At 68.2% G+C, this 54,178-nt stretch carries 60 protein-coding genes and 4 tRNA genes (2 of these 64 running past the window's edge); 21 read left to right on the forward strand and 43 right to left on the reverse strand.

Going from position 1 to position 54,178, the window contains the following annotated elements:
- A protein-coding gene (gene guaA, locus IWH25_RS13445; protein WP_203386298.1) for a glutamine-hydrolyzing GMP synthase crosses the window boundary here: on the forward strand, positions 1-977 show its 3' portion. Its footprint begins 589 nt before the window's first position; the window shows 977 of its 1,566 coding nt (coding positions 590-1,566); the start codon falls outside the window, past its left edge; the stop codon is at positions 975-977.
- 107 nt (positions 978-1,084) lie between these two features.
- Here the strand turns inward: guaA and IWH25_RS13450 are convergent, their stop codons facing one another.
- Positions 1,085-1,297, reverse strand: coding sequence for a DUF3079 domain-containing protein (locus tag IWH25_RS13450; RefSeq protein WP_203386299.1), 213 nt, complete (start codon positions 1,295-1,297; stop codon positions 1,085-1,087).
- A gap of 291 nt (positions 1,298-1,588) precedes the next feature.
- Between IWH25_RS13450 and IWH25_RS13455 the strand changes: the two genes are divergently transcribed.
- Together IWH25_RS13455 and IWH25_RS13460 are read left to right on the forward strand one after the other, a co-directional pair.
- Positions 1,589-3,280: a SulP family inorganic anion transporter gene (locus tag IWH25_RS13455; protein WP_203386300.1), complete on the forward strand. Its 1,692-nt coding sequence runs from the start codon at positions 1,589-1,591 to the stop codon at positions 3,278-3,280.
- A 286-nt stretch (positions 3,281-3,566) separates the two neighbouring features.
- The gene (locus tag IWH25_RS13460) at positions 3,567-5,252 is read left to right on the forward strand and encodes a DEAD/DEAH box helicase (protein ID WP_203386301.1); all 1,686 of its coding nucleotides are present in this window, start codon (positions 3,567-3,569) and stop codon (positions 5,250-5,252) included.
- Between the two features lie 79 nt (positions 5,253-5,331).
- Here the strand turns inward: IWH25_RS13460 and IWH25_RS13465 are convergent, their stop codons facing one another.
- The gene (locus tag IWH25_RS13465) at positions 5,332-6,039 is read right to left on the reverse strand and encodes an SDR family oxidoreductase (protein WP_203386302.1); all 708 of its coding nucleotides are present in this window, start codon (positions 6,037-6,039) and stop codon (positions 5,332-5,334) included.
- Between the two features lie 149 nt (positions 6,040-6,188).
- On the opposite strand from IWH25_RS13465, the gene IWH25_RS13470 reads away from it, so the two are divergent.
- Together IWH25_RS13470 and IWH25_RS13475 are read left to right on the forward strand one after the other, a co-directional pair.
- Positions 6,189-7,232: an asparaginase gene (locus IWH25_RS13470; RefSeq protein ID WP_238998901.1), complete on the forward strand. Its 1,044-nt coding sequence runs from the start codon at positions 6,189-6,191 to the stop codon at positions 7,230-7,232.
- A gap of 25 nt (positions 7,233-7,257) precedes the next feature.
- Positions 7,258-8,109: a methylated-DNA--[protein]-cysteine S-methyltransferase gene (locus tag IWH25_RS13475; RefSeq protein WP_203386304.1), complete on the forward strand. Its 852-nt coding sequence runs from the start codon at positions 7,258-7,260 to the stop codon at positions 8,107-8,109.
- Positions 8,110-8,116: 7 nt separating this feature from the next.
- On the opposite strand, the gene IWH25_RS13480 is transcribed toward IWH25_RS13475, so the two are convergent.
- A complete protein-coding gene (locus IWH25_RS13480) occupies positions 8,117-9,460 on the reverse strand; it encodes a diguanylate cyclase domain-containing protein (protein WP_203386305.1) in 1,344 nt (447 codons plus the stop codon).
- 210 nt (positions 9,461-9,670) lie between these two features.
- On the opposite strand from IWH25_RS13480, the gene IWH25_RS13485 reads away from it, so the two are divergent.
- Genes IWH25_RS13485 through IWH25_RS13495 form a run of 3 tightly spaced genes read left to right on the forward strand, consistent with a single transcriptional unit; the run spans position 9,671 to position 10,921 of the window.
- Positions 9,671-9,970 carry a hypothetical protein gene (locus IWH25_RS13485; RefSeq protein ID WP_203386306.1) on the forward strand — a complete coding sequence of 100 codons (300 nt, stop codon included), beginning with the start codon at positions 9,671-9,673 and terminating at the stop codon, positions 9,968-9,970.
- Positions 9,971-9,983: 13 nt separating this feature from the next.
- Positions 9,984-10,445: a tRNA adenosine(34) deaminase TadA gene (tadA, locus tag IWH25_RS13490; RefSeq protein ID WP_203386307.1), complete on the forward strand. Its 462-nt coding sequence runs from the start codon at positions 9,984-9,986 to the stop codon at positions 10,443-10,445.
- Complete coding sequence (locus tag IWH25_RS13495; protein WP_203386308.1) at positions 10,442-10,921, forward strand: L,D-transpeptidase; 480 nt, start codon at positions 10,442-10,444, stop codon at positions 10,919-10,921. Before tadA ends, IWH25_RS13495 begins: the two co-directional genes overlap by 4 nt.
- 94 nt (positions 10,922-11,015) lie before the next feature.
- Here IWH25_RS13495 and IWH25_RS13500 read toward each other — a convergent pair whose 3' ends face one another.
- Both IWH25_RS13500 and ygfZ read right to left on the reverse strand, forming a co-directional pair.
- Positions 11,016-11,762: an NRDE family protein gene (locus IWH25_RS13500; protein WP_203386309.1), complete on the reverse strand. Its 747-nt coding sequence runs from the start codon at positions 11,760-11,762 to the stop codon at positions 11,016-11,018.
- 88 nt (positions 11,763-11,850) lie between these two features.
- Complete coding sequence (gene ygfZ / locus IWH25_RS13505; RefSeq protein ID WP_203386310.1) at positions 11,851-12,864, reverse strand: CAF17-like 4Fe-4S cluster assembly/insertion protein YgfZ; 1,014 nt, start codon at positions 12,862-12,864, stop codon at positions 11,851-11,853.
- An 88-nt stretch (positions 12,865-12,952) separates the two neighbouring features.
- Here ygfZ and mltG point away from each other — a divergent pair, with 88 nt between their 5' ends.
- Genes mltG through IWH25_RS13535 form a run of 6 tightly spaced genes read left to right on the forward strand, consistent with a single transcriptional unit; the run spans position 12,953 to position 17,472 of the window.
- Positions 12,953-13,957, forward strand: coding sequence for an endolytic transglycosylase MltG (gene mltG, locus IWH25_RS13510; protein ID WP_203386311.1), 1,005 nt, complete (start codon positions 12,953-12,955; stop codon positions 13,955-13,957).
- On the forward strand, positions 13,957-14,571 hold the full coding sequence (gene tmk, locus IWH25_RS13515; RefSeq protein WP_203386312.1) for a dTMP kinase: 615 nt from the start codon (positions 13,957-13,959) through the stop codon (positions 14,569-14,571). The genes mltG and tmk overlap by 1 nt, the downstream gene beginning before the upstream one ends.
- Positions 14,568-15,599, forward strand: coding sequence for a DNA polymerase III subunit delta' (gene holB / locus IWH25_RS13520; protein ID WP_203386313.1), 1,032 nt, complete (start codon positions 14,568-14,570; stop codon positions 15,597-15,599). The genes tmk and holB overlap by 4 nt, the downstream gene beginning before the upstream one ends.
- 7 nt (positions 15,600-15,606) lie before the next feature.
- A complete protein-coding gene (locus IWH25_RS13525) occupies positions 15,607-15,978 on the forward strand; it encodes a PilZ domain-containing protein (RefSeq protein ID WP_203386314.1) in 372 nt (123 codons plus the stop codon).
- Positions 15,979-16,024: 46 nt separating this feature from the next.
- Positions 16,025-16,807: a TatD family hydrolase gene (locus IWH25_RS13530; RefSeq protein WP_203386315.1), complete on the forward strand. Its 783-nt coding sequence runs from the start codon at positions 16,025-16,027 to the stop codon at positions 16,805-16,807.
- Positions 16,807-17,472, forward strand: a complete 666-nt coding sequence (locus IWH25_RS13535; RefSeq protein ID WP_203386316.1) for an ankyrin repeat domain-containing protein — start codon at positions 16,807-16,809, stop codon at positions 17,470-17,472. Before IWH25_RS13530 ends, IWH25_RS13535 begins: the two co-directional genes overlap by 1 nt.
- Here the strand turns inward: IWH25_RS13535 and IWH25_RS13540 are convergent.
- From IWH25_RS13540 to uvrC, 10 genes are all read right to left on the reverse strand, one after another.
- On the reverse strand, positions 17,432-18,835 hold the full coding sequence (locus tag IWH25_RS13540; protein WP_203386317.1) for a 3'-5' exonuclease family protein: 1,404 nt from the start codon (positions 18,833-18,835) through the stop codon (positions 17,432-17,434). The two genes, IWH25_RS13535 and IWH25_RS13540, sit on opposite strands and share 41 nt — an antisense overlap.
- Positions 18,836-18,928: 93 nt before the next feature.
- Positions 18,929-19,366 carry a DUF2721 domain-containing protein gene (locus IWH25_RS13545; RefSeq protein ID WP_203386318.1) on the reverse strand — a complete coding sequence of 146 codons (438 nt, stop codon included), beginning with the start codon at positions 19,364-19,366 and terminating at the stop codon, positions 18,929-18,931.
- 1 nt (position 19,367) lies between these two features.
- Positions 19,368-20,243, reverse strand: a complete 876-nt coding sequence (locus IWH25_RS13550) for an acyltransferase (protein ID WP_203386319.1) — start codon at positions 20,241-20,243, stop codon at positions 19,368-19,370.
- Positions 20,244-20,284: 41 nt separating this feature from the next.
- Positions 20,285-20,716 carry a DUF1178 family protein gene (locus IWH25_RS13555; protein ID WP_203386320.1) on the reverse strand — a complete coding sequence of 144 codons (432 nt, stop codon included), beginning with the start codon at positions 20,714-20,716 and terminating at the stop codon, positions 20,285-20,287.
- 13 nt (positions 20,717-20,729) lie between these two features.
- Positions 20,730-20,814, reverse strand: a tRNA-Leu gene (locus IWH25_RS13560).
- 74 nt (positions 20,815-20,888) lie between these two features.
- Positions 20,889-20,964 (reverse strand) — tRNA-Gly (locus tag IWH25_RS13565).
- A gap of 10 nt (positions 20,965-20,974) precedes the next feature.
- Positions 20,975-21,048 (reverse strand) — tRNA-Cys (locus IWH25_RS13570).
- A gap of 62 nt (positions 21,049-21,110) precedes the next feature.
- Positions 21,111-21,186 (reverse strand) — tRNA-Gly (locus IWH25_RS13575).
- A gap of 69 nt (positions 21,187-21,255) precedes the next feature.
- Positions 21,256-21,834 carry a CDP-diacylglycerol--glycerol-3-phosphate 3-phosphatidyltransferase gene (pgsA, locus tag IWH25_RS13580; protein ID WP_203386321.1) on the reverse strand — a complete coding sequence of 193 codons (579 nt, stop codon included), beginning with the start codon at positions 21,832-21,834 and terminating at the stop codon, positions 21,256-21,258.
- On the reverse strand, positions 21,834-23,675 hold the full coding sequence (gene uvrC, locus IWH25_RS13585) for an excinuclease ABC subunit UvrC (protein WP_203386322.1): 1,842 nt from the start codon (positions 23,673-23,675) through the stop codon (positions 21,834-21,836). The genes pgsA and uvrC overlap by 1 nt, the downstream gene beginning before the upstream one ends.
- A gap of 53 nt (positions 23,676-23,728) precedes the next feature.
- On the opposite strand from uvrC, the gene earP reads away from it, so the two are divergent.
- The 3 genes from earP (at position 23,729) to IWH25_RS13600 (ending at position 26,070) form a co-directional block, all read left to right on the forward strand.
- Complete coding sequence (gene earP / locus IWH25_RS13590; protein WP_203386323.1) at positions 23,729-24,874, forward strand: elongation factor P maturation arginine rhamnosyltransferase EarP; 1,146 nt, start codon at positions 23,729-23,731, stop codon at positions 24,872-24,874.
- 41 nt (positions 24,875-24,915) lie between these two features.
- Complete coding sequence (gene efp, locus IWH25_RS13595; RefSeq protein ID WP_203386324.1) at positions 24,916-25,473, forward strand: elongation factor P; 558 nt, start codon at positions 24,916-24,918, stop codon at positions 25,471-25,473.
- 63 nt (positions 25,474-25,536) lie between these two features.
- The gene (locus IWH25_RS13600; RefSeq protein ID WP_203386325.1) at positions 25,537-26,070 is read left to right on the forward strand and encodes a DUF2946 family protein; all 534 of its coding nucleotides are present in this window, start codon (positions 25,537-25,539) and stop codon (positions 26,068-26,070) included.
- Here IWH25_RS13600 and nagZ read toward each other — a convergent pair.
- From nagZ to rpoE, 13 genes are all read right to left on the reverse strand, one after another.
- A complete protein-coding gene (gene nagZ / locus IWH25_RS13605) occupies positions 26,054-27,079 on the reverse strand; it encodes a beta-N-acetylhexosaminidase (RefSeq protein ID WP_238998902.1) in 1,026 nt (341 codons plus the stop codon). The two genes, IWH25_RS13600 and nagZ, sit on opposite strands and share 17 nt — an antisense overlap.
- Entirely contained in the window at positions 27,076-27,453 is a 378-nt protein-coding gene (gene acpS, locus IWH25_RS13610) for a holo-ACP synthase (RefSeq protein WP_203386326.1), read from the reverse strand. Before acpS ends, nagZ begins: the two co-directional genes overlap by 4 nt.
- 7 nt (positions 27,454-27,460) lie before the next feature.
- Positions 27,461-28,216: a pyridoxine 5'-phosphate synthase gene (locus IWH25_RS13615; protein ID WP_203389252.1), complete on the reverse strand. Its 756-nt coding sequence runs from the start codon at positions 28,214-28,216 to the stop codon at positions 27,461-27,463.
- A gap of 8 nt (positions 28,217-28,224) precedes the next feature.
- Positions 28,225-28,947: a DNA repair protein RecO gene (gene recO / locus IWH25_RS13620; protein WP_203386327.1), complete on the reverse strand. Its 723-nt coding sequence runs from the start codon at positions 28,945-28,947 to the stop codon at positions 28,225-28,227.
- Between the two features lie 14 nt (positions 28,948-28,961).
- The gene (era, locus tag IWH25_RS13625) at positions 28,962-29,846 is read right to left on the reverse strand and encodes a GTPase Era (protein ID WP_203386328.1); all 885 of its coding nucleotides are present in this window, start codon (positions 29,844-29,846) and stop codon (positions 28,962-28,964) included.
- Positions 29,843-30,508, reverse strand: coding sequence for a ribonuclease III (gene rnc / locus IWH25_RS13630; RefSeq protein ID WP_203386329.1), 666 nt, complete (start codon positions 30,506-30,508; stop codon positions 29,843-29,845). Before rnc ends, era begins: the two co-directional genes overlap by 4 nt.
- A complete protein-coding gene (locus IWH25_RS13635; RefSeq protein WP_203386330.1) occupies positions 30,505-30,861 on the reverse strand; it encodes a DUF4845 domain-containing protein in 357 nt (118 codons plus the stop codon). Before IWH25_RS13635 ends, rnc begins: the two co-directional genes overlap by 4 nt.
- A gap of 10 nt (positions 30,862-30,871) precedes the next feature.
- Positions 30,872-31,660, reverse strand: a complete 789-nt coding sequence (gene lepB / locus IWH25_RS13640) for a signal peptidase I (RefSeq protein WP_203386331.1) — start codon at positions 31,658-31,660, stop codon at positions 30,872-30,874.
- Between the two features lie 12 nt (positions 31,661-31,672).
- Entirely contained in the window at positions 31,673-33,466 is a 1,794-nt protein-coding gene (gene lepA, locus IWH25_RS13645; protein WP_203386332.1) for a translation elongation factor 4, read from the reverse strand.
- Positions 33,467-33,523: 57 nt separating this feature from the next.
- Positions 33,524-33,763: a glutaredoxin family protein gene (locus IWH25_RS13650; protein WP_203386333.1), complete on the reverse strand. Its 240-nt coding sequence runs from the start codon at positions 33,761-33,763 to the stop codon at positions 33,524-33,526.
- Positions 33,764-33,767: 4 nt separating this feature from the next.
- A complete protein-coding gene (locus IWH25_RS13655) occupies positions 33,768-35,201 on the reverse strand; it encodes a DegQ family serine endoprotease (RefSeq protein WP_203386334.1) in 1,434 nt (477 codons plus the stop codon).
- Between the two features lie 61 nt (positions 35,202-35,262).
- Positions 35,263-35,676 carry a SoxR reducing system RseC family protein gene (locus tag IWH25_RS13660; RefSeq protein WP_203386335.1) on the reverse strand — a complete coding sequence of 138 codons (414 nt, stop codon included), beginning with the start codon at positions 35,674-35,676 and terminating at the stop codon, positions 35,263-35,265.
- A gap of 30 nt (positions 35,677-35,706) precedes the next feature.
- Positions 35,707-36,306, reverse strand: a complete 600-nt coding sequence (gene rpoE / locus IWH25_RS13665) for an RNA polymerase sigma factor RpoE (protein ID WP_203386336.1) — start codon at positions 36,304-36,306, stop codon at positions 35,707-35,709.
- A gap of 200 nt (positions 36,307-36,506) precedes the next feature.
- On the opposite strand from rpoE, the gene nadB reads away from it, so the two are divergent.
- A complete protein-coding gene (nadB, locus tag IWH25_RS13670; RefSeq protein WP_203386337.1) occupies positions 36,507-38,084 on the forward strand; it encodes an L-aspartate oxidase in 1,578 nt (525 codons plus the stop codon).
- Here nadB and IWH25_RS13675 read toward each other — a convergent pair.
- From IWH25_RS13675 to IWH25_RS13715, 9 genes are all read right to left on the reverse strand, one after another.
- Positions 38,062-38,490: a protein YgfX gene (locus IWH25_RS13675; RefSeq protein ID WP_203386338.1), complete on the reverse strand. Its 429-nt coding sequence runs from the start codon at positions 38,488-38,490 to the stop codon at positions 38,062-38,064. The two genes, nadB and IWH25_RS13675, sit on opposite strands and share 23 nt — an antisense overlap.
- A 13-nt stretch (positions 38,491-38,503) precedes the next feature.
- A complete protein-coding gene (gene fabF, locus IWH25_RS13680) occupies positions 38,504-39,742 on the reverse strand; it encodes a beta-ketoacyl-ACP synthase II (RefSeq protein ID WP_203386339.1) in 1,239 nt (412 codons plus the stop codon).
- A 118-nt stretch (positions 39,743-39,860) separates the two neighbouring features.
- A complete protein-coding gene (gene acpP, locus IWH25_RS13685; protein ID WP_203386340.1) occupies positions 39,861-40,097 on the reverse strand; it encodes an acyl carrier protein in 237 nt (78 codons plus the stop codon).
- A gap of 100 nt (positions 40,098-40,197) precedes the next feature.
- Positions 40,198-40,941 (reverse strand): 3-oxoacyl-ACP reductase FabG, encoded by a 744-nt coding sequence (gene fabG / locus IWH25_RS13690; RefSeq protein ID WP_238998903.1) that lies wholly within the window; start codon positions 40,939-40,941, stop codon positions 40,198-40,200.
- 5 nt (positions 40,942-40,946) lie between these two features.
- On the reverse strand, positions 40,947-41,876 hold the full coding sequence (fabD, locus tag IWH25_RS13695; protein ID WP_275403815.1) for an ACP S-malonyltransferase: 930 nt from the start codon (positions 41,874-41,876) through the stop codon (positions 40,947-40,949).
- A gap of 14 nt (positions 41,877-41,890) precedes the next feature.
- A complete protein-coding gene (locus IWH25_RS13700; protein ID WP_203386342.1) occupies positions 41,891-42,853 on the reverse strand; it encodes a beta-ketoacyl-ACP synthase III in 963 nt (320 codons plus the stop codon).
- Positions 42,853-43,866, reverse strand: coding sequence for a phosphate acyltransferase PlsX (plsX, locus tag IWH25_RS13705; protein ID WP_203386343.1), 1,014 nt, complete (start codon positions 43,864-43,866; stop codon positions 42,853-42,855). The genes IWH25_RS13700 and plsX overlap by 1 nt, the downstream gene beginning before the upstream one ends.
- A gap of 63 nt (positions 43,867-43,929) precedes the next feature.
- Entirely contained in the window at positions 43,930-44,109 is a 180-nt protein-coding gene (rpmF, locus tag IWH25_RS13710; protein ID WP_203386344.1) for a 50S ribosomal protein L32, read from the reverse strand.
- Between the two features lie 20 nt (positions 44,110-44,129).
- Complete coding sequence (locus tag IWH25_RS13715) at positions 44,130-44,624, reverse strand: YceD family protein (RefSeq protein WP_203386345.1); 495 nt, start codon at positions 44,622-44,624, stop codon at positions 44,130-44,132.
- A gap of 163 nt (positions 44,625-44,787) precedes the next feature.
- On the opposite strand from IWH25_RS13715, the gene IWH25_RS13720 reads away from it, so the two are divergent.
- Together IWH25_RS13720 and IWH25_RS13725 are read left to right on the forward strand one after the other, a co-directional pair.
- Positions 44,788-45,372, forward strand: a complete 585-nt coding sequence (locus tag IWH25_RS13720) for a Maf family protein (protein WP_203386346.1) — start codon at positions 44,788-44,790, stop codon at positions 45,370-45,372.
- Positions 45,369-46,079 carry an SAM-dependent methyltransferase gene (locus IWH25_RS13725; RefSeq protein WP_203386347.1) on the forward strand — a complete coding sequence of 237 codons (711 nt, stop codon included), beginning with the start codon at positions 45,369-45,371 and terminating at the stop codon, positions 46,077-46,079. Before IWH25_RS13720 ends, IWH25_RS13725 begins: the two co-directional genes overlap by 4 nt.
- A 3-nt stretch (positions 46,080-46,082) precedes the next feature.
- On the opposite strand, the gene IWH25_RS13730 is transcribed toward IWH25_RS13725, so the two are convergent.
- From IWH25_RS13730 to IWH25_RS13745, 4 genes are read right to left on the reverse strand one after another with little or no spacing between them, the layout of a single operon-like run.
- Positions 46,083-47,045 (reverse strand): S49 family peptidase, encoded by a 963-nt coding sequence (locus IWH25_RS13730; RefSeq protein ID WP_203386348.1) that lies wholly within the window; start codon positions 47,043-47,045, stop codon positions 46,083-46,085.
- A gap of 3 nt (positions 47,046-47,048) precedes the next feature.
- Positions 47,049-47,399 carry a Rieske (2Fe-2S) protein gene (locus IWH25_RS13735; RefSeq protein ID WP_203386349.1) on the reverse strand — a complete coding sequence of 117 codons (351 nt, stop codon included), beginning with the start codon at positions 47,397-47,399 and terminating at the stop codon, positions 47,049-47,051.
- Positions 47,378-48,034, reverse strand: coding sequence for an HAD-IA family hydrolase (locus IWH25_RS13740; RefSeq protein ID WP_203386350.1), 657 nt, complete (start codon positions 48,032-48,034; stop codon positions 47,378-47,380). Before IWH25_RS13740 ends, IWH25_RS13735 begins: the two co-directional genes overlap by 22 nt.
- On the reverse strand, positions 48,018-48,995 hold the full coding sequence (locus IWH25_RS13745; RefSeq protein ID WP_203386351.1) for an RluA family pseudouridine synthase: 978 nt from the start codon (positions 48,993-48,995) through the stop codon (positions 48,018-48,020). The genes IWH25_RS13740 and IWH25_RS13745 overlap by 17 nt, the downstream gene beginning before the upstream one ends.
- Before the next feature lie 393 nt (positions 48,996-49,388).
- Between IWH25_RS13745 and IWH25_RS13750 the strand changes: the two genes are divergently transcribed.
- Positions 49,389-52,160, forward strand: coding sequence for an Rne/Rng family ribonuclease (locus IWH25_RS13750; protein WP_203386352.1), 2,772 nt, complete (start codon positions 49,389-49,391; stop codon positions 52,158-52,160).
- Between the two features lie 75 nt (positions 52,161-52,235).
- Here IWH25_RS13750 and IWH25_RS13755 read toward each other — a convergent pair whose 3' ends face one another.
- Entirely contained in the window at positions 52,236-52,751 is a 516-nt protein-coding gene (locus tag IWH25_RS13755; RefSeq protein ID WP_203386353.1) for a low molecular weight protein-tyrosine-phosphatase, read from the reverse strand.
- Positions 52,748-54,178 carry the 3' portion of an excinuclease ABC subunit UvrB gene (uvrB, locus tag IWH25_RS13760; protein ID WP_203386354.1) on the reverse strand. Its footprint extends 672 nt past the window's final position, so 1,431 of the gene's 2,103 nt are visible here — the last part of the coding sequence; its start codon lies beyond the right edge, outside the window; it ends in the stop codon at positions 52,748-52,750. The genes IWH25_RS13755 and uvrB overlap by 4 nt, the downstream gene beginning before the upstream one ends.

The following is a 54,178-nucleotide window of genomic DNA, read 5'->3' on the forward strand; positions in this document are numbered from 1 at the left end:
TCTGCGGCTGCGGCCACGACTGGAACATGCCGGACTACGTGAACGAGGCGATCGAGAAGGTGCGCGCCCAGGTCGGCAAGGAGGAAGTGATCCTCGGCCTGTCCGGCGGCGTCGATTCGTCGGTCGTCGCCGCGCTGCTGCACCGCGCGATCGGCGACCAGCTGACCTGCGTCTTCGTCGACAACGGCCTGCTGCGCCTGAACGAGGCCGAGCAGGTGATGCAAACGTTTGCCCGCAACCTCGGGGTCAAGGTCATCCACGTCGATGCCACCGCGCAGTTCATGGGCCATCTAGCCGGCGTTTCGGATCCCGAGCAAAAGCGCAAGATCATCGGCCGCGAGTTCGTCGAGGTCTTCCAGGCCGAAGCCAAGAAGCTACCGAACGCCAAGTGGCTGGCGCAGGGCACGATCTACCCGGACGTGATCGAGTCGGCCGGCGCCAAGACCGGCAAGGCGCACGCGATCAAGAGCCACCACAACGTCGGCGGCCTGCCGGAGACGCTGAACCTGAAGCTCCTCGAGCCGCTGCGCGAACTGTTCAAGGACGAGGTACGCGAACTCGGCATCGCGCTCGGCCTGCCGCACGAGATGGTCTACCGCCACCCGTTCCCCGGCCCGGGTTTGGGCGTGCGCATCCTCGGCGAAGTGAAGAAGGAGTTCGCCGACCTGCTGCGCCGGGCGGATGCCATCTTCATCGACGAGCTGCGCGCCGCCGACTGGTACGACAAGACCAGCCAGGCCTTCGCCGTCTTCCTGCCGGTGAAGTCGGTCGGCGTCATGGGCGACGGCCGCACCTACGAATACGTCGTCGCGCTGCGCGCCGTGCAGACGCAGGACTTCATGACCGCGCACTGGGCCGAGCTGCCGCATTCGCTGCTGGGGAAGGTGTCCAATAGAATTATTAATGAAGTCAGGGGTATCAACCGCGTCGTCTACGACATCTCGGGCAAGCCGCCGGCGACGATCGAGTGGGAGTAATCGGCGCCGCCTGACTCCGGCGACGGCACCAGCCCGCCGTCAAGCATCGCGCAGCCCCTCGCCTCGGCGGGGGGCTGTTCTTTTGTGGCGGGAAAAGGGGGAGCCGCTCAAGAGGGGTCGGGCGTCGGGTTGGTCTTCTCTGCCTCGACGTCGATCCCCCAGTCGCCCCACTTGTACCAGTCCTCGCCGAGCAGCTCGGCGGGGTGCTGGGTACGGCCGGAACCATTGCCGCAGGCGAGCGCATCGGCAGCGCAATATTTGTCGCAACCCCAGCAGATGCGCTCGGGATGCCTGGGGTGCAGGGGAAATTTCTTCGCCATTCCTGTCCTTCGTCAGGACCGATACCGGACAGCCCGGCGGCCGGTTTTGCCGGCGCCGCTCTGGTCCGTCCGGGAGCATTTGCGCCGCGGCCACCGCTCCGGGCGGTCGCGTGGTTGAGTAGATTACTCAACCATCACGCGAAGGGTTTGATCGCCATCAAGAATCGCCCGTGCTCGTCTGCCGCGTCGGGCCGGCGTTCGCCAGGCTCCCGGCCCGATCTGACGTTACAATCTTATTAACATTGACAGCACACAGGAAGAGAATAAAATTCGTGGCTTACTCGCGCCGCCATGAAATTCATCTTCCGCCCCAAGCTCCTCGACTGCCTGCCGGGCTACGGCCGCGCGCAATTCGGCAAGGACCTCGCTTCGGGCATCACCGTCGGCGTGCTGGCGCTGCCGTTGGCCATGGCCTTCGCGATCGCCAGCGGCTGTTCGCCGACCGCCGGTATCTGGACGGCGATCATCGCCGGCTTCCTGACCGCCGCGCTCGGCGGTTCGCGGGTGCAGATCGGCGGCCCGACCGGCGCCTTCATCCCGATCGTCTACGGCATCGTCGCCGCACACGGCTTCGTGAACCTGCTCGGCGCGACCATGCTCGCCGGCGCCTTCCTGCTGGCGATGGGCATCGCGCGCATGGGGCAGCTGATCCGCTTCATCCCGGTGACGGTGGTGATCGGTTTCACCAACGGCATCGCGGTGGTGATCTTCATGGCGCAGATCAAGGATTTCTTCGGCCTGAAGATCGACGCGCTGCCGGCCGAGTTCTTCGCGCGCATCAAGACGCTGGCGGCGCACGCCCACACCGTCGACCTGCCGACGCTCGGGCTGGCCGTCGCCTCGCTGCTCTTCCTGCTCTTCTACAACCGTCTCGCGCAGTGGTTCGCGCCGCTGCGCCGGGCACCCGGACCGCTGGCGGTGCTCGTCGTCGGCACGCTCGCCGCGTGGCTGTTCGAGCTGCCGGTGGAAACCATCGGCAGCCGCTTCAACGGCATCCCGCAGGAACTGCCGGCCGTCGGCCTCCCGCCGCTGTCGATCCACGACTTCGGCAAGCTGATCTCGCCGGCGATCACCATCGCGCTGCTCGGCGCGATCGAGTCGCTGCTCTCGGCGCGTGTCGCCGACGGCCAGATCGACGATCGCCACGACCCCAACCAGGAGCTGATCGCGCAGGGGCTCTCGAACATCGCGGCGCCGCTGTTCGGCGGCTTCGCCGCCACCGGCGCCATCGCCCGCACGACGACCAACGTCCGCACCGGCGGCCGCACGCCGATCGCCGGCATGATCCACGCCGGCGTGCTGCTGGCGATCGTGCTGGTCGCCGCGCCGCTCGCCTATTACGTGCCGCTGGCGACGCTGTCGGCGATCGTCATGGTCGTCGCCATCAACATGGGGGAGTGGCACGAGTTCCTCGAGCTGCGCCGTTACACCAACAACTACCGCATCATCCTGCTCGCCACCTTCTTCGTGACGGTGATCTTCGACCTCACCATTGCCGTCGAGCTGGGCATGGTGCTGGCGTGCCTGGCCTTCATCTACCGCATGTCGGAGCTGACCCGGATCGAGCGCCTGCCGCTCGACGAAGAGGCGATGGAGCCGTGCTTCCTGTACCCGGATGGCACGATGCGCGTCGCCGCGTGGCAGCTCTACGGCTCGCTGTTCTTCGGCGCGGTGAACAAGCTCGAGGAGCTGCTCGACCCGGCGGCGGGCCACCCGGAGATCGTCGTCCTCGACATGACGCGCCTGGTGCAGCTCGACACGACCGGCCTGGAGGGGCTGGAGAACCTGCTGCAGAAACTGAAGACGCGCAACTGCACGCTGCTCGTCTGCGGCCTCAACGCGCAGCCGGGCTCGCTGCTGCGCCGCTCCGGCTTCCTCGGTCACCTCGACGCAGGCAACGTCTGCGCCGACCTCGACGCTGCGCTCGCCCGCGCGCGCAGCCTGCTGCCGGACTTGATGGGCGGCGGCGAAGATGACTACTGAAAATTCCGCTGGACAGCGGGGGCGCGCATCCGTAGAATGCGCCACCTTGTGCATTGCAGCAACGGATGCACAGACGCGCATCGCGAACCTGAAGCAGTAACAACGACAAAGCCTTCCTGCCCCTTGGCGCCGCAACACATGGCGCCGTCCCGGCACAAAGCTTTCGTGCCGAAATCTCGATTCTCTCTGAGTTTTCAAGCAATTTCGTGGGTTAGCGCTGCATTTACAGCGCCCGTGACCTGTCCTCCGGACCGGCCGCGCGCGCCCATTTTTGTGAAAGAAAACGATGACTTTTGAAGAGATCGGCCTCCATCCGGCCATCCTGAAGGCGCTCGCCGACGCGGGCTATACCGAACCCACCCCGGTCCAGGCGCAGGCGATTCCCGCCGCGATCGAAGGCCGCGACCTGCTCGTCTCGTCGCAGACCGGCTCCGGCAAGACCGCGGCGTTCATGCTGCCGTCGATGCACAAGCTGGCGGTTGCCGCGCAGGACAACCCGCTGCCGGCCGTCAAGACGCCTAACCAGGAACGCCAGTCGGCGCGTGCCCGCGGCGAACGTCCGCGCTATGCGCCGGCGCAGCCGAAGATGCTGGTGCTGACGCCGACGCGCGAACTGGCGCTGCAGGTCACCACCGCCACCGAGAAGTACGGCGCCAACCTGCGCCGCATGAAGGCCGTCTCGATCCTCGGCGGCATGCCGTATCCGAAGCAGATGCAGCTGCTGGCGCGCAATCCGGAAATCCTGGTGGCGACGCCGGGCCGGCTGATCGACCACATGAACTCGGGCAAGATCGACTTCTCGCAGCTGCAGATCCTGGTGCTCGACGAAGCCGACCGCATGCTCGACATGGGCTTCATCGACGACATCGAGACGATCATCGCGGCGACGCCGGCCGCGCGCCAGACCATGCTCTTCTCGGCGACGCTGGAGGGCGACGTCGGCCGCATGGCCGAGCGCATCACGCGCGAGCCGCAGGTGATCCGCATCGCCGGCTCGCAGACCAAGCACGAGAACATCGAACAGAAGGTGCACTTCGTCGACGACCTGGCACACAAGAACCGCCTGCTCGACCACCTGCTGCGCGACGCCGCATTGCAGCAGGCGGTGATCTTCACCGCCACCAAGCGCGACGCCGACGCCATTGCCGACCAGCTGAACGCCGACGGCTTCGCCGCCGCGCCGCTGCACGGCGACATGCACCAGGGCGCGCGCAACCGCACGCTGAACGCGCTGCGCCGCGGCCAGCTGCGCATCCTCGTCGCCACCGACGTCGCCGCGCGCGGCATCGACGTGCCGGGGATCACCCATGTCTTCAACTATGACCTGCCGAAGTTCCCCGAGGACTACGTGCACCGCATCGGCCGCACCGGCCGCGCCGGCCGCAGCGGCGTCGCCGTGTCGCTGGTGCACCACGCCGAAGGCATCCACGTAAAGCGCATCGAGCGCTTCACCAAGCAGGTGATCCCGGTCGACGTCGTGCCCGGCCATGAGCCGCAGCGCACTCCGGCGCCGAGGAAGGCGAAGCCCGCCGGCTGGAAGCCGGGGCAGGGGAGAGGCGGCAACAAGCCGAGCGGCGACCGCTACGGCAAGGGCGGCGGTTATTCGCGCGATGGCGGCGCCTATGCAGGCGGCGAGAAGCACTACGGCAAGGGGCCGCGCCCGGGAGGCTTCGGCCCGCGCAACGCCGAAGGCTTCAACGAGCAGCGCCCGGACAATTTCGGCAACCGTCCCGAGCGCGACCGCAGCCAGGGGCGCCCCGACAACTTCGGCAACCGCACCGACCGCCCGGACACCCGCCCCGACAACTTCGGCAACCGCGCCGACTACCAGCCGCGCGGCGGCAAGCCGCAGGGCGACCGTCCGGCATACGCCGGCAAGGGCGCCCCGCGCGGCGATGGTTTCGGCAAGACCTTCGGCAAGGGCGCGCCGCGCCCCGGCGGCCAGCCGCGCCGCAGCTGGACCGAGCGCTGAACGGTTCGCTCCGGCGCTAGCGAAGCAGACGAATGCCGCAGGCGGTCCGCCGTCTGCGGCATTTTTTCGTCCGGCGCGGCTACCAGGGAATCGGCTGGCGGTCGCGGAAAAAGCCGCCGCTCGGCCCGTCCGCGGGCAGCGTCGCGAGCCAGACGACGGTGTCGATCCCTTCCTCCGGCGAGCGCGGCGCATCGGGTCCGCCGAGGTCGGTGCGACACCAGCCCGGGCACACCGAGTTCACCTTGATCCCGGTTTCCGCCAGTTCGGCGGCGAGGATGCGCGTCAGCGCGTTCACCGCCGCCTTTGAGATCCGGTAGGCCGGCGCGCCGGCCGCCATCGTCGCCAGCTGCCCCATCCCCGACGCGAGGTTGACCACGCGGCCGGCGCGGCTCGCCTGCAGCAGCGGCAACAGCGCCTGGCTGACCCGCAGCATGCCGACGAGGTTGGTGTCTAGGGTCGCCTGCAGCGTTTCCGGCGACAGCTCGGCGATGCTGGCGGCGAAGCGCTCGCGGCAGATGCCGGCATTGTTGATTAGCACGTCCACCCGCCCGAAGCGCTCGCGCAGCCAGTCGGCCAGCGCCGCCACCGACTGCGCGTCGGTGACGTCGAGCGGGCGGCATTCGCCCACCTGGCCGGTTTGCGCCAGGGCTTGGCGGAGGGCGGCGAGGTCGTCCGGGCGCCGCGCGGTGGCGACGACGCAATGCCCCTCGCCGGCGAGCCGCCGCGCCGCCGCCTGCCCCAGGCCGCGGCTGGCTCCGGTGATGACCGTGATCGTTCGTTCCTCCATGTGCGCACCTCCATCCGTTCGGCGTTTCCCGTTGGACCGGAAAACCGCGGGGCTTGCAGACGCTCGCAACTTGCGCCCCGCGGCCGTACTCTACGCCAATGAAGCAGGGAGTTCCGTCGATGAAGCAAGCGATGCCGTTGCCTGGTCATGTGCCTCTGATCGTTGCGACGCGCGGCGATGCCGTCGAGTCGGTCTATTACGGCTCGCTGGCGGTCGCCGCCGCCGATGGCCGCCTGCTCGCCGCCGCCGGCGACTGCACGTTTCCGATGTTCACGCGCTCGACGCTGAAGCCGTTCCAGGCGCTGCCCTTCGTCGCCGACGGCGGGCCGGCGCATTTCGGCTTCTCGCCGGCGCAGGTGGCGCTGATGTGCGCCAGCCATTCGGGCGAGCCGCGCCACCTCGCCGGCGTCGCCGACATGCTGGCGCGCATCGCTTGCGACGAGGCGGCGCTGCAGTGCGGCAGCCATGCGCCGCTGTTCTACGCCGCGACCGGCCGCGCACCGCCCGCCGACCTGGCGGCCAGCCCGCTGCACCACAACTGCTCCGGCAAGCACGCCGGCTTCCTCGCGTGGTGCCGGCTGCACGGGCAGCCGACCGCCACCTACCTCGATCCGGCGCATCCGCTACAGCGGGCGATCCGGCGCCGGCTGGCGCGGCTGCTCGGCCTGCGCACGAACGCGCTGCCGCTCGGCATCGACGGTTGCGGCGCGCCCAACTACGCGCTGCCGCTCGCCTGTCTGGCGCAGGCCTACGCCCGCCTCGCATCGCCCGGTGCACCGCCGCCGCTGGCGACGCTGTTCGCGGCGATGACCGGGCACCCGGAGATGGTCGCCGGCGAGGCGCGCAACGACCTGCTGCTGATGCAGGCGGCAGCCGGCGACTGGGTGGCGAAGGGCGGCGCCGATGGCGTGCAGGCGCTCGGCGTGCGCAGCCGCGGCCTCGGCATCGCGCTGAAGATCGCCGACGGCAGCCCGCGCGCGCTGCAGACGGCGCTCGCCGCGATTCTCGACCGGCTGGGGCTGCTGCCGGCGGACGGCGCCTCGCCGCTCGCGCCATGGCGGGCCGGAGAAATCCGCAACGCGGCGGGCCGGCTCACCGGCCGCCTGCTGCCGGTGTTCGAGCTGGTCCGGCCGGGCGCAGCGCAAGAATCGGGTGGCGCGGGCGGGGGCGATCGGCAAGAATCCGCGGCGTGAACGATTCCGGCGAAAGGGCGCAACGATGGAACGACAGCCATCCCTCGGCAAGGCCTACGATACGGTGGCCGCCGCAATCCGCTTCGTGCGCGCGCAGGCGCGCCGGCAACCGTCGCTCGACGAGGTCGCCGCCCACGTCGGCCTGAGCGGCCCGCATCTGCAGCGCGTCTTCAGCGAATGGGCCGGCATCTCGCCGAAGCGCTTCCTGCAGTTCCTGACCAAGGAGCACGCCCGCGCATTGCTGCGCCAGTCGCGCGACGTACTCGCCACCAGCCTGGAAAGCGGCCTCTCCGGCCCCGGCCGGCTGCACGACCTGATGGTCGCCTGCGAGGCGATGACGCCGGGCGAGGTCGGTGCGCTCGGCGAGGGGCTGACGCTCGCCTTCGGCTTCGCCCCGACGCCGCTCGGCGACGTCATTTGCGGCCTGACGCCGCGCGGCGTCTGCCTCCTGCAGTTCGTCGCGACCGGCGAGACGGCGGCGGCCGAGGCCGCGCTGCGGGCGGAATGGCCGAAGGCCGCCTGTGTGCGCGACGATGCGGCGGTGGCCGGGGTCGTCCGCGCGATGTTCGATCCGCTTGCCGGCGACCGGCCGATCGCACTGCTGCTGCGCGGCACCAACTTCCAGCTCAAGGTCTGGGAAGCCTTGCTGCGCATCCCCGCCGGCTGCGCCGTCTCCTACGGCGACCTCGCCGGCCGGGTCGGCGCGCCGCGGGCGCCGCGGGCGGTCGGCACCGCCCTCGCGCACAACCGCATCGCCGTGCTCGTACCGTGTCACCGGGTGATCCGCGAGAGCGGCGAGATCGGCCAGTACCGCTGGGGCAGCGAGCGCAAGGCGGCGCTGCTCGCCTGCGAAGCGGCGGCGCGACAGGGAACCTAGCCGCGCCTCATGCCGACCGCGGCTGGTGCATGCAGTATCCGTCGCGGCCGTCGGACTTGGCGCGGTACATCGCGTTGTCGGCCAGCCCGAGCAGCACCTCGGGCTGCTCGCCGTGCTCAGGGAAGAGGCTGATGCCGATGCTGGGAGTGACGCGGATCTCCCGTCCTTCGATGCGGATCGGCTCGTGCAGCGTGGCGATGATCGCCGAAGCCACCCGCTGCGCATCGGCGCAGTCCTCGACGTCGGTCAGCACGACGACGAATTCGTCGCCGCCGAAGCGCGCCAGGAAATCGGAATCGCGCGCCACCCGGCGCAGCCGGCACGCGACCTCGACCAGCACCTGGTCGCCGGCGGCGTGCCCTAGCGTATCGTTGATTTCCTTGAAATAGTCGAGGTCGGTAAACAGCAGCGCCACCCGCCGCCCCTTGCGCCGCGCCATGGCGATCGTCTGCGGCAGCACCGCATCGAGCGCGAAGCGGTTGCCGAGGCCGGTCAGCTGGTCGTGGTGGGCGAGGTAATGGATGCGCTCCTCGTCCGACTTGCGCTCGCTGATGTCGGAAAAGACGCCGACGTAGTGCGCCGGCTCCTGCCCCTGCGGGTCGGCGACGGCGTCGATGTGCATCCAGCACGGAATCTCGCTGCCGTCCCGCCGCCGGTTCCAGATCTCGCCGGCCCAGTGGCCGTCTCGGCTGAGCCCTTCCCACATCGCCGCAAAGAAGGCGGCGTCGTGCCGCGACGAGCGAATCAGCGAGGCCTTGCGTCCGATCGCCTCGTCGCGGGGGTAGCCGGTGATGCGCTCGAAGGCCGGATTGACGTCGACAATCCGGGTCGCCGCGTCGGTGACGAGGATCGCCTCGGACATGCTGCGATAGACCTGCTGCGCGAGGCGCAGCACGCGACGCGCCTCCTGCCGCTGCGTGATGTCGTTGACCTGCAGCCAGTAGTCGCCGTTGGCGGCGCCGGCCATCGGCCAGTGGCGCAGCATCAGCCAGCGCCGCGAACCGTCGCCGGTGGCGACGCTGGTCTCGACCGACGCGCCCGGCAGCCCGCTGCGCGCCAGCCGGGCCAGCTCGCGGGTTTCCTCGCGCCAGGCCGGCTGCCGCTCGCGACCGGCACCGAGCACCTCGGCCAGCATCGCGTTCCACTCCTTCAACTCGCCGTCGGCGCCGACCAGTGCGATGCCGGCCAGCGACGAATCGAACAGGCTACGGTAGCGACGGCCGCGCTCTTCGGCGAGCCCGTGCGCCGATTCGCTGCGGCGGCGCTCGCGCACGACCAGAACGAGCAGGACCACCGCCAGCAGCGTCGTGACTGCGGCAAGGATCAGAAGCGGCGCGAGGTCATTCGCCATCGACATCAGCCGGAGAACGCAATGGCGATCGGCGAGTCGGCGAAAGCGAGCGTCATGACGGCCCCATCTGCATGAAATGCAAGGAGAAACCGCGGCTAGCGGGCCAACTTTCACTATAGGACGCGACAAGGAGTGGCGAAAGGGCGCCGTTCGGCGCCGTCGTACCGCGGAGCAATGACTATTAAGATAACGTTATCTAAAATAGCCGGCATGAACCCGAAAGAACCCGACGACGACACACCCCGGCGCGGCCGTCCGCGCACCCGCTTCGCCGACCGCGACGAACAGGTGCGGCAGAACATGCGCCTCTACCGCGCGCGCCGCGCCGCCGAACTGGAGGCGCTGGCAAAGGCCCTCGACCGCCTCGCCGCCAGCGTCGCCGGCGGCGACCTGCAGGCCACCTTCCGCGCCGCGGCCGCGGCCGCCGGACTGTGGTCGGCGAGCGCGCTCAAGGATAACGTTATCAAAAACCGCCAGCGGCGGCGGACGGCGGCGGGCAAGCGCGCTTGATACAATGGCGCCGATGGACGACGAATTCTTCATGCGCGAGGCGATGTCGCTGGCGCGCTCCGCCGAATGCCTGGGCGAGGTCCCGGTCGGCGCGGTGATCGTACGCGACGGCGAGATCGTCGGCCGCGGCTTCAATTCCCCGATCGGCGAGAGCGACCCGACGGCGCATGCCGAGATCGCCGCCCTGCGCGACGCGTCGCGCCGGCTCGGCAACTACCGCCTGCCGGGGTGCACGCTGTACGTGACGCTGGAACCCTGCGCGATGTGCGCCGGCGCCATCATGCACGCGCGCATCGCCCGCGTCGTCTATGGCGCGCGCGACCCGAAGACCGGCGTGCACGGCAGCGTCGTCGACCTGTTCGCGGTCGAGCGCCTGAACCACCACGCCGAGGTGGTCGGCGGCGTCCTCGGCGAGGAGTGCGGCAGCATGCTCTCGGCCTTCTTCGCCGCCCGCCGCAAGGTCCGCGCGCAATGAAGATCCACATTTCGATCGCCCGCCAGGAGCTCGCGCTGGTCGACGACGCGGGGCGACCGCTGCGCCGCTGGCCGGTATCCACTGCCGCCAACGGCGCCGGCGAGGTGTCCGGCAGCTACTGCACGCCGCGCGGCCGGCACGTGGTGCGCGCCAGGATCGGCGGCGGCCGGCCGGAAAACACCGTCTTCGTCCGCCGCCGGCCGACCGGCGAAATCTACACGCCGGAACTCGGCGCCGCGCACCCCGGCCGCGACTGGATCCTCACCCGCATTCTCTGGCTGTCCGGCTGCGAACCCGGCGTGAACCGGCTCGGCCGGGTCGACACGATGCGCCGCTACATCTACATCCACGGCAGCCCGGACGGCACGGCGATGGGCGTCCCCGGCTCGCACGGCTGCATCCGCATGCGCAACGCCGACGTCGTCGAGCTGTTCGACCTGATCCCGGTCGGTACCGCGGTGGAGATCGAAGCCTAGGAGGTGCGGTGGCGCTGTCTGGCCTGGCGCCGCGCGCCTAGCATCCACCGCCTTTGCGCGGCAACGCGCTCCACGAATCTGCTGTGAGCACGCCCTAGCCGAGGTCGAGGCAGATTTCGCCGGCAGGCTCGCCGCCGGAGCCATAGCTTCGTTCGTGCAGGCGGGCACCGCCATCGTCGCGCTGCACGAGGAGGGTGGAGGCCCGCGTGCCGTAGTCCGACGAGCGGACGAAGATCGCCGACAGCCGCCGTTCCCATTCCAGGCTGACGCCGGTCGCCGGCAGGTGCCGGTCGGGGACGATCTCGTCGTCAGCGAGCAGCGCGAAGAAATCCTCCTCCGCCGGCAGGCGCGGCAGCGCCGCGGCGAAGCGCGCCTTGGCGGTGGCCAGTTTCGGCCACGGCGTATCCAGCAGGTGGTTCGAGACCCCGTAGATGCCGGGCGACAGCGGGTGCGGCGCGGCGATGCGGTTGGAGGCGTACCACAGCGCGCGGCCGTCGCTGACCAGCAGGTTGAATCCGGAATAGGCGGCACCGTCGATCGCCGCCGCGTACTCGGCCGCCGATGCATCGCCGGTGAGGAAATCCGCGGTCAGCCGGCCGCGCGAACGCGCCCCTTGCGGCCGGCCCGGTTCACGGACGTTGGTGACCGCCGCGAAGCGCCCGCCGGCGGCGACGCCGAGCCAGGTGCCGCCGGCTTCCAGGTCGCGCCCGGCGAGCACCTGCGGTGCATCCGCCCAGCGCGCGGCGGAGGCCGTCGGCCGGGCGAAGAATTCGTCGCGGTTGGCGGCGACGACCAGCGGATAGTCGGGATGCGCGCGCCAGGCGACGAGGATCAGGCACATCGCCAGGCACCTCGGGAACGGAGGGGAAGGCGAAGGGCGCTCAGGCGCCCCCCGCGGGGCCGTCGTTGCGACGCGTATCGTCCATCGCTCAGGCGGCCACTGCGGCCGCGGCGGCGTTCGCGCCGTCGCGCGCGCGCAGGCGGATGCCGGCGTCTGCCGCCAGTTCCATGACCACGGCCAGCGCCTCGTGGCCGCCGGCCGGCGATGCCGCCGCGCTGACCACCATGCCGCAGGACTGGTCGGGGACGGCTTCCGAATAGAGTTCGTCGCCGGCCGCCATCGCCGCGTCGCTGCGCAGCCGGTAGAGGTGGCGCTTGACCTTGCCCAGGTACTGCGTGCGGGCGACGACCTCCTGCCCGGGATAGCAGCCCTTGTGGAAGCTGACGCCGCCGATGCGCTCGAAATTGGCCATCTGCGGCACGAAGTGCTCCTTCGTCGCCTCGCTGATCAGCGGCAGCGCGGCGCGGATGTCCAGCCAGCGCCAGGCCGGCAGGCCGACCGGACGCGCTGTGCCGGCGAGCGCCGCCCAGACGGCGGCGGCGCGCTCGGCCGGAACGGCGATCAACTGGCGCGCGTCGTCGATGCGGATCACCGCGCAGCCGTCGGCGGCGGCACTCTTCATCGGCTCCGGCCGGGGCAGGCCGGCGGCCTGCAGCGCCGCCGGCGACTGCGGGCCGGACAGGCCGAGCAGCGCGAGGCCGGCATCGGCGACCGTCACCTTCGAGCGCAGCACGTACATCTGCAGGCGCTTGGCGATCGCCGCCTGCAGGTCGGCGGAGAGCGCCAGCAGGTAGTCGCCGCCGTCGCGCCAGACGACGAAGCTGGCCAGCATGCGCCCCTTGGCGCTGCACCAGGCGGCATGCTGCGCGCCGTCGGCGGCGAGGTGGTTGATGTCGCTGGTCAGCTGGTTGTGCAGGAAGGACTTGGCGTCCTCGCCGCCGACGCGGATCACGCCGAGGTGCGTCAGCGGCGCGACGACGGTCGCATCGCGGGCGGCGGCGAGCTCGCCGGCGGCGTCGCCGAAGCTGTCGACCTCGGGGTTGCGGGAATCGTTGAAACGGGCGCCGGTGGCGCCAAGGGCCTCTTTCCAGGTCGGGATCATGTCGCCGTGTCTCGTGTGGGGTCTATGCTTCGGCTATTATAACGCCTCCGCCAAAACCGCCCGCCGCCCGCGCGCTCCGCGCCATCCGATGCTCAAGCTCCTGCGCAACCTGATCCTGCTGGTGCTGCTCGCCGTTGCCCTTGCCGCCGGCACGCTCTACTGGCTGGCCCACCGCCCGCTGCAGCTCGCCGCCTCGCCGCTCGACTTCACCGTCGCCGCCGGCAGCTCGCTGCGCAGCGCCGAACAGCAGATCGCCGCCGCCGGCGTCGCGCTGCCGCCGCGACTGCTCGAACTGCTCGGCCGGCTGCTGCGCGTCGACGCGCAGATCAAGGCCGGCAGCTACGAGATCGTCGCCGGCATCACGCCGCTCGAGCTGCTGCGCAAGCTGACCCGCGGCGACGTCACCCAGGCCGAGATCGCCTTCATCGAAGGCTGGACCTTCCGCCAGCTGCGCGACAGGCTCGACGCCCATCCCGACCTGCGCCACGACAGCCGCGGCCTGGCCGAAGCCGAACTCCTGCGCCGGCTGGGCATCGACGCCGCGCACGCCGAAGGCTGGTTCTTCCCCGACACCTACCTGTTCGCCAAGCAGTCGAGCGACCTCGACGTGCTCGCCCGGGCGCACCGCACGATGCGCCGCCACGTCGAGCGGGAGTGGGCGCAGCGCGCCCCCGGCCTGCCGTACCGGGATGCGCGCCAGGCGCTGATCATGGCCTCGATCGTCGAGAAGGAGACCGGCCGCGAAGCCGACCGGCCGCTGATCGCCGCGGTCTTCGTCAACCGACTGCGCGCCGGCATGCTGCTGCAGACCGACCCGACCGTGATCTACGGCCTCGGCGAGGGCTTCGACGGCAACCTGAGGAAGCGCGACCTGCTGGCCGATACGCCCTACAATACCTACACGCGACCCGGGCTGCCGCCGACGCCGATCGCCATGCCCGGGCTCGCCTCGCTGCGCGCGGCGCTGAACCCGGCGGCGAGCGACGTACTGTATTTCGTCGCCCGCGGCGACGGCAGCAGTCAATTCTCGCGCACGCTGGACGAACACAACCAGGCCGTGGCGCGCTACCAACTGAAAGGCGAGAAACGCTGATGCGGGGCAAGTTCATCACTTTCGAGGGCATCGACGGCGCCGGCAAGAGCAGCCACATCGCCGGCGTCTGCGAATTGCTGCGCAGCCGCGGCCTGACCGTCGTCAGCACGCGCGAGCCGGGCGGCACTCCGCTCGGGGAAAAGCTGCGCGAGCTGCTGCTGCACGAGCCGATGCACCTCGAAACCGAGGCCATGCTGATGTTCGCCGCCCGCCGCGAGCATCTCGCCGCAGTCATCGAGCCGGCACTGGCGCGCGGCGACTGGGTCGTCTGCGACCGCTTCAGCGATGCCACCTACGCTTACCAAGGCGGCGGCCGCGGCCTCGACCGGCACAAGCTGCTGGACCTCGAGCACTGGGTGCACGGCCACCTGCAGCCGGACCTGACGCTGCTCTTCGACCTGCCGTTCGCCGTCGCCCGCGAACGCATCGTGCTGCAGACGCGCGAGCTCGACCGCTTCGAGCAGGAACGCGCCGATTTCCATGAGCGCGTGCGCCAGGCCTACCTCGAACGGGCCGCCGCGTCGGGACAGCGGATGCACGTGATCGACGCCGACCGGCCGCGCGAGCAGATCAAGAAAACGGTTGAAGAAATCGTTTCAAGTATTTGTCGATGAACGTTATTCAACTTCATTCCGACCTCTGGTCCAGGCTTCAGGCACGTCGCCGCCAGCTGCCGCATTCGCTGCTGCTCGGCGGCGCGCGCGGCCTCGGAAAATTCGATCTGGCGCGCGCCTTCGCCGCCTCGCTGCTCTGCGAAAACCCGCAGCCGAACGGCGAAGCCTGCGGCCAGTGCCTCGCCTGCAACTGGCTGAGCCAGGGCAACCACCCGGACTTCCGGCTGCTGCAGCCGGAGGCGCTGGCCGAGGCGGAAGGCGAGGGCGAGGAGGGCGGCAAGAAGGCCAGCCAGCAGATCACGATCGACCAGGTGCGCGGCCTCGACGACTTCCTGCACGTCGGCACGCACCGCGCCGGCCTGCGCGTGGTGCTGGTCTGCCCGGCCGAGGCGATGAACCGCAACACCGCCAACGCGCTCCTGAAGACGCTGGAGGAACCAGCCCCCGACACCTTGTTCCTGCTCGTCAGCCACGAGCCCGAGCGCCTGCTGCCGACGATCCGCAGCCGCTGCCAGGCGCTCGCCGTGCCGACGCCCGACGCGGCGCGGGCGCGCGACTGGCTGGCTGCGGCCGGCGTCGCCGACGCCGAGCGCTGGCTGGCACTGGCCGGCGGCGCACCGCTGCTGGCCGCCGAGCTCGACGGCTCGGGTGAGCGCCGGCTGATCGAGGCGCTGCTCGAACAGCTGCTGCGCGGTCCGGCGCTCGACCCGCTGGCCGCCGCCGCGGCATTGGACAAGACGGTGAAGGCGGAGAAGGGCGGCGGCGCGCCACCGATGAAGCGGCTGATGGAATGGGCGCAGAAGTGGCTGGTCGACCTGTCGCTCGCCGCGACGCGGCTGCCGGTCCGCTACTTCGTCGGCGAACGCGCGCAGATCGAGAAGCTCGCCGCCCGTTCCGACGCGCAAAGGCTGTTGGCCTTCGGGCGGAAGGCGCTACAATACAGGCGTCATTCCGAACATCCGTTGAACAGCCGCCTCTTCCTCGAAGACTTCTTCCTGGGCTACGCGGCACTTTTCGAACGACGCTGACGCGCCCATGAGTGAAGCCGCCAAGCCTGCCGCCGCCGCGCCCCGCCCGAGTGTTCTGTCGCTGAACATCAACTCGAAGTCGGCGCTGTACGCGGGCTACATGCCGCACCTCAAGAACGGCGGCATCTTCATCCCGACCTCGCGCAGCTACAAGCTGGGCGACGAGGTGTTCATGCTGCTGTCGCTGATGGACGACCCGGCCAAGCTGCCGATCGCCGGCACCGTCGTCTGGATCACCCCGGCCGGCGCGCAGAACAGCAAGGCGCAGGGCATCGGCGTCCATTTCAACGCCGACGAGAGCGGCGTCGAGGCCCGCCGCAAGATCGAAGGCCTGCTCGGCGGCGTCATGCAGTCGAGCCGGCCGACCCACACCCTCTGAGCCGCCCCCCGGCGGCATCCCGCACCACCGAACGCCAGGCTGTCCGATGCTCGTAGACTCCCATTGCCACCTCGATTTCGACGACCTCGCCGGGCGCCTGCCCGAGGTCTTCGCGCGCATGCAGGCGAACGGCGTCGGCGCCGCCGTCTGCGTCGGCGTGAACCTCGAGGACTGGCCGAAAGTGATCGCGCTCGCCGAAAGCGATCCGCGCCTGTTCGCCACCGTCGGCGTACACCCGGAATACACCGACGCGCGCGAGCCCTCGGCCGACGAGCTCGTCGCGCTCGCCCGCCACCCGAAGGTGATCGCGATCGGCGAGACCGGCCTCGACTACTACTGGCACAAGGACGCGCCGGAATGGCAGCGCGCCCGCTTCCGCACGCACATCGCCGCCGCGCGCGCCGCCGGGCTGCCGCTGGTGATCCATACCCGCGACGCGGCGGCCGATACGCTGCGGCTGATGGCGGAGGAGGGGGCCGGCGAAGTCGGCGGCGTGATGCATTGCTTCACCGAGACCTGGGAGGTCGCCGCGGCCGCGCTCGACCTCGGCTTCCACATCTCGTTCTCGGGCATCGTCACCTTCAAGAACGCGCTGCAGATCAAGGAGGTGGCGCAGAAGGCGCCGCTCGACCGCATCCTCGTCGAGACCGACGCGCCGTATCTCGCGCCGGTGCCGTTCCGCGGCAAGCTGAACGAGCCGGGGCACGTGCTGCATGTCGCCGAGGAAATCGCCCGCCTGCGCGGCCTCAGCCTGGAGGCCGTCGCCGAGGCGACCACGGCCAACTTCGCCCGGCTGTTCCCGGGCTCCCGACCGCTCCTGGAGGCATGATGAAAAAACTGCTCGCCGCCGCCGCTCTTTCGCTGACGCTCGCCCTGCCGGCCCACGCCGGGATCTACGACGACATGCTGGTCGCGATCAAGCGCGGCAGCGCACCGGACGTCACCGAGATCCTCAAGCGCGGCCTCGACCCGAACATCGTCGACCGCGAGGGCTATACGCTGCTGATGCTGGCGGTGCGCGACGGCAACGAGGAGATCGTCGACGTGCTGCTCGCCGCCAAGGCCAACCCCAACGCGCGCAACGCGCACGGCGACACGGCCTTGCGCCTGGCCGCCTTCCGCGGCTCGCTGCCGATGGTCGAGCGGCTGGTGAAGGCGAGGGCGCTGGTCAACATGCCGGGCTGGGCGCCGCTGATCTACGCCGCGTTCAACGGCCACGCCGAGGTCGTCCGCTACCTGCTCGAGCATGGCGCCGAGGTCAACGCGCAGGCGGACAACGGCTATACCGCACTGATCGCCGCCGCGCGCGGCGGCCACGAGGAAGTCGTCGAGCTGCTGTTGAAGCGCCGCGCCGATCCGAACCTGAAGAGCGACAAGGGCGAGACGGCGATGGATTTCGCGCTGCGCGGCAACGACACCCGGATCTTCGAGCGGCTGCGCGCGTTCGGCGGCGTCAGCGGGCAGGCGCTGGGGACGACCCCGCCGGCAAGGTGACGACGCGCAGCGAGTTGCCTTGAATGTACTTTAACAAAACCCTGTAAACATCAGGATCAAAAGGAAGTTCTTCCGCAGATTCCGCAAGCTCGCGGAGCGTTTCGTCGTTCCTCGCCAGGCCCCGGTAACGCCAGCGATCGACGACGTGGAAGTCCTCGATCATCCCGAACGCATCACGCTCGACCAGCGCGACCGGCCCGGCGAACGGCCAGGCTTTCAGCTTCAGCTTGCCGAGCGCCGCCATCAGCCGCGCGCTGTGCCGCGACGCGTCCTCCTTGCCGACGCAGACGCCGCGGCAATGATGCCCCTTGACCGCGGAACACGGCTTGCCCGGCTTTTCCGCCTCCAGGCCGAGCCGCGCCGGGCACAGAAAGTGCGCTTCGGCCAGCTTGCGCAAGGCCTGTCGCGCCTCGCGCTGCGTGCCGTAGAGCCCGAACAGCTCGTCGTCGCCGCCGAAGCGGGCGTCGTCCGGCGTCGCCAGGAACGGCCGGAAGTCGCCCGGCGCGACCTCGCGCAGCCGCCATGCGCACAGTTCCGCCGGAATCGGCTTGCGCCGGCGCTGCAGGCGGATTTCGTGGAGGCGGGCACCGAACTCGCCGGCGGCGTCGAACCACTCGATGCGGCGGACGAGGCTGGCGGGCGGCAGGCTGAAACGCGCCCCGGCGAAATGCGAGAGCACTTTCTGGCGCAGGTTGCTGGCCCGCCCGGTGAGCAGCGTTTCGCCGTCGGCGCCGAGCAGCGCGTAGGCGCCGTGGATGTCCGGCAATTCGTCGGCCAGCGCCGGATCGAGATCCGGCGGCAGCGTCGCTGCCTGGGTCAGTGCCGCAACGGCGGCCGCCAGCGCGTCGGCACCGGGGTCCGCATGCCAGCGCTGCCACAGATCCCACAGCACCCGCGCGTCGGCCAGCGCCCGGTGACGGGCGTCGGCGGCGACGCCATGGCGCTCGATCAGCGTATCGAGGTTGTGGCGGTTGTGCTGCGGAAACAGCTTGCGCGACAGCTTGACCGTGCACAGCACGGTGGCGCGGAAGTCGACACCGAGGCGGGCGAACTCGGCCTTCAGGAAGCCGTAGTCGAAGCGCGCGTTGTGCGCGACGAAAAGCTTCCCGGCCAGCCGCCGGCGCAATTCGTCGGCCAGCCGTTCGAAGCCGGGCGCGTCGGCGACCATCGTGTCGTCGATGCCGGTCAGCCCGGTGATGAACGGCGTCACCGGCACGCCCGGATTGACCAGCGCCGCCCATTCGCGGACGCCGTGCTCGTCGACTTCGACCAGCCCGACCTCGAGGACGCGGTCGCGCGCGAAATTGGCGCCGGTCGTTTCCAGGTCGACGAAGACGAGGGGCCGGGATATCGGAAGGTTCATGGCGGGACGGCACAGCCGGCTATGCGCACGGCCGATCGATCGGTTCGTATAATTTGTATTATGTAAAATTACGCAGAGGCGGACAAAGCGATCTCAGCGCCGGTAATGCGTCCCCGACGTTACCGCCAGGTAGATTTCCCGCAGGAAGACCGACAGCGAGACGATCATCGCCAGCATCGCCGCAACGAACAAGCCGGCAACCGCGTGCGCGAGCTTGACTGCGACCATCGCCCCGACGAAGGCGCCGGCGACGACGAGGCAGACCAGCAAGGCGCTGAGCACCGCGAACAGGATCGACAGATAGACCAGCCGGCTGCGCCGCCCGAGCATCGCCATCTCCGCCTCCGCCTCGGCGCAGTCGTCGCGCCCGGGATGGCGCAGCTGCTCGGCCACCACCCGCCGGCGGTCGACGATGCGGCCGAGGCGGCCGTTCATCGCGTTGATCAGCGTGGCGATCGCCGTCAGCAGGAAAACCGGCGCCACCGCCAGCTGGATGACGTGCGCGATGTCGCTGAGATCGCCGACCGCCATCTCAGGCCGCCTTCGCCGGCGCCGGCTTGCGCCCGGCGAGAATGTCGTCGATGCAGGCATCCTTCTCCCGCCACATTTGATCGACCCACGCGGTCATCTGCCGCCGGTACGGGGCGCTGCCGATCGCGACGCCTTCCGGCAGCGCCGGCAGCTCCAATTCGCGGACGCGGACCACCACTTCGTGCATGCGGCCGCAGAGCAGGTCCCAGAACGTCGGCACGCCGTCCGGGTAGACGATGGTCACGTCGAGGTAGGAGCGAAAGCGATCGCCCATCACCGACAGCGCCATCGCCAGCCCCCCTACTTTCGGCGCCAGCAGGTGCCGGTAGGGCGATTGCTGCTCGTCGCGCTTGGCCAGCGTGAAGCGGGTGCCTTCGAGAAAGTTGATGACCGAGGTCGGAATCTCGCGGAAGCGCTCGCAGGACTTGCGCGTCGCCGCCAGGTCGCGCGCGAAGCTGCCGCCGCGGCGCATGAACGGAAAATCGAGCGCCCACCACGCGAGCCCCATCAGCGGCACGTAGATCAGCTCGCGCTTGAGGAAAAATTTGAGCAAGGGCACCTTGCCGGTCAGCGCCTTCTGCAGCACGAGGATATCCACCCAACTCTGGTGGTTGCTGCCGACCAGGTACCAGCCGTGGCGGCGCAGCGTATCGGCGCCCTGCACGTCCCAGCGCACCCGGCCGACCAAGCCGATCCACCAGCCGTTCACGGCGATCCATGTTTCGGCGAGGCGGTTGAGGATGCGGTCGATCGGCCTGCGCGCCGCCGCGAACGGCAGGCACAGCTTGAGCAGCGCGAACGGGATCATCGCCAGGAAGACGAGCAGCACGTTCGCGCCGAGCAGGAACGAGGCCAGGCAGCCCTTGGCGATCGCCATGCCGCCCCGTCCGGCCGCTACCGGTTTCTGCGCCACGGCCGTCAATTGAGTTCTTCCCGCTTCTTCGGGCGCGGCAGGCGGAGCACGTCGATCCCCTCCTCCTGCAACGCCGCACATTCGTCGGCAGTGGCAACGCCGCGGATCGCCCGTTCCGGCGACTCGCGATAATGAATGCGCCGCGCTTCCTCGGCGAACGCGCTGCCGACGTCGTCGCTGTGCCGGATCATCTCCTCGACGAAGCGCTTGGCGGCCGCCAGCGGATCGGCCGCGGGCCTGCGCCCCGCCTCCGGCGCCGGCATCGGGGCGGCCGCCGAGGCGACATGCACGGCCGACGGCAGGCGCTTCACCTCGTGCGAACCGCAGTAGGGACAGAGCACCATGCCGTCCGCTTCCTGCCTGCTGAAGTCCTCGGCGGAGCGGAACCAGCCCTCGAAACGGTGATCGGCGGAACAGGTCAGGTCGAAAATGATCATCAGAAGGAAACCTTGGTGCCCGGAGCGGGGGTCGAACCCGCACGCCTTGCGGCTCCGGATTTTAAGTCCGGTATGTCTACCAATTTCATCATCCGGGCGGGTGGCGCGATTATAGCCCGAGCCCTGAAAAGCAAAGAGGGAAAGCGCCTTCGCGCTTTCCCTCTTTCGTGTTTGGAGCGGGAGACGAGTCTCGAACTCGCGACCTCAACCTTGGCAAGGTTGCGCTCTACCAACTGAGCTACTCCCGCGATGTTTTTCTGGAGGCGCGAGCCGGAGTCGAACCGACCTACACGGATTTGCAATCCGGTGCATAACCGCTTTGCTATCGCGCCAGTGTCCGGCATCGCATCCGGAACTAAAAAGGGAAAGCCGCTGCAGCTTTCCCCCTAAATCTTGGAGCGGGAGACGAGTCTCGAACTCGCGACCTCAACCTTGGCAAGGTTGCGCTCTACCAACTGAGCTACTCCCGCGTTCAGCGAAGACGGCATTATAAGGGCAGATTTCGCGGTGTCAAGCGAACGCCGCGCGATTTGCGATTTTCACAGATGGCGCTCGCGCTTGACGATCTCCGGCCATGCCATCCGCATGTAATAACCCATCGACCACAGCGTCAGCACGGCGGCGATATAGATCAGCCACGTGCCGGTTTCCTTCATGTCGAGGCCGGCCAGCGGCGTGTAGTACAGCAGCATCGGGATTGCCAGCATCTGCGCGGTCGTCTTGATCTTGCCGATCATCGACACGGCGACGCTCCGGTGCGCGCCGATCTGCGCCATCCATTCGCGCAGCGCGGAGATCGTGATCTCGCGGCCGATGATGATGGTGGCGATGATGACGTCGGTACGCCCCAGCTGCACCAGCACGATCAGCGCCGCCGCGACCATCAGCTTGTCGGCGACCGGGTCGAGGAAGGCGCCGAAGGCCGAGGTCTGGTTGAGCTTGCGGGCGAGGTAGCCGTCGAACCAGTCGGTGATCGCCGCCGCGCAGAACAGCACGGTGGCGGCGACGTCGCGGCTGTGGCCGTAGAGCCAGCCGTCGGGAACGTAGTAGACGGCGATCAGCAGCGGGATCGCGACGATGCGCAGCCAGGTGAGGAAGATCGGTAGATTGAAGGGCATCAGTGCAGGGCTGCGTAAATTTTTTCGGCCAGTTCGTCGCTGATCCCGGGGACGTTCGCCAGTTGCTCGACGCTCGCCGCGGCGATGCCCTGCAGTCCGCCGAAGTGCGTGATCAAGGCCTTCCGCCGTTTCGGGCCGACGCCGCCGATCTCCTCCAGCGTCGAGGTGCGGCGGGCCTTGCCGCGCGCCGCGCGGTGGCCGGAAACGGCGAAGCGGTGCGCCTCGTCGCGGACTTCCTGGATCAGGTGCAGGCCCGGGTTCTCCGGCCGCAATTGTAGCGGCTCGCGGCCGTCGGGGAAGATCAAAGTTTCCAGCCCCGGCTTGCGCGCCTCGCCCTTGGCGACGCCGACCATCGGCAGGTGCGCCAGCCCGAGTTCGGCCATGATCGCCGCGGCGGCAGCCACCTGGCCCTTGCCGCCGTCGATCAGGATCAGGTCCGGCGCGACGCTCTCGCCGGAGGCGACCTTCTCGTAGCGCCGCTGCACCGCCTGGCGCATCGCCGCATAATCGTCGCCCGGGGTGATGTCGCGGATGTTGAAGCGGCGGTACTCGGACTTCTTCATGCCGTTGCCGGCATAGACGACGCACGAGGCCACCGTCGCCTCGCCCTGCGTGTGGCTGATGTCGAAGCATTCGATGCGATCGAGGCTCTCCAGCCCGAGCGCCTCGGCCAGCGCCAGTTGCCGCTTGCCCTGCAGCGACAGGGTCGTGCGCCGCGCGGTGATGGCGATCTTCGCGTTCTGCAGCGCCATCTCGACCCACATGCGCGGCATGCCCTGCTTCGGCTCGACGACCGGCACCGGCCGCGCGGCGACTTCCGCCAGCGCACCGGCCACCTCCTCGTCCGGCGGCAGGTTGACGAGGATCTTGCCGGGGATCGGGTGGTCTAGGTAGTGCTGCTCGAGGAAGGCATTCAGCGCCTCGTCCGGCGTACAGGCGCCGCCGCCCGCCGGAAAATGCGGGCGGTCGCCGAGATGCCGACCGCCGCGCACCATCGCCAGATTGACGCAGACCAGACCGCCCTCTTCCACTGCCACCACAACGTCGAGGTCCTCGCCGCGCGTGCTCTCGACGTACTGCTTCTCCTGCACGTAGCGCAGCGACGCGATCTGGTCGCGGTAGATCGCCGCCTGCTCGAAGGCGAGTTCGGCGGACGCCGCCTCCATCGCCTCGGTCAGGCGGCGGATCACTTCCTGCTGCCGCCCCTGCAGGAACATCCGCGCCAGCTGTACGTCGTCGGCGTAGGCCGCCGGCTTGACCAGGCCGACGCACGGCCCGGAGCAGCGCTTGATCTGGTACAGCAGGCAGGGGCGCGAGCGGTTGGCGAACACCGAATCCTCGCAGGTGCGCAGCCGGAACATGCGCTGCAGCAGATGCACCGAGTCGCGCACCGCCACCGCCGACGGATAGGGGCCGAAGTAGTCGGCGCGCTTGGTGTCGAGGCTGCCGCGGTAGTAGGCGATGCGCGGGAATTCGTCCTTCGTCATCAGGATGTACGGGTAGGACTTGTCGTCGCGGAAGAGGATGTTGTAACGCGGATTCAGCCCCTTGATCAGGTTGTTCTCGAGCAGCAGGGCTTCGGCTTCGGAGCGCGTCACCGTCGTCTCCACCTTCGCGATCTGCTGCACCATCAAGGCGATGCGCGGGCTCGGGTGGCTGTCGCGGAAGTAAGAGGCGACCCGCTTCTTCAGCGCCTTCGCCTTGCCGACGTAGAGCACGTTGCCGGCAGCGTCGAGCATGCGATAGACGCCGGGCAGCTCGGGCAGCGTCGCGAGCAGCGTCCGGTGGTCGAACGGTGTCGGCGCAGCAGGGGTTTCGGGAGACTCGGACACTTCGGACATGGGGTACGTGCGGTGCGGTACGATAGCGGCCTCCGATGTTAGCACGCAGCGCCATGCCCTCCTCTACCGCGCACTCCGCCCCGCAACGCTGGGACATTTTCTGCACCGTTGTCGACAACTATGGCGACATCGGCGTCTGCTGGCGGCTGGCGCGCCAGCTCGTCGCCGAGCATGGCGTCGCGGCACGGCTGTGGGTCGACGACCTTGGCGCCTTCGCCCGGATCTGCCCCGAGATCGACCCGGAACGCGACTCGCAGTCGGCCGCCGGCGTCGACGTCCGGCACTGGTCACAGCCCTTCCCCGCCCCAGACGACCCGGCCGATGTCGTGATCGAGGCCTTCGCCTGCGAGCTGCCAGAAGCCTACGTCGCGGCGATGGCAAGGCGGCAGCCGGCGCCGCGCTGGATCAACCTCGAATACCTGTCGGCCGAGCCGTGGGTCGCCGACTGCCACGGCCTGCCTTCGCCACACCCGCGCTTGCCGCTGACCAAGCATTTCTTCATTCCCGGCTTCGACGAGAACAGCGCCGGCCTGCTACGCGAGCGCGACCTGCTCGCCCGCCACGCCGGCTTCGATGCCCCCGCCTGGTGGGCGCAGCATGGCGGCGCGCCGGCGTGCGGATCGCTGGCGATCTCGCTCTTCGCCTACGAAAACAACGCCGTTGCCGCACTGCTGAATGCCTGGCGCAGCGAATCGCGGCCGGTGCGCTGCCTGGTCACCGACTCGCGCGTGTTGAACTCGGTCAGCGCGGCGGCCGGAACGACGCTCGTGCCCGGCGACGTCCGTCGCGACGGCGCACTCGATCTGCGCATCCTCCCCTTCATGCGCCAGGAAGCCTACGACGACCTGCTCGCCGCCTGCGACCTGAACTTCGTGCGCGGCGAGGATTCGCTGGTGCGCGCGATCTGGGCCGGCAAGCCCTTCGTCTGGCACATCTACCCGCAGGACGACGCGGCACACCGCGTGAAGCTCGACGCTTTTCTCGACCGCTACTGCGCCGGTCTGTCGATACCGGCGAACGACGCGCTGCGTACCTTCTGGCACGGATGGAATGCCGAAACCCTCACCGCCGACCAATGGCGAGCCTTCGCCGGGCACCTGCCGGAGATCGTCGCGCACACCCGCAATTTCCGCGACCGGCTCGCGCAACTCCCTGATTTGGCGAAAACACTGGCGGATTTCTGCGCCGATCCGGTATAATGCCGGGTTTCCATTTTCGCCCACATTCACAGGATTTACCGATGAAAACCGCCCAGGAACTCCGCTCCGGCAACGTCTTCATGGTCGGCAACGACGCCATGGTCGTGCTCAAGGCCGAATACAACAAGTCCGGCCGCAACGCTGCCGTCGTCAAGATGAAGATGAAGAACCTGCTCACCGGTGCCGGCGCCGAAACGGTGTACCGTGCCGACGACAAGTTCGAAGTCGTCCAGCTCGACCGCAAGGAAGTCACCTACTCGTACTTCGCCGACCCGATGTACGTGTTCATGGACGCCGAGTACAACCAGTTCGAGATCGAAGCCGAGGCGATGACCGACGCGCTCAAGTACCTGGAAGACGGCATGCCCTGCGAAGTGGTGTTCTACGACGGCAAGGCGATCTCGGTCGAACTGCCGACCTCGGTCGTCCGCGAAGTCATCTACACCGAGCCAGCCGTCAAGGGCGACACCTCGGGCAAGGTCATGAAGCCGGCCAAGATCAACACCGGTTTCGAGCTGCCGGTCCCGGCCTTCGTCGAAATCGGCGACAAGATCGAAATCGACACGCGCACCGACGAATACCGCAGCCGCACCAAGTAATCGCGACTGCTGCAGCTAGAATGAAGGGCGACTCCGGTCGCCCTTTTTCATTTCGAGAATCTCATGGACCCCAGCGTCGTCGCCGCCATGGCCAAGTGGCCGAACGTTCCCGACTGCCGTGGCTGGCTGTCGCTCGACCGGCGCGGCCAGTGGCGCCTGCAGGGCAGCCCGGTGCGGCACGGCGGACTGGCCGAATTCATCGGCCGCAACTACGACTGCGACGGGAGCGGGGCCTGGTTCATGCAGAACGGCCCGCAGCGGGTGTGGGTCGAACTGGCGGCGGCGCCGTGGGTGCTGCACTTGGGTGAAAGCGGCCTGATGACGCACACCGGCCTTGCCGCCGGCGCGCCGCGCGCGGCCTGGCTGGTCGACGGCGAAAGCCTGTGCCTGATGTGCGGGTGCGGCCTGGGGCTGGTCGACGACCGCGACCTGCCGACGCTGTTCGAGCACATCCGCCGCCCCGATGGCAGCGCGCCCGGGGACGATCTCGACCGCGAAGCCCTGCTGGAATTCGACTGGCACGAGGTCCGCCTTCCCCTGCAGCGTTGCAGTGATGCGGAGTTGCCGGCGATCGGCGGCTTCAGGCGCTCGCCGTGAGTTCTTGCGCGAACGCGACGCCGGCCCGGTAGAGCGGATCGCCGCGCAATCCCTCCGCGCTCGGCGTCGCGCTCGTCGGCAACAGGCGCTCGATGCGCGCGCTGCGCACCGGGTCGAGCGGCTCCTGCCAGCGCGCCAGCAGTTCGCCGACCGAGTCCGGGCTGTTGCAGACGAGCAGCATGTCGCAGCCGGCACGATAGGCGGCCGTCGCGCGGGCAACGATGTCGCCGGCGACGCTGGCCCCTTCCATCGACAGATCGTCGCTGAAAACGACACCATCGAACTTTATGTCGTTTCTCAATAGATCTATCCAGTAATTTGAAAATCCAGCAGATTTTGAATCAATACTCGGGAAGCTGACATGCGCCGGCATGACCGCGTCGAGCGCCAGCCGCCGATACGGCAGCATGTCCGGAGCGAGTTCTTCCAGCATGCGCTCGTCGACCGGAATCGCCACATGCGAGTCCGCCTCGACCCAGCCATGCCCCGGGAAATGCTTGCCGCAGGCGATCATGCCGGCTTGCCGCAGGCCGGCGATCAATTCGCCGGCGAGCGTGGCGACGATCTCCGGATCGCTGTGGAAGGCACGCGTGCCGACCACCGAACTACGCCCCCAGTCGAGGTCGAGCACCGGCGTAAACGACAGGTCGACGCCGTGCAGGCGCAATTCGGCGGCGAGCACGTAGCCGATGGCCCGGGCCATCTCCTTCGCTTTCACGGGGTCACGATCCCAGGCCGCGCCGAGCGAACGCATCGCCGGCAGCCGGGTGAAGCCCTCGCGGCAGCGCTGCACGCGGCCGCCTTCATGGTCGATGCCGATCGGCAGCCGCGGCGAGCGCAATGCGTGGATCTCGGCGCAGAGGCGGTCGAGCTGCTCCGGAGACGCGTAGTTGCGCGCGAACAGGATGATGCCGCCGACCGCCGGGTGGCACAGGCGCTCGCGGTCGAGGTCGGTCAGTTCGGTGCCGGCGATGTCGATCATCAGCGGGCCGAGCGGGATGGGTTTCATGCCTGCTCCAGGATGACGAAGGCGACCGCGTAGTCGCGCTCGTCGGAGATCGAGAGATGGGCGGTCAAGCGCCGCTCGCGCAGCAGCGCTGCGAGTTCGTCGGAAAACGCGAACAGCGGCTTGCCGAGCGCGTCGTGGGTGACGGCGATCGCCGGCAGCGTCGCCGGCGCCCGCACGCCGGTGCCGAGCGCCTTGCCGAAGGCTTCCTTGGCGGCGAAGCGCTTGGCGAGGAAGCGGCCCTTGTCGGCCGCCGCGTCGAAATCGGCCAGCTCGCCCGGTGCCAGCAGCTTCTCCGCCGCCGCCCGACCGTGCCGTTCGAACATGCCGGCCAGTCGCGCGACGGCGGCGATGTCGGTGCCGATGCCGTAGATCATCTGCCCCTCACCGGCCCACGCGAGCCGCCTCGCGCATCAGCGCCTTCATCTCGCGCACCGCCTCGCGCAGGCCGACGAAGACCGCGCGGCTGACGATCGAATGGCCGATGTGCAGCTCGCGCACGCCAAGCAGCGCGGCGATCGGCTGCACGTTGTAGTAGTTCAGCGCATGGCCGGCGTTGAAGCGCATGCCGAGGTCGCGGATCGCCTGCCCGGCGCGGCGTACCTTGTCGAGTTCGGCGAGCACCGCCGGCGCCGTCGCATCGCGCCCCTGCGCGTGGAAGGCGTGTGCGTAGGGGCCGGTGTGGATTTCGCAGACCTGCGCGCCGATGCGCGCCGCCGCCTCGATCTGCGGCAGTTCGGCGTCGATGAAGACGCTGCTGACGATGCCGGCGTCGGCCAGCCGCGCGATGACGTCCTTCAGCCGGGCTTCCTGCCCGGCGCAGTCGAGGCCGCCCTCGGTGGTGATCTCGTGCCGGCCCTCCGGCACCAGCATCGCCATTTCCGGCTGCAGCCGGCAGGCGATGCCGACCATCTCGTCGGTCGCCGCCATTTCCAGGTTCAGCTTGATCTGCGTCAGCTGGCGCAGCTTCTCCACGTCGGCGTCCTGGATGTGGCGCCGGTCCTCGCGCAGATGCACGGTGATGCCGTCGGCACCGCCGAGATGCGCCTCCGCCGCCGCCCAGGCGGGATCGGGCTCCCAGGTACGGCGCGCCTGGCGCAGCGTGGCGACGTGGTCGATGTTGACGCCGAGTTCGATCATCGGGGAAGTCATAGCTCCTGCAGCTCCATGAATATCTTGCGCGTTTCCAGCGGCTGGCCGCCGAGATAGTGTGCCATCAACGCCCGCATCAACTGCTTCGCCTCCTGCAGCGAACGCGGGTCGGAGAAATCCTCGTGTTCGAGGTCGAGCAAGGTCTTGCCGCGCACCGACAGCGCCGAGTTGCCGGCCTGCGCCAGCTTCGTTGCGCCGCGCTCGATCTCGTAGGCGTAATGAGCCTCCGGATCGATCGGCCGCCCTTCGGCGTCCTGCGTCAGCGTCAGCCCGTAGCCGAGCTCGGCCAGCAGCGCATGCTCGAAGCGCCGCAGGTCGGCCTCGCGCAGGCCGTCGGCGAAGCGCCGCAGCGTCTCGCCGTAGGCCGCGAACAGCCGCTCGTGCGCATCCTCGCGCGGCAGCAGGTGCAGCAACAGTTCGTTCAGGTAGTAACCGCAGAACAGGGCCTTGCCGGCAAGCAGCGGCTGGCCGCCGACCCATTCCGCCTTCATCAGCGTCTGCACCTCGCCCTTGCCCGCCCAGCCCAGCTCCAGCGGCTGGAACGCGAGCAGCAGGCCGCGCAGCGCCGAGCGCGGCCGCCGCGCGCCGCGCGCCAGCAGCGCGACCCGGCCGTGGTCGCGGGAAAAGACCTCGACGATCAGGCTGGTTTCGCGGAACGGGTAGGCATGCAGCACCCACGCGGGCTGCGCATCGACCCGTTGCCGCTGCGAGGCGACCATCGCCGGCGAGACTCCTATTCGTAGCCGAGCGAGCGCAGCAGGCGCTCGTCGTCGGTCCAGCCCGACTTCACCTTGACCCAGATTTCCAGATAGACCTTGCCGCCGAAGAGGCGCTCCATGTCCTGGCGGGCCTCGGAGGCGATGCGCTTCAGCGTTTCGCCGCCCTTGCCGATGACGATCGCCTTGTGGCCGTCGCGGTCGACGACGATCGCGGCGAAGATGCGCTTGAGATCGCCCTCCTCCTCGAACTTCTCGATCTCGACGGTGGTCGCGTAGGGCAGCTCGTCGCCGAGCAGGCGGAACAGCTTTTCGCGGATGTATTCGGCAGCGATGAAGCGGCTGCTCTTGTCGGTCATCTCGTCTTCGGCAAAGAGCAGTTCCGCATGCGGCAGGTGCTTCTTCGTCTCGCCGAGCAACTCCTGCAGCTGCTTGCCGTTGGCGGCACTGACCGGCACCACCGCGGCGAAGTCGCGCTTGCCGGCGACCTCGGCGAGGAAGGGCATGAAGGCGGCCCGGTCCTTGACGCGGTCGGTCTTGTTGACCACCAGGATGACCGGCTTGTCGGCCGGCAGCAGGTCGAGGACGACCTTGTCCTTGCCGCCGAAGCGGTCGGCCTCGATGACGAAGAGCACGACGTCGACGTCGGCCAGCGCCTGCGTGACGCCGCGGTTCATCGCCCGGTTCAGCGCGTTCGTGTGCTGCGTCTGGAAACCCGGCGTATCGACGAAGACGTACTGCGCGTCGGCGTCGGTGCGGATGCCGGTGATGCGGTGCCGCGTCGTCTGCGCCTTGCGCGAGACGATGCTGATCTTCTCGCCGATCAGCGCGTTCAACAGCGTCGACTTGCCGACGTTGGGGCGGCCGACGATGGCGATGTAGCCGGAACGAACGGAACTCATTTCAGTTTCTCCAGGGCACGCTCGGCGGCCATCTGTTCGGCGGCCCGGCGGCTCTGGCCGACCCCCTCGGTCTTCAGGCGCAATGCCGGAACCTCGCAGGCGACGCGGAAATTCTGCGCATGCGCCTCGCCGCTGGTGTCGAGCAACACGTATTGCGGCAGCGCCAGGCGCCGCCCCTGCAGGAATTCCTGCAGCCGCGTCTTCGGATCCTTGATCTGCTGCCCCGGCACGATCCCGGCCAGATGCGCGGCATAGAGCCGGCCGACCAGCGCCGCCGCGGCGTCGAAGCCGGCGTCGAGGTGAACGGCGCCGATGATCGCCTCGACGGCGTCGGCGAGGATCGACGGACGACGGTGGCCGCCGCTCTTCAGCTCGCCCTCACCCAGGCGCAGGCAGTCGCCCAGCGCCAGCGACTCGGCGATCCGGTGCAGCGTATCCTGGCGGACGAGGTTGGCCCGCAGGCGGGACATCTCGCCTTCGGTCAGAGCGGGAAAGCGGCGATAAAGTTCGAGCGCGACCGCGCAGTTGAGTACCGAGTCGCCGATGAACTCGAGGCGCTCGTTGTGCGGCGCGCTGTGGCTGCGATGCGTCAGCGCCGTCTGCAGCAGGCCCGGATCGGCGAATGCGTGACCGAGCGCCTTCTCCAGCCTGCCCGGGATCATTGGCCGGCGCTGGAGCCCTGATAGTCGATGAGCACGCTGACCGGGCCGAACAGCCGGATTTTCTTCTCGTAGGCGAACGAGATCACGATCTGGTTGCCTTCCTTGGCGATGTCCAGATCCTCGGGACGAACGTCCTTGATCACGTCGATTTCGGCGTACTTCTCGAACGATCTGCGCAGTTCCGGTACGGTCGCATTCGGGGGGGCGTTCTGGACCACCGCCTTGACGTCCTTGCGAATCTTGTAGAACTCGATCGCCGACGGCGCGACCTTGATCAGCACCAGCGACACCATCGCCAGGATGAAGCCCCAGATCATCAGGCCGGACAGGCTGACCCCTCTTTGCTTGTGCATCGCTCCCCTCCTATTTGAACGACCCGATCCGGCCGAGGTCGCTGAAGTTGAACCAGATGAAGAAGGCCTTGCCGACGATGTTCTCGTCCGGCACGAAACCCCACACGCGGCTGTCCCGGCTGTTGTCGCGGTTGTCGCCGACCATGAAGTAGTGTCCGGGCGGCACCGTGCAGATCACGCCGGCATTATTGTAGAGACATTTGTCGCGGTGCGGGAACAGCGCGGCGTCGTTGATGAACGACGGCGCATCCTTGTCGTTGAGGATGCGGTGTTCGAGCGCACCGAGCTTTTCGACGTACTGCTGCGAATAGTAGAGGCGCTCGGGGTGGAAGTACTCCCCGGCATCGCTGACCTCGACCGGCTGGCCGTTGATCGTCAGCCGCTTGTTCTGATAGGCGATCTTGTCGCCGGGAATGCCGACGACGCGCTTGATGTAGTCGAGCGACGGGTCTTCCGGGTAGCGGAAGACCATCACGTCGCCGCGTTGCGGCTGGCCGAGGTCGATGATCTTCTTGTTGATGATCGGCAGGCGGATGCCGTAGGTGTACTTGTTCACCAGGATGAAGTCGCCGACCAGCAGCGTCGGGATCATCGACCCGGACGGGATCTTGAACGGCTCGACGATGAAGGAGCGCAGCACGAAGACGATCAGGATCACCGGGAAGAAGCCGGAGCCGTACTCGACCCACCAGGGATCCTTGCCGCCGGGTTCGCGCTTCGGCTTCAGCAGCAGCGAGTCGACGGCCCAGATGGCGCCGGAGACGAGCAGCAGGATGAACAGGATCAGGGCAAAGTTCACATGGGTCTCCGGTTACTTGCCGTCCACGCGCAGCACGGCGAGGAAGGCTTCCTGCGGAATCTCCACGGAACCCACCTGCTTCATGCGCTTCTTGCCGGCCTTCTGCTTCTCGAGCAGTTTCTTCTTGCGGGTGATGTCGCCGCCGTAGCACTTGGCCAGCACGTCCTTGCGCATCGCCTTGACGTTCTCGCGGGCCACGATGGTCGAACCGATCGCCGCCTGGATGGCGACGTCGTACATCTGGCGCGGGATCAGCTCGCGCATCTTGGCGGCGAGCTCGCGGCCGCGGTACTGCGCGTTGGCGCGGTGCACGATGATCGACAGCGCGTCGACCTTGTCGCCGTTGATCAGCACGTCGAGCTTGACCACGTCGGCGGCGCGGTACTCCTTGAAGTCGTAGTCGAGCGACGCGTAGCCGCGCGACACCGACTTCAGCTTGTCGAAGAAGTCCATCACCACCTCGGCCATCGGCATCTCGTAGACCACCTTCACCTGGCGGCCGTGGTAGTGCATGTCGACCTGGTTGCCGCGCTTCTGGTTGCACAGCGTGATCACCGCACCGAGGTAGTCCTGCGGCACGAAGATCGTCGCGGTGATGATCGGCTCGCGGATCTCCTCGACTTTCTGCGTCTCCGGCAGCTTGGCCGGGTTCTCGACCTGCACGATCGAACCGTCGCGCATGACGACCTCGTAGACGACGGTCGGCGCGGTCGTGATCAGGTCCTGGTCGAACTCGCGCTCGAGCCGCTCCTGCACGATCTCCATGTGCAGCAGTCCGAGGAAGCCGCAGCGGAAGCCGAAGCCGAGCGCCTGCGAGACTTCCGGCTCGAAGTGCAGCGAGGCGTCGTTCAGTTTCAGCTTCTCCAGCGACTCGCGCAGCTGGTCGTACTGGTTGGCCTCGACCGGGTAGAGGCCGGCGAACACCTGCGACTTGATTTCCTTGAAGCCCGGCAGCGGCTCGGCGGCCGGGTTGTCGGCCAGCGTCACGGTGTCGCCGACCTTGGCCGAATGCAGTTCCTTGATGCCGGAGATGATGAAGCCGACCTCGCCCGCCTTCAGTTCCGCGCGCGCCTGCGATTTCGGCGTGAACACGCCGACCTGCTCGCACAGGTGCGTCGTGCCGGTAGCCATCAGCCGAATCTTGTCCTTCGGCTTGAGCGTGCCGTCGACGACGCGCACCAGCATGACGACGCCGACGTAGTTGTCGAACCACGAGTCGATGATCAGCGCCTTCAGCGGCGCCCCGGCATCCCCCCTGGGGGCCGGGATGCGCTCGATGATCGCCTCCAGGATGTCCTCGACGCCGAGGCCGGTCTTCGCCGAGCAGAGCACGGCGTCGGTGGCGTCGATGCCGATCACGTCCTCGATCTCGGCGCGCGCGTTGTCCGGGTTGGCCGACGGCAGGTCGATCTTGTTCAGCACCGGCAGCACCTCGACGCCGAGTTCGATCGCCGTGTAGCAGTTGGCGACGGTCTGCGCCTCGACGCCCTGCGAAGCGTCGACGACCAGCAGCGCCCCTTCGCAGGCGGACAGCGAGCGCGAGACCTCGTAGGAGAAGTCGACGTGTCCCGGCGTGTCGATCAGGTTCAGGTTATAGACCGTGCCGTTGCGCGCCTTGTATTGCAGTGCCGCGGTCTGCGCCTTGATGGTGATGCCGCGCTCGCGCTCGATGTCCATCGAATCGAGCACCTGTGCCTCCATCTCGCGGTCGGACAGGCCGCCGCAGAGGTGGATGATGCGGTCCGCCAGCGTCGATTTGCCGTGGTCGATGTGGGCAATGATGGAAAAATTGCGGATGTGGTCCATAAGGCACGAAAAAGGGGGCTGTCGAGCCCCCTTGGGAAAAGCGTCAAGCCGCGGATTTTAGCGGATTCGGCTCAAATAATCACGGACTTTGGGCGCGTCGAGGAAGTAGTGGCAGAGCTCGGTGTCGCCGTGCAGCAGCACCGGCACCAGCTCGCCCCAGCGCGCCTCCAGCGCATCGTCGGCATCGACGTCGACGACGGTCACCGCAGCGCCGAACTCGCCGGCCAGCGGCGCCAGCGCCGCCTCCATGTCATGGCACAGATGGCAGTAGGTGCGCGACAGCAGCGTCAGCTCCATCGGATCACTTGTCGCCATTGACGCCCTTGATCGTGACGAAGGTCTGCATCTCGCCGCGGCGCACCAGCAGCGTCACGTTGGCGCCCTTGTCGAACTGCGCCAGCACGCGGTTGAACTGTTCGGCCGAGCGCAGCTCGGTCGTCGTCCCCTTGCTGATCACCGCCAGGACGATGTCGCCCGGACGCAGGTCGGCGCGGGCGGCGTTGCCGCGGATGTCCTCGATCAGCAGGCCGCCGCTCACGCGCAATTCCTTGCGCTGCTCCGGCGTCAACTCGGAAACGACCAGGCCGAGGCGGTTCGCCGCCTGCTCGGCCGGTTTCGGCTTCGCGGTCCGCGCCGCCGCCTGCTTGTCGTCGACCGGCATTTCGGCGACGACCAGCGACACCTCCTTGCCTGCCCCCTTGCGCCACAGGCCGACGGTCACCGACGTTCCCGGCCGGGTCATGCCGACGATGCGCGGCAGGTCGGACGAGGCGCCAATCGCCTTGCCGTCGAACTTGAGGATCACGTCGCCCGGCTCGATGCCGGCCTTCTCCGCCGGCCCGCCCTTCTCCACCGAGCTGACCAGCGCCCCCTGCGGGCGGGCGAGGCCGAAGGACTCCGCCAGCTCCTTGGTCACCTCCTGGATGACCACGCCCATGCGGCCGCGGCTGACACGGCCGTGCGCCTTCAGCTGATTCTGGATGTCGATCGCCAGGTCGATCGGGATGGCGAAGGAGATGCCCATGAAGCCGCCGGAACGGCTGTAGATCTGCGAGTTGATGCCGACCACCTCGCCCTTCATGTTGAACAGCGGGCCGCCGGAATTGCCGGGATTGATCGCGACATCGGTCTGGATGAACGGTACGTAGTTCTCCTGCGGCAGCGAACGCCCCTTGGCGCTGACGATACCGGCGGTGACGCTGTTGTCGAAGCCGAAGGGCGAGCCAATCGCCAGCACCCATTCGCCGACCTTGAGCGCCGACGGATCGCCGAGGCGCACCGTCGGCAGGCCGCTGGCCTCGATCTTGAGCAGCGCGACGTCGGTCCGCTTGTCGGCACCGATCACCTTGGCGCGGAACTCGCGCTTGTCGGTGAGCTTGACGACCACTTCATCCGCGGCGTCGACGACGTGGGCGTTGGTCAGGATGTAGCCGTCGGCACTGAGAATGAAGCCGGAACCGAGCGAACGGTGCTCGAAATCGCGCGGCGCCCCGCGTCCGGGCCCCTGCGGCGGCATGAAGCGCCGGAACAGGTCGAACATCGGATCGTCCTCGTCGAAGGGGAGCGGCGACTGCATGCCGCGCCCCTGCCCCTTGACCACCTGGGTGGTGCTGATATTGACCACCGCCGGCCCCTGCTTGTCGACCAGTTCGGTGAAATCCGGCAGGCCGCGCCCTTGCGCGGCGGCACCGACGCTGACGAACAGCGCGAATACGATGGAAAGCAATCTCTTCATGGAACGACTCGCCTCCTGAAAGACTGGAAGAGCAGAAAAATACGATCGCGTTCGGACGCGTTCAGACGATATGGGGATGGAAACGCGGATCGCAATGCCGGCGCTTCTGCCGCCATGCGACCCAGCGCCAGGAAAGCAGCAGGCCGACGGCACCGCCGCCGATCGCACCGGCCTCGCCGGCCAGCAGCGAGCCGAGGATCGCGCCGCCGAGCAGCGCGCCTAGCGGCTGCACGTAGATCAGCAGCGCGCTGGCGCCGATCGCGCCGTCGCTGACCGCGATGCGCACTTCCTCGCCGACGGCCGCGCCGCGCGGATTGAGCACACGCCATTCGCGCGGCGAGGTGCACAGCGCCTGGCTGACGCGGACGCCCCCGCAGCCGCCGCTTTCGTGGCAGCGGCCGCAGCCGGAATCCTCGGTCCTGACGATCGCGTAATCGCCGTCGCGGGCAGTGACGATGCCGCGGGTTTCACTCATGCTTCAGCTTCCTTGCGTGCCGCAGGCGGCCTACCAGCGGCGATCGGGCGAGACGTCGAGCAGCGGCCGCAGCTTCGCCGCGACCGCCTCGCGCGCCCGGAAGATCCGGGAGCGGACCGTACCGATTGGACAGTCCATGATCTTGGAAATTTCCTCGTAGCTCAGCCCTTCGATCTCGCGCAGCACGATCGCCGTGCGCAGCTCCTCGGGCAAGGCTTCCATCGCCGCGTTGACCGTCTCGCCGATCTGCTTCGAGTGCAGCACGCTTTCCGGCGTGTTGATGTCGCGCAGCTGGTCGCCGTCGTCGAAGGTTTCCGCTTCCTCCGAATCGTAGCTGGTCGAGGTCGGCGCCCGCCGGCCCTGCGCGACCAGGAAATTCTTCGCGGTATTGGTGCCGATGCGATACAGCCACGTATAGAACGCACTCTCCCCGCGGAAGGAAGGCAAGGCGCGATAGGCCTTGATGAAGGCTTCCTGCGCGACGTCCTCCACTTCTGCCGGATCCCGGATGAAGCGCGACAGCAGCCGCGTCAATTTGCGCTGGTACTTCTGCACCAGCAGTTCGAAAGCGTGCTTGTCGCCTCGCTGCGCCCGCTCGACCAGCACCTGGTCAATTTCGCGCTCGCTCATGCTTGTTGCGTCCCTGTCGGATGGTCTTGTGTTTTGTGCGAAAAGTATAGCGCAAGGCTCAAGACCGCGACCAACGCGCATGCATGAAGTTTGCTGAGACCGTGTTCGGCCGGGCGAGTTCAGCGCCCGGCCGGGCGCCCCGCTCCCCCTCCCATGCTATAGTTCCGCCTCCTTCGGCGCCATACCGGATTTTCCTGACCGTGTCCCACCATTACGACGTCCTCATCATCGGCAGCGGGCTCGCCGGCCAGTCCGCCGCCCTCCGCCTGGCCGATTCGAAACGGGTCGCGGTGATCAGCAAGCGCACCGTCGATGTCAGCGCCTCCGCCTGGGCGCAGGGCGGCATCGCCGCCGTGCTCGACAGCCGGGACTCGATCGAGGCGCACATCCGCGACACCTTCGAGGCCGGCAGCCACCTCAACGACCCGCAGGCCACCCGTTTCGTCGTCGAGAACGGCCGCCGCGCGATCGACTGGCTGATCGACCAGGGGGTCCCCTTCACCCGTGGCGACGACGGCTACCATCTGACCCGCGAAGGCGGCCACAGCGCCCGCCGGGTGATCCACGTCGCCGACGCCACCGGACTGGCGGTGCAGCAGACGCTGACCGAGAAGCTGCTGGCGCACCCGAACATCACGGTGCTCGAGAACCACATCGCGATCGACTTCGTCACCGGCGGCAAGCTCGGACTCGCCGAGAACCGCTGCCATGGCGCCTACGCGCTGGACACCGCCAGCGGCAAGGTGCTGACCATCGCCGCGCCGGCAACGCTGATCGCCACCGGCGGCGCCGGCAAGGTTTATTTGTACACGACCAACCCCGACACCTCGACCGGCGACGGCATCGCGATGGCCTGGCGCGCCGGCTGCGCGGTCGCCAACATGGAATTCATCCAATTCCACCCGACCTGCCTCTACCATCCGCAGGCCAAGTCCTTCCTGATTTCCGAGGCGGTCCGCGGCGAAGGCGGCATCCTGCGCCTGCCCGACGGCACCCGCTTCATGCTGCAGCACGACGCCCGCGCCGAACTGGCGCCGCGCGACGTCGTCGCCCGCGCCATCGACTTCGAGATGAAGAAGCGCGGCCTCGACTGCGTCTTCCTCGACATCGCGCACAAGGGCCGGGATTTCATCCTGCACCACTTCCCGAACATCCACGCGCGCTGCCTGGAACTCGGTATCGACATCACCCGCGAGCCGATTCCGGTGGTGCCGGCCGCCCACTACACCTGCGGCGGGATCGTCACCGACCTGCACGCACGGACCAGCATCGACGGCCTCTACGCTGCCGGCGAGGCGGCTTGCACCGGCCTGCACGGGGCCAACCGGCTGGCCTCGAACTCGCTGCTGGAATGCCTGGTCTTCGCCGAGGCGGCGGTAAACGACATTCTCGCCCAGCCGACCCGCAAGCTGCCGGAACTGCCGAAGTGGGACGAGAGCCGCGTCACCGACGCCGACGAGGAAGTGGTCATCTCGCACAACTGGGACGAACTGCGCCGCTTCATGTGGGACTACGTCGGCATCGTGCGCACGACCAAGCGCTTGCGCCGGGCACAGCACCGCATTCGCCTGCTGATGCGGGAGATCGACGAGTTCTACGCCAATTTCCGCGTCACCAACGACCTGATCGAGCTGCGCAACCTGGTCGTCACGGCCGACCTGATCGTCCGCTGCGCGCTGAAGCGCAAGGAGAGCCGCGGACTGCACTTCTCCCGCGACTATCCGGAGACGGCGCCGACCGGCCGGCCGTCTATCCTCAGACGGGCACGCCGCCGCTGAACTTCGCCCGCCAGCGCAGCCATACGCGCAGCGCACGAAAAGGGCCGGACGGCAGGCAATCCGCCAGCACCACCAGCGCGGACGGGACACGCTGCCCCTCCGCGCGCACCCGCAGCACGACCAGCCAGCCGAAAACGACCGCCCCCGGCAGCAGCTCCAGGGGCGAGTCGCTGCCGTCGGCAGCGACGCGGAACAGCGCACCATCCTCCCCGAGACGGAACACCTGCGGCAGCGACCGCCGCCACGCACGGGCCAAGGACACGCCGAGCAGCGGTAGCCCGGCGAGCAGCAGCGGGTAATGGATCGCGCCCGCGACAAGCGCCGCCGCGGCGAGCAGATGCGCAAAAAGCAACGCCGCCCGCAGGCGGCGTGACGGCTGAATCTCGACGGTGACCGGGAAACGCATCCCGGCCCCGCGCTCAGACCCGGCGGAAGACGACGGAACCGTTGGTGCCGCCGAAGCCGAAGGAATTGGAGATGGCGGCGTCGATCCTCATCTGCCGCGCCTCGTTGGCGCAGTAGTCGAGATCGCACTGCTCGTCCTGGTTGAAGATGTTGATCGTCGGCGGCGAGATCTGGTGGTAGACCGCCAGCGCCGAGAACACCGCCTCGATGCCGCCGGCGGCGCCGAGCAGGTGGCCGGTCATCGACTTGGTCGAGTTCACCACCAGCTTCTTCGCGTGGTCGCCGAAGGCGCGCTTGACCGCGATCGTCTCGGCGACGTCGCCGAGCGGCGTCGAGGTGCCGTGCGCGTTCACGTACTGGATGTCGTCCGGGTTCATGCCGGCGTTCCTGAGCGCGGCCAGCATGCAGCGGCGGGCGCCGTCGCCGTCCTCGCAGGGGGCGGTCATGTGGTTGGCGTCGGCGCTCATGCCGTAGCCGGCCAGCTCGCCGTAGATGCGCGCGCCGCGGGCCTTGGCGTGTTCGAACTCCTCCAGCACCAGTACGCCGGCGCCTTCGCCGAGGACGAAGCCGTCGCGGTCCCGGTCCCACGGACGGCTGGCGGTGGCCGGGTCGTCGTTGCGGGTGGACAGCGCGCGCGCCGCGCAGAAACCGCCCATGCCGAGCGGCGACACGGTCGCCTCGGCACCGCCGGCGATCATGATGTCGGCGTCGCCGTACTCGATGATGCGGCCCGCTTCGCCGACCGAGTGCGTGCCGGTCGTGCACGCGGTGACCAGCGCGATGTTCGGGCCCTTGAAGCCGTACATGATCGACAGGTTGCCGGAGATCATGTTGATGATCGAGCCGGGCACGAAGAACGGCGAAACCTTGCGCACGCCGCCCTTGATGTATTCGTCGTGGGTCTGCTCGATCAGCGGCAGGCCGCCGATGCCGGAGCCGATGGCGACGCCGATGCGCTCGGCATTGACCGGATGCGCCTCCAGCCCGGCGTCCTTGATCGCCTGGATGCCGGCGGCCATGCCGTAATGGATGAAGGTATCCATGCGGCGGGCTTCCTTCGGCGACAGGTAGGTGCCGATGTCGAAGTCCTTGACCTCGCCGGCGATCTGCACCGGGAAGGTGGAGGCGTCGAAACGCGTGACGCGGCCGATGCCGGTACGGCCGGCGATGATGTTCTGCCAGGCCTGATCGATGCTGTTGCCCACGGGCGAGACGATGCCCAGGCCGGTGATGACGACTCTACGGCGTGCCAAGTTGAGCTCCGGAAACGATGGGGGGAGTGAAACCGAATCGGGTCGGGGTGCTCCGCGCGAAACTCGGGCCGGCGTGTCTCCGACACTGGCCGGCCCGTGTTGGGGAGTCCCGAGAGATTTACTTCTTGTTGGCGAGGATGTAATCGATCGCTTGCTGAACGGTGGTGATCTTCTCGGCTTGCTCGTCCGGAATCTCGGTCTCGAATTCTTCTTCGAGGGCCATCACCAGTTCAACGGTATCCAGCGAATCCGCGCCCAGATCGTCGACGAAGGAGGACTCGTTCTTGATGTCCGCTTCGTTAACGCCGAGTTGCTCGGCGACGATCTTTTTGACGCGTTGTTCGATGTTTTCCATTAAGGGCTCCTTCCCTGTTACAGGTATGAAACGAAAAGCGGATTCTACCAAAATGACCGGCGCTTACCAATCGGGGCGCCAGCCCAGTAAAACCCTGGGGTTAATCCATGTACATGCCGCCGTTGACGTGGATCGTCGATCCGGTCACGTAGGCGGCGCCGGGTGATGCGAGGAAGGCAACGGCGGCGGCGATGTCCGCCGGCGTGCCGAGGCGGCCGAGCGGAATGCTGCCGACCAGGCCTTCCTTCTGCTTGTCGTCGAGCGCCTTCGTCATGTCGGTGTCGATGAAGCCCGGGGCGACGCAGTTCACGGTGATGTTGCGGCTGCCCAGCTCGCGCGCGAGCGAGCGGGTCATGCCCGAAACACCGGCCTTCGAGGCGCAGTAATTGGCCTGCCCCGGGTTGCCGGCATGACCGACGACCGAGGTGATGTTGATGATGCGGCCGCCGCGCGCCTTCATCATACCGCGCATCACCGCCTTCGAGAGGCGGAAGACGGCCTTCAGGTTGGTGTCGATGACCGCATCCCACTCCTCGTCCTTCATGCGCATGGCGAGGTTGTCGCGGGTGATGCCGGCGTTGTTCACGAGGATGGTGACGGCGACGCCGTATTCCTTCTCGATCTCGGCGATCAGCGCGTCGACCTGGGCCGGGTCGCGCACTTCGAGCGCGGCGCCCTTGCCCTTGATGCCGCCTTCGGCGAGGTAGCCGCCGATCTTCGCGGCGCCGTCGGCGGAGGTCGCGGTGCCGACGACGATGGCGCCGGCCTTGCCCAGTTCGAGCGCGATGGCCTGGCCGATGCCGCGCGAGGCGCCGGTGACGAGGGCGAGTTGTCCGTTCAGCATGGAAATCACTCCAGGTTCAGGTTGGCGTCGATGGCCGCGACATCGGCCAGCGCGACGCCGTTGATGTTGTCGGCGCCGCAGCGCTTGGTCAGGCCGGCGAGCACCTTGCCCGGGCCGCATTCGGCGACCACGGTCACGCCCATGCCGGCCATCTTCTGGATCGTCTCGACCCAGCGCACCGGATTGTAGGCCTGGCGCACCAGCGCATCCTTGATCCTGGCGACGTCGGTCTCGATCGCGACATCGACGTTGTTGATCACCGGGATCTGCGGCGCGGCAAGGCTCAGCTCGGCCAGCCGCGCGGCCAGCTTGTCGGCGGCCGGGCGGATCAGCGACGAGTGGAACGGGGCCGATACCGGCAGCGCCACCGCGCGCTTGGCGCCCTTCGCCTTGCACGCCTCCATCGCACGCTCGACGGCGCCCTTGTGGCCGGCGATCACGGTCTGGCCCTGGGCGTTGAAATTGACCGGCTCAGCGACTTCGCCCTGCGCCGACTCGGCGCAGGCGGCGCGGATGCCGTCGTCGTCGAGGCCGAGGATCGCGGCCATCGCGCCGGTGCCCAGCGGCACCGCTTCCTGCATCGCCGCGGCGCGCAGACGGACCAGCGGCACCGCATCCTTCAGTTCGAGCACGCCGGCAGCGACCAGCGCCGCGTATTCGCCGAGGCTGTGGCCGGCGACGACGGCCGGCATCCGGCCACCCTTTTCCTGCCACAGGCGCCAGGCGGCGATGCCGGCGGTGAGCATCACCGGCTGCGTGTTCACGGTCTGCGCCAGCAGCTCGGCCGGACCGTCGGCAACCATCTGCCAGAGGTCGTCGCCGAGTGCGGCCGAGGCTTCATCGAAGGTGGCGCGGACGACGGCGGCGTCTCCGTAGGCGGCCATCATGCCAACCGCCTGCGAGCCCTGGCCGGGGAATACGAAAGCAAAGGACATCAGTTGTCTCCCTCTTAGAATTCGAGCAGCACCGCGCCCCAGGTGAAGCCGCCACCGACGCCTTCGAGCATGACCTTCTGGCCGCGCTTGATGCGCCCGTCGCGCACCGCGGCGTCGAGCGCCAGCGGCACCGAGGCGGCCGAGGTGTTGCCGTGCTGGTCGACGGTGACGACGACCTTGTCCATCGGCAGCCCCATCTTCTTGGCGGTGGCCTCGATGATGCGGATATTCGCCTGGTGCGGGATCAGCCAGTCGACCGCGGCCGGCGCCACCTGTGCCAGGTCGCAGCACTCGTGCGCCACTTCGGCGAGGACGCGCACGGCGAACTTGAACACCGCCTGCCCGTCCATGCGCAGGAAGGGGTCGCCGATCACCTTGCCGCCGCAGACGTTGCCCGGCACCGACAGGATGCCGTGGTGCGCGCCGTCGGCGTGCAGCGCCGTGGCCAGGATGCCCGGCTTCTCGGCCGCTTCGAGCACGACGGCGCCGGCGCCGTCGCCGAACAGCACGCAGGTGCCGCGGTCGTTCCAGTCGAGGATGCGCGAGAAGACTTCGGCGCCGACCACCAGCGCGCGCCGGTGCGAACCGGAGCGGATGAATTTCTCGGCGATCGTCAGCGCATAGACGAAGCCGCTGCATACCGCCTGCACGTCGAAGGCGGTAGCGCCCTTGTTGCCGAGCTTGGCCTGCAGCAGGCAGGCGGTGCTCGGGAAGACGAAATCCGGTGTCGAGGTGGCGACGATGATCAGGTCGACCTGTTCGGCCGAGGCGCCGGCCATCTCCAGCGCCCGCTGCGCAGCGACCAGCCCGAGTTCGCTCGAGGTCTGCCCGGCTTCGGCGAGGTGGCGCGCCTTGATGCCGGTGCGGGAGACGATCCACTCGTCGTTGGTATCGACGCCGCGGGCGATCAGGTCGTCGTTTAAAACGCGGTTCGACGGCAGGTAGCTGCCGACGCCGGCAACACGGGCAAAGATCACTAGACGTTCTCCTGCGGAGCGGCGATCGCGGCCATGCGTTCGCTGATGCGCTCGATGACGCCGTTGGCGGCGGTTTCCAGTGCGACGTTGATGGCATTGCCGAAGGCAAAGGGATCGGCCGAGCCGTGGCTCTTGACGACGACGCCCTTGAGGCCGAGCAGGCAGGCGCCGTTGTAGCGGCGGTGGTCCGCCCGCCGCTTGAAGGCATTGAGCACCGGCAAGGCCGCCAGCGCCGCCAGCTTGGTGAACAGGTTCTTCTTGAATTCCTGGCGGAGGAAGGTCGCCAGCATCTGCGCCAGGCCTTCCGAGATCTTCAGCGCGACGTTGCCGACGAAGCCGTCGCAGACGACGACATCGGCATCGCCCATGTAGACGCCGTCGCCCTCGACGTTGCCGACGAAGTTGAGGCCCGACTCGCGCAACAGTTCGGCGGCCTGCTTGACCACCTCGTTGCCCTTGATCTCTTCCTCGCCGATGTTGAGCAGGCCGACCGTCGGCCGCTCCTTGTGCTCGACGGCGGCGACCAGCGTCGCCCCCATGATGCCGAACTGGAGCAGGTGCTCCGGTCCGGAATCGACATTGGCGCCGAGGTCCAGCACATGCACATGGCCCTTGACCGTCGGCAGCGTCGTGCAGATCGCCGGCCGGTCGATGCCCGGCAGCGTCTTCAGCACGAAGCGCGAAATGGCCATCAGCGCCCCGGTGTTGCCGGCGGAGACGCAGCCCTGCGCCTCGCCCGACTTGACCAGGTTGATCGCCACGCGCATCGACGAATCCTTCTTGCTGCGCAGCGCGAGCGCCGGCGATTCGTCCATCGCCACCACCTCGCTGGCGTGGCGGATCGCGACGCGACCGCCCTCGTCCCCCTTGAGCAACGGACGCAACTGGTCCTCCAGCCCGACGAGGATGACGGAAAGATCGCTATGCCGCTGGATGGCGGCGAGCGCCGCTGGCACGGTGACGCGCGGACCGTGGTCCCCGCCCATGCAGTCGACGGCGATGGTGATGGCCATAGGAGGCAAAAGAAAAGGCAGGCAGTCCGCCCGCGGGCCAACTGCCTGCCTGATTGGTAGAGCTTACTCGCCCTTGCCCTTCAGCACTTTCTTGCCGCGGTAGAAACCCGACGGGCTGATGTGGTGGCGCAGGTGCGTCTCGCCGGTGGTCGGCTCGACGGCCAGCGGCGGGTTGGCCAGGAAGTCGTGCGCACGGTGCATGCCACGCTTCGACGGGGACTTCTTGTTCTGCTGAACGGCCATAAAACACTCCTAAAAACGAGTCAGGACGCCTTGTCCTTGAGCGCCTTGAGCGCCGCGAAAGGCGATACCTTGGTTCCGCACGTCTTGCCACCGGGCAACGCGCAATCTTCATGTCGCGGCGCCACCGGCAGGACGAGAATGATCTCGTCCTCGATCAGCGCTGCAACGTCCAGTTCCTTCTGCGCAACCAGGAAATCCCGGCTGTCGTCCTCGAGCTCGTCCTGGCTCAGGTCGGCCTCGTCGGCGACCAGTTCCAGCGTGCTGACGATCGACAGCGGGTGGTCGAGCCGGCCAAGGCAGCGCTGACAGACGAGCGGGACTTCCCCGACCACTTCCAGCACCAACTGGGGCTTGCCCTGACGGGTCATTCGCCCATTCAGGCGATAGACGACGACACCGGCGATTTCCGCCAGTATGTCGTGCAAGCGCTCCAACCCGGAAACCGGCAGTTCGCCCTGCAGCGAACGGCCTTCCCGCGCAAACGACAGACTGTCAATCACAATCTGTTGCGACATAAGGCGCGCATGATATTATTTTCGTCTTTCCAAGTCAAAGCTTGCGTGCGACGTTTTTCCAGAAAAAGCACGGACTTGGCCGCCACTGCTTCCCCGATTCCTGAGCAGTGCTCAGCGATTCCGCCGCTTCCCGTCCCGCCAGCGCCCCTTTCCGGCCCCTGCCATGAACCGACCGCCGCTCGTCCTCGCCTCGACCTCGCCCTTCCGCCGCGAACTCCTCGGCCGTCTCGGCCTGCCCTTCGACATCGCCTCGCCGGACACCGACGAAGCGCCGCTGCCCGGCGAAATGCCGGAAGCCACCGCGCTGCGCCTCTCCGAAGCCAAGGCGCGCGCCGTCGCCGACCGCTTTCCGCAGGCGCTGATCATCGGCAGCGACCAGGTCGCCGTCCTCGACGGGAAGATCTACGGCAAGCCCGGCTCGCACGAGCGCGCCGTCGACCAGCTGCGCACGATGCGCGGCCGCACCGTCAATTTCTTCACCGGCCTTTGCCTGTTCAATGCCGCCACCGGCACCGCGCACGTGCGCGGCATCCCGACGCTGGTCACCTTCCGCGACCTGTCGGATGACGAGATCGAGAACTACCTGCGCCGCGAGCAGCCGTACAACTGCGCCGGCTCGGCCAAATCCGAAGGCCTCGGCATCGCCGTCATCGCCCGCATGCAGGGCGACGACCCGAACGCACTGGTCGGCCTGCCGCTGATCGCGCTGTGCGACCTGCTGCGCGAGGAAAGCGTGGCGATCCTGTGAGCGCCGGAACGCTGTACCTGATCCCGGTGCCGCTCGGCGGCAACGCCCCCGACGAGGTGCTGCCGCAGCCGGTGCTGCAGCGCGTGCGCGCGCTCGACACCTTCGTCGCCGAGCACGCCAAGAGCGCGCGCGCCTTCCTCAAGGCGGCCGGCCATCCGCTGCCGCTGCAGCAGATCGCGATCAGCGAGCTGAACGAACATACGCGCGATGCCGAGGTCGCTGCATTGCTCGCCCCCTTGCGCGCCGGCAAGGACGTCGGACTGGTATCGGAAGCGGGCTGCCCGGCCGTCGCCGATCCCGGTGCCAACCTCGTCGCCGCAGCGCAACGCGACGGCACCCGCGTCGTGCCGCTGGTCGGCCCGTCGGCCATCCTGCTGGCGCTGATGGCGTCCGGTCTCTCCGGCCAGAATTTCGCCTTCCACGGCTACCTGCCGGCGAAGGAGGACGAACGACGCCAGCGCGTGCGGCTGCTCGAGAAGCAGTCGCGCCAGGAAAGGCAGACGCAGATCTTCATCGAGACGCCGTACCGCAACCAGCAGATGTTCGACACGCTCCTCGCCGCCTGCGCGCCGCAGACCCGGCTGTGCATTGCCACCGACCTCAGCCTGCCGGCGGAATCGATCGCCGCGCGCACGATCGCCGCCTGGCAAAAATGCGAAGCGCCGGATTTCGACCGGCGCCCGACGGTGTTCCTGCTGCAGGCCTGAGGCCTAGCGGATCGCCGGCCCGTCGCCGAACACCCTGAGCGCGAGGCTCTTCGCCATGTCGGCGCCGAGCCGCTTGGCGAAGCGCTCGGCGATGTTCTCGCGCACCGAGAAATCGACGGTCTTCTCGGCCTTGAAGACATCGCGGGCAACGGTATCGACCGTGCCGAAGCCGTCGGCGAGACCGAGCTGGATGCTCTGCGCCCCCGTCCACATCAGCCCGGAGAAGATTTCCGGGGCCTCCTTCAGGCGCTTGCCGCGCCCCTGGCGGACGACCTCGATGAACTGCTTGTGGATGTCGTCGAGCAACACCTGCGCGTGCTGCTTCTGGCGCGTATCCTGCGGCGAGAACGGGTCGAGGAAGCCCTTGTTCTCGCCGGCGGTGAGCAGGCGCCGCTCGACGCCCAGCTTGTCCATGCTGCCGGTGAAGCCGAAGCCGTCCATCAGCACGCCGATCGAGCCGACGATGCTCGCCTTGTCGACGTAGATGTTGTCGGCAGCCGCCGCGACGTAATAGCCGCCGGAGGCGCACATGTCCTCGACCACCGCATGCAGCGGCACGTCCGGATGCTTGGCGCGCAGCCGGCGGATCTCGTCGTAGATGATCCCGGACTGCACCGGGCTGCCGCCCGGGCTGTTGATGCGCAGGACGACGCCGACCGTACCCTTGTCCTCGAAGGCCGACTGCAGCGAATTGATGATGTTCTCGGCGCTGGCCTCGCCCTTGGCCTCGATCGTGCCATGCAGGTTGACGATCGCAGTGTGCCTGCCGTCGGCCAGCTTCTCGGCGCTGCCGGTGTCGACCACCAGCACCAGCACGGCGATCAGATAGGCGAAGCCCAGCGCCTTGAAGAAGATCCCCCAGCGCCGACGCGCCCGTTGTTCCTGCAGGACGTCTTGCGCCAGCTTCTCCAGCACGCGGCGCTCCCAGGTTTCGTCCTTGTGCGTTGCGTTGTTCGGGTCTTCCATGAATCACTCGGTGGGGATCAGATAAACATGCCCTTCCCGCTCGACGACGGGAACGGCGACCAGCCCCTTGCCGTTGCAACGGCCGCCGAGGCAGCGGCCGCTTTCCGGGGCGTACAGGGCGCCGTGCGTGGCGCAGATCAAGTATAGCTTGGAATGGTCGAAGAACTCGCCGTGCTGCCAGTCCAGTTCCACCGGCACATGCCCGCAGCGGTTGAGGTAGGCGTATACGCGGCCGCCGAAGCGGATCGCGAACGCCGGTTCCTCCGCACCGTGGCGCGCCACCGAAAAACGCACGCCGGGGCCGCCGTCGACCAGCGCCTCGCCGGCGCAGATCAGGCGTTCGCCTTCAGCCACCGGCGCAACTCCTCGATCGCATGCAGGCGTGCCAGCGGCTCCAGCGCATCGAGCGCCTCGGGCGGATGCGCCCCGTAGGCGACGGCCAGCGCGGCGACGCCGGCGTTCCTCGCCATCTGCAGATCGTGCGTGGTGTCGCCGATCATCAGCGTTCGCTCCGGCGCGACGGCAAATGCCGTCATCAGTTCTTCCAGCATCTGCGGATGCGGCTTCGAGTGGCATTCGTCGGCGCAGCGCGAATCGTGGAAAAAAGGGCCGAGGCCGCTCACCTGCAGCGCCCGGTCGAGGCCGACCCGGCTCTTGCCGGTCGCCACCGCCAGCATGAAGCCGTCCTCGGCGAGTTCGGCGATCAGCTCGCCGGCACCGGCGAACAGCGTCAGCTCGTGGTCGCGGGAAAGATAGTGGTACCGATAGCGCTCCACCATCTGCGGATAGCGCGCCTCCGGCAGGTCGGGCACCGCGTGGCGCAGCGCATCGCCGAGCCCCAGCCCGATGACATGGCGCGCCCGCTCGTCGCTCGGCGGCTCGATGCCGAGGTCGCCGGCCGCCGCCTGGATGGCGGCGACGATCGCCGCCGCCGAGTCCATCAGCGTGCCGTCCCAGTCGAAAACCAGCAGCTCAAAACGCTTCGCCATAATCCTTCTCTTCCGTCGCCGTCAGGTGCGTGAGGAACGCCGCCAGCGCCTCCGGCAGCGGCGCTTCGAGCGCCACGCGCTCGTCCTTCAGCGGATGGGGGAAATCCATCTGCCACGCATGCAGGAACATCCGCTTCAGCCCCTCCCGCTGCAGCGACTTGTTCAGCGCAAAGTCACCGTATTTCTCGTCGCCGGCGATCGGAAAGCCGAGGTGCGCCAGATGCACGCGGATCTGGTGGGTGCGTCCGGTCTTGAGTTGGGCTTCGAGCAGGCTGAAGCGTTCCCAGCGGGCAAGCAGGCGAAACACGGTGTGCGAAAACTTGCCGTCCTCGGCAACGCGGACGCGGCGCTCGCCGTTGTCCAGCAGGTACTTGTAGAGCGGCAGCCGGACATCGCGCTTCTTCTCCAGCCAGCGGCCGGCGACCAGCACCAGGTAGCGCTTGTCGGCCTGCCGCCCGCCCTCGCGGAACATGTCGTGCAGCGCGGTCAGCGCCGAACGCTTCTTGCCGACGAGCAGGATGCCGGAGGTCTCACGGTCGAGCCGGTGCGCCAGTTCGAGGAACTTCGCCTGCGGCCGCTGCCGCCGCAGCGCCTCGATGACGCCGAAGGAGACGCCGCTGCCGCCGTGCACGGCGATCCCTGCCGGCTTGTTTACCGCCAGCAGCGCGTCGTCCTCGAACAGGATCGGCAAATCCGAACGCATCATGGCGCCGGCATCGGCCTCGTCCTTCTTCTCGGCGATGCGCAGCGGCGGCAGGCGCAGCTCGTCGCCGCGCTGCAGGCGGTACGAGGCTTCGGCGCGCTTCTTGTTCACCCGCACCTCGCCGCTCCTGAGGATGCGGTAGACGTGGCTTTTGGGGACCCCCTTGCAGACGCGCAGGAGATAGTTGTCGAGGCGCTGGCCGGCCTCTTCGTCGCTGATCAGGGCCCGGGTGACGGAGTTTTTGCTTATATCGGGCATTTTTAATATACTGGCCGGGATTTGCGTCTCGGACTGAAAGAGACGCTGACCCGTGAGACCGTCGAGCCGCGCCATCCCTGCGGCAGTTTTCCGGCAGGCCTCAGTCGCCTCGCTTGCGCCAACCTGCGCAAGATCATCCAACGCAAATCCTGGTTAAGTTCGCTCACCAAAAGTAGCGATACTACTTGATTTGCGCGTGCCCGGCACGGACGGATCACCCCGAGCAGATTCCCCGGCCACGGTTTTTCGTGGCCAGAAGAACAGAAACATCCAGCGATTTCGCACCTTTAGTTGCCAACCCGGAGAGCCATGGAGCGCCCCACCCACAACTAAACCTGCCGCTGCCTGCTTGCGGGAGCTCCGGCCGCGCCTACGCGCGGGAGCCCAAGCATCATGAAACGCATGCTCTTCAATGCGACACAAGCCGAGGAACTCCGTGTCGCCATTGTCGACGGTCAGAAACTGATCGATCTCGACATTGAATCGGCCTCGAAGGAACAACGCAAAAGCAACATCTACAAGGGTGTCATCACCCGCGTGGAACCCAGCCTGGAAGCGGCTTTCGTCAATTACGGCGAAGAGCGCCACGGCTTCCTGCCGTTCAAGGAAATCTCCCGCGCCTACTTCCAGGGCAATGTCGAGCCGTCCAAGGCGCGCATCCAGGACGTCATCAAGGAAGGCCAGGAGCTGATCGTCCAGGTCGAGAAGGACGAGCGCGGCAACAAGGGTGCCGCGCTGACGACCTTCATCAGCCTCGCCGGCCGCTATCTGGTGCTGATGCCGAACAACCCGCGCGGCGGCGGCGTCTCGCGCCGCGTCGAGGGCGAGGAGCGCAACGAGCTGCGCGAGATCATGGACCAGCTGCAGGTGCCGTCGGGGATGAGCCTGATCGCGCGCACCGCGGCGATCGGCCGCAGCGCCGAGGAACTGCAGTGGGACCTCAACTACCTGCTGCAGCTGTGGAGCGCGATCGAGGGCGCCGCCGGCCAGCAGTCCGGCCCCTTCCTGATCTACCTGGAAGGCAGCCTGGTCATCCGCGCCATCCGCGACTACTTTCAGCCGGACATCGGCGAGATCCTGATCGACACCGACGATGTCTTCGAGCAGGCCCGCGCCTTCATGGGCACGGTAATGCCGGGCAACATCAACCGCGTCAAGCGCTACCGCGACGACGTGCCGCTGTTCTCGCGCTTCCAGATCGAACACCAGATCGAGTCGGCCTACTCGCGCCAGGTCAACCTGCCGTCGGGCGGTGCCGTCGTCATCGACCACACCGAGGCGCTCGTCGCCTGCGACGTCAACTCCGGCCGCGCGACGCGCGGCGCCGACATCGAGGAAACCGCGTTCAAGACCAACTGCGAAGCGGCCGACGAGATCGCCCGCCAGCTGCGCCTGCGCGACCTCGGCGGCCTGATCGTGATCGACTTCATCGACATGGAGAGCAGCAAGAACCAGCGCGAGGTCGAGAACCGCCTGCGCGACGCGCTGCGCCACGACCGCGCCCGCGTGCAGATGGGCAAGATCAGCCGCTTTGGCCTGATGGAACTGTCGCGCCAGCGCCTGCGCCCGGCGCTCGCCGAGACCAGCTACATCACCTGCCCGCGCTGCACCGGTACCGGCCATATCCGCTCGACCGAATCGGCCGCGCTGCACATCCTGCGCATCCTCGAAGAGGAAGCGATGAAGGACAACACCGCCGCCGTGCACACGCAGGTGCCGGTCGACGTCGCCACCTTCCTGCTCAACGAGAAGCGCCCGGACATCGCGGCGATCGAGCTGCGGCACAAGGTCACCATCCTGCTGATCCCGAACAAGCACCTCGAGACGCCGCAGCACACCATCGTCCGCCTGCGCCATGACGACCTCAACCAGGAAGACCTGAACCAGCCGTCGTACAAGATGGTCGAGGCTCCGGCGGAAGAGCTGAAGACCGGCAGCGCCCAGGCGGAAGGCCGTCAGCCGCGCCAGGAAGCGGCGATCAAGCACATCACGCCGGAGCAGCCGGCACCGGTCAGCGAAGAGAAGCCGGCCGAGCCGGCCAAGCCCGCAGCCGCCCCGGCACCGGAGACCGGCATCATCGCCAAGATTTTCTCGTGGTTCCGCGGCAACAAGGCGCCGGCCGAAACGGCACCGGAACCGGCCAAGAAAACCGAGGAGCGCCGCTCCGGCGCGAACCGCGAACGCGGCCGTGACGACAAGCGCGAAGGTCAGCGCGACGGCGGACGCCGTGGCCGCGGCAACCGCAGCAGCCGCAGCGAGGACGAGCGCGAGGGTCGCGAGGGTCGGGAAGCCCGCGAAGCGCGCCCGCCGCGCGAGCCGAAGGAAGGCCGCCAGCAGGGCGCCCCGCGCGAGGAAGGTCAGCAGGCGCAGCGCGAGCCGCGCGAACCCCGTCGTCAGCGCGAACCGCGTGAACCGCGCGAGCCGCGTGCGGAACGCAACAAGGAAGCCCAGCAGGCTGCCGCCACCGAAAGCAAGCTAGCCGCCCAGGCCGGTGCCGATGCCGCGCCGACCCCGGAGGTCGCCGGCGACGAGGAAGGCCGTGGCCGCCGTCGCGGTCGCCGCGGCGGCCGCCGCGAGCGCGGCGAAGGCCGTCCGGAAGCGCAAGCCGGCGCCGACGCGGCGACCGTGGCGGCAACGCTCGAGGGCGAGGCCCTGGCGGCCGCCCCGGCCGCCGAAGCCCCGACCCTAGAGGCTGCCGCGCCGACGCCTCCGGCCGTGCAGGAAGCGGTCGCGGTCGCGCCGGCCGCCGAAGCGGCGGTTGAAACGATCACCGCGCCGGCGGTCGCCGTCGTCGCCGAGCCGCCGGCTGTGGAGACGCCGGCACCGGCGACCTCTCCCGTCAGTGCGCCCGAAGCGGCCGCAACGCCCGAAGCGGAAGCGCCTGCCGAAGCGGAAGCGCCTGCCGAAGCCGTCGTCGCCGCCCCGCCCGAGCCGCCGGTCGCCGCCGAACCGATCGCCGTTTCCGCGCAGGCCTCCGAACCGGCAGCCGACATCGGCGCCGCCCTCGAATCGTCGGGGCTGGTGATGGTCGAAACCAGTCAGGACAAGGCGCGCGCGTGGGTTCCGGAAGTCGCGCCGACGCCCGTCCAGCCGCGCCGCCGCCGACCCGCTCCGGTCGTCACCAGCGACGAGCCGATGGTCATGGTCGAGACCCGCGACAAGTAAGCCGCGGCAGCTGCAATGAAAACGGGGCGCCCGCGGGCGCCCCGTTCTTTTTTCCGCGACCCGGCGGACGGTCGGTTAGGCTGCCGCCGCCGGTTTCTTCTGACGGACCGTCGGCGTCGGCGGCAAGCGCCGCGCCAGTTCGTCGAGCAGACCCAGCGAAGCGTCCTCGACCATGTCGATCACCAGATCGAAGCCGTGGCCGAGGCCGTAGAACGGATCGGGTACCTCGTCGTCGTCGAAGTTGCGGGCGTAGCGCATGAACAGGTCGAGGCGACCGGCCAGCTCGGGCGGACACATGCGGCGCAGGACTTCGAGGTTGTTCCTGTCCATCGCCAGCACCAGATCGAAGTATTCGAGGTCTTGCGCCGCCACCTTGCGCGCGCGGATCGACGACAGGTCGTAACCGCGCGCTGCGGCAGCGCGTTGCGTGCGCGGATCGGGCGCTTCGCCGACGTGGTAACCGTGCGTTCCCGCCGAATCGACCTCCACCCTCGCCTCCAGCGAACGCTCGCGCAGCAGCTTGCGGAAAACGCCTTCCGCCGTCGGCGAGCGGCAGATGTTGCCCATGCACACGAACAGGATCTTGATCACGTTCCCGGCTCCGTATCGTGGATCGCCGCACCGAACGCGCCCGCCTTCAGCCGGAACAGCGCATCGCGGGCCGCGGCGGCCAGCTCGAACTCCAGGTTCTTCGCATGCTCCTGCATTTCCTTCTCCAGACGTTTGATCTCGCGCGCCAGCTCGCGTTCGCTCATCGCCTCGTAGACCGCCGCTTCCTGGGCGGCCTTCAACTCGCGCTGCGCGGACTCGGCGTCATAGACGCCGTCGATGATGTCCTTGATCCGCTTGGAGACGCTCTTTGGCGTGATCCCGTGCGCCTCGTTGAAGCGGATCTGCTTGGTGCGCCGCCGCTCGGTCTCGGAGATCGCGCGGCGCATCGACTCGGTAATCGTATCAGCATAAAGGATGGCTGTCCCGTGCAGATGTCGGGCCGCCCGCCCAATTGTCTGGATCAGCGAGCGCTCGGAGCGCAGGAAGCCTTCCTTGTCGGCGTCCAGAATGGCCACCAGCGACACCTCGGGAATATCGAGCCCCTCGCGCAGCAGGTTGATGCCGACCAGCACGTCGAATTCGCCCAAGCGCAGGTCGCGGATGATCTCGACGCGCTCGACGGTGTCGATGTCCGAATGCAGGTAGCGCACCCGCACGCCGTTCTCGCCGAGGTAGTCGGTCAGGTCCTCGGCCATGCGCTTGGTCAGCGTCGTCACCAGCACGCGCTCGCCGGCCTCGACCCGCTTGCGGATTTCCGAGAGCAGATCGTCGACCTGCGTCGACGCCGGGCGGACGATGACCTCCGGGTCGATCAGGCCGGTCGGCCGCACCACCTGCTCGACGACCTGCCCCTGGTGTTCCTTCTCGTAGTCGGACGGCGTCGCCGAGACGAAGACGGTCTGCGGCAGCATGCGCTCGAACTCGTCGAATTTCAGCGGCCGGTTGTCGAGCGCCGACGGCAGGCGGAAACCGTAGTCGACGAGGTTCTCCTTGCGCGAGCGGTCGCCCTTGTACATGCCGCCGGTCTGGCCGATGGTGACGTGCGATTCGTCGATGAACATGATCGAGCGCTTGGGCAGGTAGTCGAGCAAGGTCGGCGGCGGCTCGCCGGCCTGGCGGCCGGAGAGGTGGCGCGAGTAGTTCTCGATGCCCTTGCAGAAGCCGAGCTGGTCGAGCATCTCGATGTCGAAGCGGGTGCGCTGCTCGATGCGCTGCGCCTCGACCAGCCGCTGGTGCTGGTTGAAGAACTCGATGCGCTCGCGCAGCTCGACCTTGATCGCCTCCAGCGCGCGCAGCACGGTGTCGCGCGGCGTCACGTAGTGGCTCGACGGGAAGACCGTGAAGCGCAGGATCTTGTGCTGGATGTGGCCGGTCAGCGGGTCGAACAGCTGCAGGCTCTCGATCTCGTCGTCGAACAGCGAGACGCGCACCGCGTGCTCGGCGTGCTCGGCCGGGAAGATGTCGAT

The sequence above is a fragment of the Azospira restricta genome (genome assembly GCF_016858125.1).
GTDB classification, from domain to species: domain Bacteria; phylum Pseudomonadota; class Gammaproteobacteria; order Burkholderiales; family Rhodocyclaceae; genus Proximibacter; species Proximibacter restrictus.

Coding starts and splice junctions, on each gene's coding strand:
- IWH25_RS13450 (WP_203386299.1), bottom strand. CDS start 1,297: ATGGCGAAGAAATTTCCCCTGCACCCCAGGCATCCCGAGCGCATCTGC.
- IWH25_RS13455 (WP_203386300.1), top strand. CDS start 1,589: ATGAAATTCATCTTCCGCCCCAAGCTCCTCGACTGCCTGCCGGGCTAC.
- IWH25_RS13460 (WP_203386301.1), top strand. CDS start 3,567: ATGACTTTTGAAGAGATCGGCCTCCATCCGGCCATCCTGAAGGCGCTC.
- IWH25_RS13465 (WP_203386302.1), bottom strand. CDS start 6,039: ATGGAGGAACGAACGATCACGGTCATCACCGGAGCCAGCCGCGGCCTG.
- IWH25_RS13475 (WP_203386304.1), top strand. CDS start 7,258: ATGGAACGACAGCCATCCCTCGGCAAGGCCTACGATACGGTGGCCGCC.
- IWH25_RS13480 (WP_203386305.1), bottom strand. CDS start 9,460: ATGGCGAATGACCTCGCGCCGCTTCTGATCCTTGCCGCAGTCACGACG.
- IWH25_RS13485 (WP_203386306.1), top strand. CDS start 9,671: ATGAACCCGAAAGAACCCGACGACGACACACCCCGGCGCGGCCGTCCG.
- tadA (WP_203386307.1), top strand. CDS start 9,984: ATGGACGACGAATTCTTCATGCGCGAGGCGATGTCGCTGGCGCGCTCC.
- IWH25_RS13495 (WP_203386308.1), top strand. CDS start 10,442: ATGAAGATCCACATTTCGATCGCCCGCCAGGAGCTCGCGCTGGTCGAC.
- IWH25_RS13500 (WP_203386309.1), bottom strand. CDS start 11,762: ATGTGCCTGATCCTCGTCGCCTGGCGCGCGCATCCCGACTATCCGCTG.
- ygfZ (WP_203386310.1), bottom strand. CDS start 12,864: ATGATCCCGACCTGGAAAGAGGCCCTTGGCGCCACCGGCGCCCGTTTC.
- mltG (WP_203386311.1), top strand. CDS start 12,953: ATGCTCAAGCTCCTGCGCAACCTGATCCTGCTGGTGCTGCTCGCCGTT.
- tmk (WP_203386312.1), top strand. CDS start 13,957: ATGCGGGGCAAGTTCATCACTTTCGAGGGCATCGACGGCGCCGGCAAG.
- holB (WP_203386313.1), top strand. CDS start 14,568: ATGAACGTTATTCAACTTCATTCCGACCTCTGGTCCAGGCTTCAGGCA.
- IWH25_RS13525 (WP_203386314.1), top strand. CDS start 15,607: ATGAGTGAAGCCGCCAAGCCTGCCGCCGCCGCGCCCCGCCCGAGTGTT.
- IWH25_RS13530 (WP_203386315.1), top strand. CDS start 16,025: ATGCTCGTAGACTCCCATTGCCACCTCGATTTCGACGACCTCGCCGGG.
- IWH25_RS13535 (WP_203386316.1), top strand. CDS start 16,807: ATGAAAAAACTGCTCGCCGCCGCCGCTCTTTCGCTGACGCTCGCCCTG.
- IWH25_RS13540 (WP_203386317.1), bottom strand. CDS start 18,835: ATGAACCTTCCGATATCCCGGCCCCTCGTCTTCGTCGACCTGGAAACG.
- IWH25_RS13545 (WP_203386318.1), bottom strand. CDS start 19,366: ATGGCGGTCGGCGATCTCAGCGACATCGCGCACGTCATCCAGCTGGCG.
- IWH25_RS13550 (WP_203386319.1), bottom strand. CDS start 20,243: ATGGCGATCGCCAAGGGCTGCCTGGCCTCGTTCCTGCTCGGCGCGAAC.
- IWH25_RS13555 (WP_203386320.1), bottom strand. CDS start 20,716: ATGATCATTTTCGACCTGACCTGTTCCGCCGATCACCGTTTCGAGGGC.
- pgsA (WP_203386321.1), bottom strand. CDS start 21,834: ATGCCCTTCAATCTACCGATCTTCCTCACCTGGCTGCGCATCGTCGCG.
- uvrC (WP_203386322.1), bottom strand. CDS start 23,675: ATGTCCGAAGTGTCCGAGTCTCCCGAAACCCCTGCTGCGCCGACACCG.
- earP (WP_203386323.1), top strand. CDS start 23,729: ATGCCCTCCTCTACCGCGCACTCCGCCCCGCAACGCTGGGACATTTTC.
- efp (WP_203386324.1), top strand. CDS start 24,916: ATGAAAACCGCCCAGGAACTCCGCTCCGGCAACGTCTTCATGGTCGGC.
- IWH25_RS13600 (WP_203386325.1), top strand. CDS start 25,537: ATGGACCCCAGCGTCGTCGCCGCCATGGCCAAGTGGCCGAACGTTCCC.
- nagZ (WP_238998902.1), bottom strand. CDS start 27,079: ATGAAACCCATCCCGCTCGGCCCGCTGATGATCGACATCGCCGGCACC.
- acpS (WP_203386326.1), bottom strand. CDS start 27,453: ATGATCTACGGCATCGGCACCGACATCGCCGCCGTCGCGCGACTGGCC.
- IWH25_RS13615 (WP_203389252.1), bottom strand. CDS start 28,216: ATGATCGAACTCGGCGTCAACATCGACCACGTCGCCACGCTGCGCCAG.
- recO (WP_203386327.1), bottom strand. CDS start 28,947: ATGGTCGCCTCGCAGCGGCAACGGGTCGATGCGCAGCCCGCGTGGGTG.
- era (WP_203386328.1), bottom strand. CDS start 29,846: ATGAGTTCCGTTCGTTCCGGCTACATCGCCATCGTCGGCCGCCCCAAC.
- rnc (WP_203386329.1), bottom strand. CDS start 30,508: ATGATCCCGGGCAGGCTGGAGAAGGCGCTCGGTCACGCATTCGCCGAT.
- IWH25_RS13635 (WP_203386330.1), bottom strand. CDS start 30,861: ATGCACAAGCAAAGAGGGGTCAGCCTGTCCGGCCTGATGATCTGGGGC.
- lepA (WP_203386332.1), bottom strand. CDS start 33,466: ATGGACCACATCCGCAATTTTTCCATCATTGCCCACATCGACCACGGC.
- IWH25_RS13650 (WP_203386333.1), bottom strand. CDS start 33,763: ATGGAGCTGACGCTGCTGTCGCGCACCTACTGCCATCTGTGCCATGAC.
- IWH25_RS13655 (WP_203386334.1), bottom strand. CDS start 35,201: ATGAAGAGATTGCTTTCCATCGTATTCGCGCTGTTCGTCAGCGTCGGT.
- IWH25_RS13660 (WP_203386335.1), bottom strand. CDS start 35,676: ATGAGTGAAACCCGCGGCATCGTCACTGCCCGCGACGGCGATTACGCG.
- rpoE (WP_203386336.1), bottom strand. CDS start 36,306: ATGAGCGAGCGCGAAATTGACCAGGTGCTGGTCGAGCGGGCGCAGCGA.
- IWH25_RS13675 (WP_203386338.1), bottom strand. CDS start 38,490: ATGCGTTTCCCGGTCACCGTCGAGATTCAGCCGTCACGCCGCCTGCGG.
- acpP (WP_203386340.1), bottom strand. CDS start 40,097: ATGGAAAACATCGAACAACGCGTCAAAAAGATCGTCGCCGAGCAACTC.
- fabG (WP_238998903.1), bottom strand. CDS start 40,941: ATGCTGAACGGACAACTCGCCCTCGTCACCGGCGCCTCGCGCGGCATC.
- fabD (WP_275403815.1), bottom strand. CDS start 41,876: ATGTCCTTTGCTTTCGTATTCCCCGGCCAGGGCTCGCAGGCGGTTGGC.
- plsX (WP_203386343.1), bottom strand. CDS start 43,866: ATGGCCATCACCATCGCCGTCGACTGCATGGGCGGGGACCACGGTCCG.
- rpmF (WP_203386344.1), bottom strand. CDS start 44,109: ATGGCCGTTCAGCAGAACAAGAAGTCCCCGTCGAAGCGTGGCATGCAC.
- IWH25_RS13715 (WP_203386345.1), bottom strand. CDS start 44,624: ATGTCGCAACAGATTGTGATTGACAGTCTGTCGTTTGCGCGGGAAGGC.
- IWH25_RS13720 (WP_203386346.1), top strand. CDS start 44,788: ATGAACCGACCGCCGCTCGTCCTCGCCTCGACCTCGCCCTTCCGCCGC.
- IWH25_RS13730 (WP_203386348.1), bottom strand. CDS start 47,045: ATGGAAGACCCGAACAACGCAACGCACAAGGACGAAACCTGGGAGCGC.
- IWH25_RS13740 (WP_203386350.1), bottom strand. CDS start 48,034: ATGGCGAAGCGTTTTGAGCTGCTGGTTTTCGACTGGGACGGCACGCTG.
- IWH25_RS13745 (WP_203386351.1), bottom strand. CDS start 48,995: ATGCCCGATATAAGCAAAAACTCCGTCACCCGGGCCCTGATCAGCGAC.
- IWH25_RS13750 (WP_203386352.1), top strand. CDS start 49,389: ATGAAACGCATGCTCTTCAATGCGACACAAGCCGAGGAACTCCGTGTC.